Annotated in this window: 62 protein-coding genes and 1 pseudogene (2 of these 63 cut by a window edge); 15 read left to right on the top strand and 48 right to left on the bottom strand. The window is 42.9% G+C overall.

All coding sequences use genetic code 11. From position 1 onward, the window contains the following. Nucleotides 1-65: the final stretch of a methionine--tRNA ligase gene (gene metG, locus GSF13_RS13690; RefSeq protein WP_211868789.1), read on the top strand. Its footprint begins 1972 nt before the window's first position; the window shows 65 of its 2037 coding nt (coding positions 1973-2037); the start codon falls outside the window, past its left edge; the stop codon is at nt 63-65. Nucleotides 66-313: 248 nt separating this feature from the next. On the opposite strand, the gene GSF13_RS13685 is transcribed toward metG, so the two are convergent. The 5 genes from GSF13_RS13685 to GSF13_RS13665 all read right to left on the bottom strand — a co-directional run bounded on the left by GSF13_RS13685 (nt 314) and on the right by GSF13_RS13665 (nt 5712). Beyond that, complete coding sequence (locus tag GSF13_RS13685; RefSeq protein WP_010371660.1) at nt 314-1456, bottom strand: ABC transporter permease; 1143 nt, start codon at nt 1454-1456, stop codon at nt 314-316. After that, a complete protein-coding gene (locus tag GSF13_RS13680; RefSeq protein WP_211868780.1) occupies nt 1440-2372 on the bottom strand; it encodes an ABC transporter ATP-binding protein in 933 nt (310 codons plus the stop codon). Before GSF13_RS13680 ends, GSF13_RS13685 begins: the two co-directional genes overlap by 17 nt. A gap of 2 nt (nt 2373-2374) precedes the next feature. Then, on the bottom strand, nt 2375-3316 hold the full coding sequence (locus tag GSF13_RS13675) for an HlyD family efflux transporter periplasmic adaptor subunit (protein ID WP_211868778.1): 942 nt from the start codon (nt 3314-3316) through the stop codon (nt 2375-2377). After that, on the bottom strand, nt 3313-3960 hold the full coding sequence (locus GSF13_RS13670) for a TetR/AcrR family transcriptional regulator (RefSeq protein WP_174168988.1): 648 nt from the start codon (nt 3958-3960) through the stop codon (nt 3313-3315). Before GSF13_RS13670 ends, GSF13_RS13675 begins: the two co-directional genes overlap by 4 nt. 447 nt (nt 3961-4407) lie before the next feature. Then, on the bottom strand, nt 4408-5712 hold the full coding sequence (locus GSF13_RS13665) for an NAD(P)/FAD-dependent oxidoreductase (RefSeq protein WP_211868776.1): 1305 nt from the start codon (nt 5710-5712) through the stop codon (nt 4408-4410). 400 nt (nt 5713-6112) lie between these two features. Between GSF13_RS13665 and GSF13_RS13660 the strand changes: the two genes are divergently transcribed. Then, complete coding sequence (locus GSF13_RS13660; RefSeq protein ID WP_174168991.1) at nt 6113-6376, top strand: RebB family R body protein; 264 nt, start codon at nt 6113-6115, stop codon at nt 6374-6376. Nucleotides 6377-6565: 189 nt separating this feature from the next. Here GSF13_RS13660 and GSF13_RS13655 read toward each other — a convergent pair whose 3' ends face one another. Both GSF13_RS13655 and GSF13_RS13650 read right to left on the bottom strand, forming a co-directional pair. After that, complete coding sequence (locus GSF13_RS13655; RefSeq protein WP_174168992.1) at nt 6566-7831, bottom strand: amidohydrolase family protein; 1266 nt, start codon at nt 7829-7831, stop codon at nt 6566-6568. Between the two features lie 90 nt (nt 7832-7921). Next, complete coding sequence (locus GSF13_RS13650; RefSeq protein ID WP_211869017.1) at nt 7922-9667, bottom strand: MFS transporter; 1746 nt, start codon at nt 9665-9667, stop codon at nt 7922-7924. A gap of 74 nt (nt 9668-9741) precedes the next feature. Here GSF13_RS13650 and GSF13_RS13645 point away from each other — a divergent pair, with 74 nt between their 5' ends. Next, nucleotides 9742-12156 carry a hypothetical protein gene (locus GSF13_RS13645; RefSeq protein ID WP_211868774.1) on the top strand — a complete coding sequence of 805 codons (2415 nt, stop codon included), beginning with the start codon at nt 9742-9744 and terminating at the stop codon, nt 12154-12156. A gap of 166 nt (nt 12157-12322) precedes the next feature. Here the strand turns inward: GSF13_RS13645 and GSF13_RS13640 are convergent, their stop codons facing one another. The 8 genes and pseudogenes from GSF13_RS13640 to GSF13_RS13605 all read right to left on the bottom strand — a co-directional run bounded on the left by GSF13_RS13640 (nt 12323) and on the right by GSF13_RS13605 (nt 17363). Beyond that, the gene (locus GSF13_RS13640) at nt 12323-13297 is read right to left on the bottom strand and encodes a transposase (protein WP_174168995.1); all 975 of its coding nucleotides are present in this window, start codon (nt 13295-13297) and stop codon (nt 12323-12325) included. Nucleotides 13298-13663: 366 nt separating this feature from the next. Continuing rightward, nucleotides 13664-14197, bottom strand: coding sequence for a GrpB family protein (locus GSF13_RS13635; RefSeq protein WP_211868771.1), 534 nt, complete (start codon nt 14195-14197; stop codon nt 13664-13666). A 30-nt stretch (nt 14198-14227) separates the two neighbouring features. Continuing rightward, entirely contained in the window at nt 14228-14776 is a 549-nt protein-coding gene (locus GSF13_RS13630; RefSeq protein ID WP_039495654.1) for an HPP family protein, read from the bottom strand. A gap of 31 nt (nt 14777-14807) precedes the next feature. Next, on the bottom strand, nt 14808-15203 hold the full coding sequence (locus tag GSF13_RS13625) for an ACT domain-containing protein (RefSeq protein WP_102056668.1): 396 nt from the start codon (nt 15201-15203) through the stop codon (nt 14808-14810). Continuing rightward, nucleotides 15200-15637: a GFA family protein gene (locus GSF13_RS13620; protein ID WP_211868769.1), complete on the bottom strand. Its 438-nt coding sequence runs from the start codon at nt 15635-15637 to the stop codon at nt 15200-15202. Before GSF13_RS13620 ends, GSF13_RS13625 begins: the two co-directional genes overlap by 4 nt. Before the next feature lie 2 nt (nt 15638-15639). Next, nucleotides 15640-16098 carry a YaiI/YqxD family protein gene (locus tag GSF13_RS13615; RefSeq protein WP_010371749.1) on the bottom strand — a complete coding sequence of 153 codons (459 nt, stop codon included), beginning with the start codon at nt 16096-16098 and terminating at the stop codon, nt 15640-15642. A gap of 41 nt (nt 16099-16139) precedes the next feature. Beyond that, the gene (locus tag GSF13_RS13610; RefSeq protein ID WP_211868767.1) at nt 16140-16580 is read right to left on the bottom strand and encodes a GNAT family N-acetyltransferase; all 441 of its coding nucleotides are present in this window, start codon (nt 16578-16580) and stop codon (nt 16140-16142) included. Then, nucleotides 16567-17363 (bottom strand): annotated as a pseudogene (locus GSF13_RS13605) (PhzF family phenazine biosynthesis protein). The gene GSF13_RS13610 and the pseudogene GSF13_RS13605 overlap by 14 nt, the downstream one beginning before the upstream one ends. A gap of 146 nt (nt 17364-17509) precedes the next feature. On the opposite strand from GSF13_RS13605, the gene GSF13_RS13600 reads away from it, so the two are divergent. Further along, nucleotides 17510-17695: a hypothetical protein gene (locus GSF13_RS13600; protein WP_010604566.1), complete on the top strand. Its 186-nt coding sequence runs from the start codon at nt 17510-17512 to the stop codon at nt 17693-17695. Nucleotides 17696-17746: 51 nt separating this feature from the next. Here GSF13_RS13600 and GSF13_RS13595 read toward each other — a convergent pair whose 3' ends face one another. From GSF13_RS13595 to GSF13_RS13585, 3 genes are all read right to left on the bottom strand, one after another. After that, nucleotides 17747-17965 carry a DUF6500 family protein gene (locus tag GSF13_RS13595; RefSeq protein ID WP_211868765.1) on the bottom strand — a complete coding sequence of 73 codons (219 nt, stop codon included), beginning with the start codon at nt 17963-17965 and terminating at the stop codon, nt 17747-17749. A 119-nt stretch (nt 17966-18084) separates the two neighbouring features. Beyond that, nucleotides 18085-18555, bottom strand: coding sequence for a DUF3291 domain-containing protein (locus GSF13_RS13590; RefSeq protein ID WP_211868763.1), 471 nt, complete (start codon nt 18553-18555; stop codon nt 18085-18087). Between the two features lie 115 nt (nt 18556-18670). Next, nucleotides 18671-19678, bottom strand: a complete 1008-nt coding sequence (locus GSF13_RS13585) for a phytanoyl-CoA dioxygenase family protein (protein WP_211868761.1) — start codon at nt 19676-19678, stop codon at nt 18671-18673. A gap of 133 nt (nt 19679-19811) precedes the next feature. Here GSF13_RS13585 and GSF13_RS13580 point away from each other — a divergent pair, with 133 nt between their 5' ends. Then, nucleotides 19812-20273, top strand: coding sequence for a carboxymuconolactone decarboxylase family protein (locus GSF13_RS13580; RefSeq protein WP_010604562.1), 462 nt, complete (start codon nt 19812-19814; stop codon nt 20271-20273). Then, nucleotides 20251-21018: a helix-turn-helix domain-containing protein gene (locus GSF13_RS13575; protein WP_211868752.1), complete on the top strand. Its 768-nt coding sequence runs from the start codon at nt 20251-20253 to the stop codon at nt 21016-21018. The genes GSF13_RS13580 and GSF13_RS13575 overlap by 23 nt, the downstream gene beginning before the upstream one ends. A 43-nt stretch (nt 21019-21061) precedes the next feature. Here GSF13_RS13575 and GSF13_RS13570 read toward each other — a convergent pair whose 3' ends face one another. The 10 genes from GSF13_RS13570 to GSF13_RS13530 form a co-directional block, all read right to left on the bottom strand. Then, complete coding sequence (locus GSF13_RS13570; protein ID WP_249122784.1) at nt 21062-21649, bottom strand: acyl-CoA thioester hydrolase/BAAT C-terminal domain-containing protein; 588 nt, start codon at nt 21647-21649, stop codon at nt 21062-21064. Nucleotides 21650-21735: 86 nt separating this feature from the next. After that, a complete protein-coding gene (locus tag GSF13_RS24745) occupies nt 21736-21915 on the bottom strand; it encodes a hypothetical protein (protein ID WP_249122783.1) in 180 nt (59 codons plus the stop codon). Between the two features lie 18 nt (nt 21916-21933). Further along, a complete protein-coding gene (locus tag GSF13_RS13565) occupies nt 21934-22644 on the bottom strand; it encodes a LytTR family DNA-binding domain-containing protein (protein ID WP_010604559.1) in 711 nt (236 codons plus the stop codon). Beyond that, on the bottom strand, nt 22638-23660 hold the full coding sequence (locus GSF13_RS13560) for a histidine kinase (RefSeq protein WP_211868749.1): 1023 nt from the start codon (nt 23658-23660) through the stop codon (nt 22638-22640). The genes GSF13_RS13565 and GSF13_RS13560 overlap by 7 nt, the downstream gene beginning before the upstream one ends. Nucleotides 23661-23811: 151 nt before the next feature. Further along, nucleotides 23812-24744 (bottom strand): class I SAM-dependent methyltransferase, encoded by a 933-nt coding sequence (locus tag GSF13_RS13555; protein ID WP_010371782.1) that lies wholly within the window; start codon nt 24742-24744, stop codon nt 23812-23814. 116 nt (nt 24745-24860) lie between these two features. Further along, nucleotides 24861-25445: a GNAT family N-acetyltransferase gene (locus GSF13_RS13550; protein WP_010604556.1), complete on the bottom strand. Its 585-nt coding sequence runs from the start codon at nt 25443-25445 to the stop codon at nt 24861-24863. Nucleotides 25446-25533: 88 nt separating this feature from the next. Continuing rightward, nucleotides 25534-26757 (bottom strand): DUF418 domain-containing protein, encoded by a 1224-nt coding sequence (locus GSF13_RS13545; protein ID WP_211868747.1) that lies wholly within the window; start codon nt 26755-26757, stop codon nt 25534-25536. Next, the gene (locus GSF13_RS13540; protein ID WP_211868745.1) at nt 26750-28093 is read right to left on the bottom strand and encodes a peptidoglycan DD-metalloendopeptidase family protein; all 1344 of its coding nucleotides are present in this window, start codon (nt 28091-28093) and stop codon (nt 26750-26752) included. Before GSF13_RS13540 ends, GSF13_RS13545 begins: the two co-directional genes overlap by 8 nt. 1 nt (nt 28094) lies before the next feature. Next, on the bottom strand, nt 28095-29423 hold the full coding sequence (locus GSF13_RS13535) for a M23/M56 family metallopeptidase (RefSeq protein WP_211868743.1): 1329 nt from the start codon (nt 29421-29423) through the stop codon (nt 28095-28097). A 3-nt stretch (nt 29424-29426) separates the two neighbouring features. Then, nucleotides 29427-29807 (bottom strand): BlaI/MecI/CopY family transcriptional regulator, encoded by a 381-nt coding sequence (locus GSF13_RS13530; protein WP_010604552.1) that lies wholly within the window; start codon nt 29805-29807, stop codon nt 29427-29429. Between the two features lie 158 nt (nt 29808-29965). On the opposite strand from GSF13_RS13530, the gene GSF13_RS13525 reads away from it, so the two are divergent. Next, the gene (locus GSF13_RS13525; protein WP_211868741.1) at nt 29966-31525 is read left to right on the top strand and encodes an ATP-binding protein; all 1560 of its coding nucleotides are present in this window, start codon (nt 29966-29968) and stop codon (nt 31523-31525) included. Nucleotides 31526-31549: 24 nt separating this feature from the next. Here GSF13_RS13525 and GSF13_RS13520 read toward each other — a convergent pair whose 3' ends face one another. Then, entirely contained in the window at nt 31550-32305 is a 756-nt protein-coding gene (locus tag GSF13_RS13520) for an SDR family oxidoreductase (RefSeq protein ID WP_211868739.1), read from the bottom strand. 109 nt (nt 32306-32414) lie between these two features. Here GSF13_RS13520 and GSF13_RS13515 point away from each other — a divergent pair, with 109 nt between their 5' ends. Further along, complete coding sequence (locus GSF13_RS13515) at nt 32415-33311, top strand: LysR family transcriptional regulator (protein ID WP_211868737.1); 897 nt, start codon at nt 32415-32417, stop codon at nt 33309-33311. 6 nt (nt 33312-33317) lie between these two features. Here the strand turns inward: GSF13_RS13515 and GSF13_RS13510 are convergent, their stop codons facing one another. Further along, nucleotides 33318-34169, bottom strand: a complete 852-nt coding sequence (locus tag GSF13_RS13510; RefSeq protein WP_211868735.1) for a GNAT family N-acetyltransferase — start codon at nt 34167-34169, stop codon at nt 33318-33320. A 241-nt stretch (nt 34170-34410) separates the two neighbouring features. Between GSF13_RS13510 and GSF13_RS13505 the strand changes: the two genes are divergently transcribed. Continuing rightward, nucleotides 34411-35106: a hypothetical protein gene (locus GSF13_RS13505; RefSeq protein ID WP_211868732.1), complete on the top strand. Its 696-nt coding sequence runs from the start codon at nt 34411-34413 to the stop codon at nt 35104-35106. Nucleotides 35107-35187: 81 nt separating this feature from the next. On the opposite strand, the gene GSF13_RS13500 is transcribed toward GSF13_RS13505, so the two are convergent. The 8 genes from GSF13_RS13500 to GSF13_RS24935 all read right to left on the bottom strand — a co-directional run bounded on the left by GSF13_RS13500 (nt 35188) and on the right by GSF13_RS24935 (nt 41490). Continuing rightward, nucleotides 35188-36450: a HAMP domain-containing sensor histidine kinase gene (locus tag GSF13_RS13500; protein ID WP_211868722.1), complete on the bottom strand. Its 1263-nt coding sequence runs from the start codon at nt 36448-36450 to the stop codon at nt 35188-35190. 21 nt (nt 36451-36471) lie between these two features. After that, a complete protein-coding gene (locus GSF13_RS13495) occupies nt 36472-37173 on the bottom strand; it encodes a response regulator transcription factor (RefSeq protein WP_211868720.1) in 702 nt (233 codons plus the stop codon). Next, nucleotides 37173-38057: an alpha/beta fold hydrolase gene (locus tag GSF13_RS13490; RefSeq protein ID WP_249122782.1), complete on the bottom strand. Its 885-nt coding sequence runs from the start codon at nt 38055-38057 to the stop codon at nt 37173-37175. The genes GSF13_RS13495 and GSF13_RS13490 overlap by 1 nt, the downstream gene beginning before the upstream one ends. Nucleotides 38058-38076: 19 nt before the next feature. Then, complete coding sequence (locus GSF13_RS13485; RefSeq protein ID WP_249122781.1) at nt 38077-39210, bottom strand: DJ-1/PfpI family protein; 1134 nt, start codon at nt 39208-39210, stop codon at nt 38077-38079. A gap of 114 nt (nt 39211-39324) precedes the next feature. Next, complete coding sequence (locus GSF13_RS13480; protein WP_010604542.1) at nt 39325-39969, bottom strand: DUF6058 family natural product biosynthesis protein; 645 nt, start codon at nt 39967-39969, stop codon at nt 39325-39327. Nucleotides 39970-39972: 3 nt separating this feature from the next. Beyond that, on the bottom strand, nt 39973-40362 hold the full coding sequence (locus tag GSF13_RS13475; protein ID WP_010604541.1) for a hypothetical protein: 390 nt from the start codon (nt 40360-40362) through the stop codon (nt 39973-39975). 62 nt (nt 40363-40424) lie between these two features. Next, entirely contained in the window at nt 40425-41267 is an 843-nt protein-coding gene (locus GSF13_RS13470) for an alpha/beta hydrolase (RefSeq protein WP_211868715.1), read from the bottom strand. Between the two features lie 91 nt (nt 41268-41358). Then, nucleotides 41359-41490, bottom strand: coding sequence for a hypothetical protein (locus GSF13_RS24935; RefSeq protein WP_274517153.1), 132 nt, complete (start codon nt 41488-41490; stop codon nt 41359-41361). Nucleotides 41491-41760: 270 nt separating this feature from the next. On the opposite strand from GSF13_RS24935, the gene speA reads away from it, so the two are divergent. Both speA and speB read left to right on the top strand, forming a co-directional pair. Beyond that, nucleotides 41761-43674: a biosynthetic arginine decarboxylase gene (gene speA, locus GSF13_RS13465; protein WP_211868713.1), complete on the top strand. Its 1914-nt coding sequence runs from the start codon at nt 41761-41763 to the stop codon at nt 43672-43674. A gap of 3 nt (nt 43675-43677) precedes the next feature. Beyond that, a complete protein-coding gene (gene speB / locus GSF13_RS13460; protein ID WP_211868704.1) occupies nt 43678-44598 on the top strand; it encodes an agmatinase in 921 nt (306 codons plus the stop codon). Nucleotides 44599-44782: 184 nt separating this feature from the next. Here speB and GSF13_RS13455 read toward each other — a convergent pair whose 3' ends face one another. From GSF13_RS13455 to GSF13_RS13445, 3 genes are all read right to left on the bottom strand, one after another. Then, nucleotides 44783-45844, bottom strand: coding sequence for a hypothetical protein (locus GSF13_RS13455; protein ID WP_211868695.1), 1062 nt, complete (start codon nt 45842-45844; stop codon nt 44783-44785). 129 nt (nt 45845-45973) lie between these two features. Further along, nucleotides 45974-46399, bottom strand: coding sequence for a hypothetical protein (locus GSF13_RS13450; protein ID WP_211868692.1), 426 nt, complete (start codon nt 46397-46399; stop codon nt 45974-45976). Between the two features lie 123 nt (nt 46400-46522). Then, a complete protein-coding gene (locus GSF13_RS13445) occupies nt 46523-46936 on the bottom strand; it encodes a hypothetical protein (protein WP_211868690.1) in 414 nt (137 codons plus the stop codon). Between the two features lie 1294 nt (nt 46937-48230). On the opposite strand from GSF13_RS13445, the gene GSF13_RS13440 reads away from it, so the two are divergent. Together GSF13_RS13440 and GSF13_RS13435 are read left to right on the top strand one after the other, a co-directional pair. Continuing rightward, the gene (locus GSF13_RS13440) at nt 48231-48482 is read left to right on the top strand and encodes a hypothetical protein (protein WP_010604536.1); all 252 of its coding nucleotides are present in this window, start codon (nt 48231-48233) and stop codon (nt 48480-48482) included. Further along, on the top strand, nt 48479-48904 hold the full coding sequence (locus GSF13_RS13435; RefSeq protein WP_211868688.1) for an N-acetyltransferase: 426 nt from the start codon (nt 48479-48481) through the stop codon (nt 48902-48904). Before GSF13_RS13440 ends, GSF13_RS13435 begins: the two co-directional genes overlap by 4 nt. A gap of 173 nt (nt 48905-49077) precedes the next feature. On the opposite strand, the gene GSF13_RS13430 is transcribed toward GSF13_RS13435, so the two are convergent. After that, the gene (locus tag GSF13_RS13430) at nt 49078-49560 is read right to left on the bottom strand and encodes a MarR family transcriptional regulator (RefSeq protein ID WP_010604534.1); all 483 of its coding nucleotides are present in this window, start codon (nt 49558-49560) and stop codon (nt 49078-49080) included. A 116-nt stretch (nt 49561-49676) separates the two neighbouring features. Here GSF13_RS13430 and GSF13_RS13425 point away from each other — a divergent pair, with 116 nt between their 5' ends. Continuing rightward, nucleotides 49677-50576: an EamA family transporter gene (locus GSF13_RS13425; protein WP_206472758.1), complete on the top strand. Its 900-nt coding sequence runs from the start codon at nt 49677-49679 to the stop codon at nt 50574-50576. A gap of 49 nt (nt 50577-50625) precedes the next feature. Here the strand turns inward: GSF13_RS13425 and GSF13_RS13420 are convergent, their stop codons facing one another. Next, the gene (locus GSF13_RS13420) at nt 50626-51141 is read right to left on the bottom strand and encodes a GNAT family N-acetyltransferase (RefSeq protein ID WP_010604532.1); all 516 of its coding nucleotides are present in this window, start codon (nt 51139-51141) and stop codon (nt 50626-50628) included. Between the two features lie 27 nt (nt 51142-51168). Then, the gene (locus tag GSF13_RS13415; protein WP_010604531.1) at nt 51169-51474 is read right to left on the bottom strand and encodes an NIPSNAP family protein; all 306 of its coding nucleotides are present in this window, start codon (nt 51472-51474) and stop codon (nt 51169-51171) included. A gap of 229 nt (nt 51475-51703) precedes the next feature. On the opposite strand from GSF13_RS13415, the gene GSF13_RS13410 reads away from it, so the two are divergent. After that, complete coding sequence (locus GSF13_RS13410) at nt 51704-52078, top strand: VOC family protein (protein WP_227387189.1); 375 nt, start codon at nt 51704-51706, stop codon at nt 52076-52078. Nucleotides 52079-52127: 49 nt separating this feature from the next. On the opposite strand, the gene GSF13_RS13405 is transcribed toward GSF13_RS13410, so the two are convergent. From GSF13_RS13405 to GSF13_RS13390, 4 genes are all read right to left on the bottom strand, one after another. Further along, a complete protein-coding gene (locus GSF13_RS13405) occupies nt 52128-53012 on the bottom strand; it encodes a TonB-dependent receptor (RefSeq protein ID WP_211869013.1) in 885 nt (294 codons plus the stop codon). Next, entirely contained in the window at nt 52952-54538 is a 1587-nt protein-coding gene (locus tag GSF13_RS13400) for a TonB-dependent receptor plug domain-containing protein (RefSeq protein ID WP_211868680.1), read from the bottom strand. Before GSF13_RS13400 ends, GSF13_RS13405 begins: the two co-directional genes overlap by 61 nt. Nucleotides 54539-54720: 182 nt before the next feature. After that, on the bottom strand, nt 54721-55218 hold the full coding sequence (locus GSF13_RS13395; RefSeq protein WP_095727866.1) for an RNA polymerase sigma factor: 498 nt from the start codon (nt 55216-55218) through the stop codon (nt 54721-54723). Nucleotides 55219-55457: 239 nt separating this feature from the next. After that, a protein-coding gene (locus tag GSF13_RS13390) for an ATP-binding protein (protein WP_227387192.1) crosses the window boundary here: on the bottom strand, nt 55458-56329 show its 3' portion. It continues 742 nt past the right edge of the window; 872 of the gene's 1614 nt are visible here — the last part of the coding sequence; its start codon lies beyond the right edge, outside the window — the gene reads right to left on this strand; the stop codon is at nt 55458-55460.

The following is a 56329-nucleotide window of genomic DNA, read 5'->3' as shown; positions in this document are numbered from 1 at the left end:
GTGGTAAAGAAATTTACATCTTAAATCCAGACGAAGGTTCACAGCCTGGCATGCGAGTGATGTAATCACCCTATTACTTGTATACAAATAAAGGCTTCCATTTAGAAGCCTTTATTTTTGCCTATATCAAACCTTCGCGCCAACAAGTTGCCAGCTTTAATCTACACCAAATGCACCGAAATATTGAGTATCGCAAGCCATAACACCAGAATTAAATTGCCCAGCGCACCGAAGGTATCATTTACTTGCTCACTAAAAAGCGTAAACATAATAAAGACTAATGCCCATCCTTTGGTATTCAATATTTACACAACTAATCTAATCGCTTTTTAAAGCGCATCGTCGCAATCATAAAGCCAATCACACTAAAGGCGACTAAACAGAGTAAATCAAAATACAAATCGCTGAAATGCGCGCCTCGAAGTACCACAGCTCGGATCGACCGTACGTAATGTGTGGCAGGTAAGATCTCTGCAAGGTATTGCGCCGCTCTTGGCATCGCGGCAAATGGGAACATAAATCCTGATAGCAATATCGCAGGCAGTAACACAAAAACCGTCATTTGCATTGCTTGTAATTGGTTCTTGGCTTTGGTGGAGATCAACAGTCCTAAGGTAAGGCTCGCGGTGATAAACAACAACGTCACGATAAGTAAACTTGGCATATCAAAATTGAGCGGTACATCAAATAGCCAATGTCCTAAAAATAGTATTATCGCCATTTGAATAAAGCCAACAAGAATGTAAGGTAGAATTTTACCTAACATCAGTTCGGTTGGCCGAACCGGTGTGGTGATAAGAAATTCCATATTACCCTGCTCACGCTCTCTAACCAGCGCTGAGGAGGTAAATAGGATCATCGTCATCGTTAATATAATAGCAATCAAACCGGGAATAATATTAACCGACGAACGTTTCTCTGGGTTAAAGTAATTTTGCAGCGCAAAAGCTGGGTCTGGCAGTGCAGGCATAGGTAACCTTTTGATGCTAATTGGCAACTTGCTGAGTCCTGCCACGGCACCACTCAATAGCGGATCGGAACCATCAATCAACCACTGTGCAACGCTATGTTGCGCCGTACTATTACCCACTTTATAGCCACTTAGTTGATAATCACGATTGAGCTGCCGACGCACAAAATCAGCAGGAATAACCAACACGGTATTCACCTTTCCTCTGGTAATGGCCTGCTCAGCCGCCGCAATTGAATCGTAATAGCCGATAAAGTCAACAACTTGAGTGTTGGCTGCGGTTTGGATCAACTGTCTGGATTGATAAGTCTGACTAAAATCTACAATACCTGCGGAAACATGTCTTACGTCAGTGTTAATTGCATAACCAAATAGCAACAGCTGCGCCAATGGCAGCATTACAATCATCGCAAAGGTGATACGGTCGCGTGCCAGCTGCATAAACTCTTTACTGACGATGGCATTTAACCTACGCAAGCTCAGCATAGCCCCTCCCTGTGCTCGTTACAAACACATCCTCAAGGTTAGCGCGAGTGAAATCCACTTCGTAACCACCTCCAGATTCAGCTCGCAATAATGCCAAAGGTTGTGATTCTTTTTTGTTTATCAACACCCTAAGGCGAGCACCTATTTGGGAGACGGAAATCACACTGGGTAATGAAGCTAAACGTGTTTTTAATGCCGCGACGTCGTCACCCACAACTTCGCACACCGAAACCTTTAACTGTTCCATCAGCGCGACGGGACTATCATCCGCACGCTTTACACCTTGCTCTAAGATAGCAAGGCGGTGACAACGCTCAGCCTCGTCCATATAATGGGTAGACACTAAAATGGTCGTGCCCTGCGCACTTAAACTAAATAACTGCTCCCAAAATGCACGACGATTTTCCGGGTCAACCGCTGACGTCGGCTCATCTAAAAAGAGCAACTCTGGTTTATGAATAACCGCAGCTGCAAGCGCGAGGCGTTGTTTTTGTCCACCACTCAATGCACCGGACTGCACCGATTTTTTATCTTCTAATTGGTATTCCTGTAGCAGCTCAGCCACTCTACGCTTAACATCATTGCGTGATAAACCATAAATTTTCGCCACAAACTCGAGATTCTCCAGCACACTTAGCGACTCGTATAGGGAAAATTTTTGCGTCATGTAGCCTAGTCGATTACGCAAGCTTTCACCATGTGCCTGGACATCTTTTCCCATAATACTGACATGACCTTTAGTTGGTGTTAATAGCCCAGTCAACATCCGGATTGTGGTTGATTTTCCGCAGCCATTTGGCCCCAGAAAACCGTAAATTTCGCCCTGTTTTACGGTAAGGTCTAGGTTTGAAACCGCCCAATAGTCGTTAAACTGCTTACCCAACCCTTTACTTTGGATCACGATTTCCTTGGTCATTCTTACAGCTCCACCCAAACCGGCGTGCCTGACGGGACAGTCACTTTATCAGTGAGCACCACTTCCACCACATACATTAAACGTGCTCTTTCTTCTTGTGAAAGTGCAAAATAAGGCGTGAAGCTCGCGCTTTGGCTAATGTAGCTGACGGTGCCTTGTAGACTTTTATCACTGCCATCGAAATGCACATTTAGCACACTTCCCAAAGAGACTTTAGCAAGCTGGGTTTGCGGCAGATAAAGTCGAGCGAATGTTTTGTCGTCAGCAGCCAGCAAAATAATCGGTGCACCTTTAATGGGACGCTCACCAACAAGCCAAGGTAAATCTTCGACAATGCCGGAAGTGGGTGCTTTAAGGGTAAGATCAGCGAGCTGCTTGTTGGCGATAATTAGCTGTGTTTGTGCTTCTGCAATTGCGATTTTTGCTTGTTCGATTGTCTCCTCTCTCGTGCCATTTTCAAGCTCGTTCAAACGCGCTTGGGCCTCTTGCAAAATACCAAGTGTCGACTCGACATTGGCAAAGGCGGCATCGACCCTATCTTGAGAGGTCAACTTGTCTTTGATTAACTGCCTCTGTCGAACAAGTTGCCGCTGAGCTTCTTCCCAAGCGGCCTGTGCTGCATGCACCCTTGCTTTGGCTTGTTTGACTTGTTCAACTCGGGTGCCAGAGAGTAACAATCTATATTGCGCTTGCAAGCGCGCGATTTGCTGTTCAATAGCATTAACCTGTTGTTGCTGCACTACGTCATCGATTTTCGCCAGTGGCTGTCCTTTTACTACTTTATCGCCGCGCTCGACCAGCAACTCAACTAATAACTCTCCGGTTGGGCTGCTGATCTGCACCTGCGGTCGTTCGATAATGCCGAAGATTTTACGCTCGGGTTTAGAGCAACCAACCAAAAGTGTCAGTAACACAAAATTAATGATGTAAAACGGTGTTTTCATGATGTTTTCCGTTCAATATGCTGGGATAGAAACACGTTAAAAATAGCTTGCTGATGTTTGCCAAGGGAACGCCACTGCTCAGTATCCACGTTTTCGATACCAAGTAGCGGCTGCATCACCGGTGGCACCAAAAAAGGAAATGCCGACAAGCCAAGACAGGTTAAAAGTAACCATTCAGCTCGAATGGGCTCTGCAGGCGAAAGCGTTTGAAAGGTCGAATTTAAAGTACTGACACCGTTCTCTACATGCTCAAAGAAAATCTTTTTTATGATTTCATGCTCTTTAGAGTGCGTATCATGTAGTGCCATAAAAATGATCTTAGGTAGCGTTGGGTATTGGCTCATCACCTGAAAGTAGCGCTCTATAAACTGAGTTAAAATGAGCGGTGAGAGTTCGCGTAACTGTGATTTTTTAATCCCTTCAAGCAAGCTCAGTAGAGGTGCTGCAACTTCGCGAAATACCGCTTCAAACAGTCCCGCTTTATCGCCGAAGTAGTACTTAATCAAAGCAATGTTTACCTCAGCAAGGTCCGCAATTGCTCTAGTCGTGACTCGATTATATCCGCGGTTAATAAACAAACATTTACCAGCGGTGATGAGCTTTTCTCTCGGGGTAACAGCGGCTTCCGTTAGCTTATTTGTCATGTTTCAACTCCATTAATCACTTGATTAATATACTAGGACAAATGTGCAAGCTTCACGACAGCTTTCGTTAATCAAAAAAGAGGAAATGATTAATCACTAATCTACATCAAACTTTCATTGGTTATCTGGCCTTTTTGTGGACAGGCACACAAATTGAGTAAGTTATGACGTGATTACATGGCAGTTATCGTGGACAGTCACTTAACAGTTGATATTCAAACAGCAAAGCAAAAAGCCGAATTTCATCGGCTTTTGAAATGCTAAAAATTGCTTCACTTAGCCAGAGAGTTTTGGGGATAACTCTGCTCTCGTGCCCTGCTATCACGCTGGTACCTACATCCTTTAGGCAAATACGCACCAATAGCTGGTTATTGGACGTGAATTCAACGCAGCTAGTGCTAAAACTAGCTGCTAGAAAGGCATTAATTATCTTAAGTTCAGATTAACTTAGTGCAGTTTCATTTTTGGCCGCACCACTCTAAGCACCTTTTCGCTTATCCATAGCGCAAAGGTTTTTGCGATACCATGGATTGCGCGCTGATGCATTCTATACAGTGAGATATACATAAATCGCGCTATTTTGCCTTCAATAAAAAAGCTATTGCTGGTTAGGTTACCCATTAAACTACCTACGGTGCTATATCGAGATAAATTCACTAAAGAGCCGTGGTCACTATAGGTAAACTCGTGTAAAGGTTGATTTTTTAGTGTTGCGATTAGATTTTTCTCTACACATTGCGCCATTTGATGGGCCGACTGAGCACGCGGCGGCACTTGAGTACCATCCGCTTGGGTAAACGCGCAGCAATCACCGATGACATAAATATGCTCACCTACACTGCTTTGTAAGTATTGATTTACCTTAATTTGATTATTGCGCGTAAGCTCGAACAGCCCAATTTCTCTAATAAAGTTAGGTGCTTTTACCCCCGCAGCCCACACCTTGATGTCTGCCTTTAGCTGTTCATCTTCTTTAGTAATAAAGCTGTCTTCAGTTGCCTGCTTTACCTGGGTGCCTTCTCGCACCGTGACACCTAGCTTCACAAGCTCCCGTTTAGCTGAATTAGCAATACGCTCTGGTAATGCAGGTAATATTCGAGGACCAGCTTCTATTAAATCAATACGAAGGCGTTTGGCTGTCATTTTACTCAGCCCGTACATTTTCAACATGTCTGATACATGATACAGCTCAGCAGAAAGCTCAACGCCAGTAGCGCCACCACCAACAATGCCAATGGTTAACGAGTGCTTCGGGTCATCGTCTTGGTGTAAGCGTGTAAAGTTATCGAGGAGTGCATGCTGAAATCGCTCAGCTTGCTGATTTGAATCGAGAAAGAAGCAATGCTCCTTGACCCCCGGCGTATTAAAATCATTGCTAATACTACCAATAGCGAGCACTAAATAGTCATAGCTGACTTGTCGCTCTGGGAGAATACGATGGCCGAGTTCGTCTTTTAGCTCGCTCAGCGTGATGGTGTTATTGATTGAGTCTACGTGGCTAAAACTGCCGAGCTGAAACTGATAATAATGCTTTGCTGCATGAGCAGAATAAACCACTCCATCTAAGTCAGCGTCTATAGACCCTGTCGCGACTTCATGAAGCAACGGTTTCCAAATATGACTGCGATTTTTATCAATTAATAAGATTTCTGCTTGGCGTTTTTTTCCGAGTTTATGCCCTAATTGTGTTGCCAGCTCTAAGCCACCAGCACCACCACCGACGATCACGATTTTAGGAAGTTCCGTATTCATCACGTTGCCCTTAAAAGTATAATACTTAAGTACTCTAGGGTCTTGGAAAAGCACTTAGGTATTTCAAATCCATCATGAAATACCTTGTCTGGCAACGCCTACTATTGTGCGCCTTTTTAGTTCATTTGTCAGCGAATAACGTCAAAATTATTCAACAGTTTTCCCAAGTCTAAGGACGCTCAGAGCCAAAAAATGCGGTTCGTATATCGGCTAAGGTAACCCCCCTGCCGGTCAATTTTACATTCAGTTCTAGATAATTGTTGTACTAACCATATTGGTTGAATGCACTTTTTAATATAGAGACTAGACTGAATGTAAGCATACTCTGAGCCGAGAATAGTATCTCTGCACTCCACGGGGTTATGTGTCTTTTTGTATCAGCTATTTAAAGGAGATAAACATGGCATTTCCAACTGCGGTGAATAGTCAAGTTACCGATTCAGTGTCTCAAACAAACACCAAAGTGCTTGGAGACTCACCAGCATTAGCAACGAGTAAGCTCATGCTTGCCGTGAGCCAAGCATTGTCAAACGCTGCACATAACGCTATCAATGCGCAACAAAATAACAATGTCACTGCTCAAGCGGCTTTGACGCAGGGAGTGAATACCCTAATGAATGTGGATATCGCAGCATCAATGGCTGTTATAAAAATTTACAGATAGTAAGAAACACCCTATTCCCCGAGTCAATGTAAATAACATACAAAGTAAGGTAAAACTATGGGCAGTGCAGGAAAGCCTCCTTATAACCTCTAAGGCAGCCTAGCAAGCGAGAGTGAGGCTAAAAAAGAATTCCAACAGTTTCATAGCGTCTGCGCAGAACTTAGAACAAGCTCTGCGCTAGTCGCTAGATTATTGCTTTTCTATTTGGCCGTCTTTCATCACAAAGGTGACGTTTTCCATTACACTAATGTCTTTTAGTGGGTTGCCTTTAACCGCAATAATATCAGCAAGTTTCCCCGCCTCAAGCGAGCCTAATTGTGTATTTTGCTTGAGTAACGTCGCCGAGTTAATAGTGGCAGCCTGTAAGGCTTGTAGTTCAGTCATGCCAAATTTCACCATGCGGCTAAACTGCTTACCATTGTCACCGTGAGGATAAACGCCAGCGTCAGAGCCAAACACCATATTCACGCCTGCTTTTACCGCTTTTGTGAAACTGGCACGCTGAGTAGCACCCACTTTACGCTCTTTATCTAAACTCTCTGGTAAAATTCCTGCTTTTTCGCCCTCGCCAAGGATATATTCCGTATTGTAGATATCCATAGAGAAGTACGTGCCTTTGTCTTTGGCAAGCTGAATGGCTTCATCATCAACAAAACTTACATGCTCTACTGAGTTCACACCTGCTTTAATTGCAGACTTGATACCATCCGTGCCGTGCGCGTGGGCAGCAACCGTTAAACCGCGTAAGTGTGCTTCGGTCACAATCGCCGTCATTTCCTCTTGGGAATATTGCTGAGCCCCCACTTTAGTGCCTTTAGATAGTACGCCACCCGTTGCACAGAACTTGATTAAGTTAGCGCCATATTTAATATTTTCACGTACCTTTTGCCTTACTGCCCAAGGTCCATCAGCCACCCCTTCTGAAAATACTTTATGCTCATGGGTTAGGAGGTTGTTGTCACAATGGCCGCCAGTGATCCCAAGTGAAGGGCCTGCTGCGTTTACACGTGGGCCTGATACATCACCATCAATAATGGCATCTCGCAGCGCGATGTCAGCATAGCCAGCAGCACCGAGATTACGAACAGACGTAAAGCCCGCATCCAGTGTACGCTTGGCGTTTCTAACGCCAGTAATTGCCGCACGAGGTGCGGTGCGTTGCAACCGTTTGTAGCCATGAACATGAGCATCTGAAGTTAAGTGGACATGCATATCAAATAGACCGGGTAATAATGTGTGACCGCTTAGGTCTATCACCTCTGCGCCTTTTGGATAGGCTTTACGATTTGATTTTCCGACTGAAATAATTTTATTGTCTTCAACGACCACAGTGACAGGTGAGATAAGCTTGCCTGACACCACATCAATCGCAGAGTCGGCATTTAAAACATACGTTTGCGCATGCACACTACTTGAAACAAAGAGAGCCGCGCTCATCCATATTTTTTTATTCATGTTACTTCCTCATTTTTTGCTTGAGTGTAGAAAGAATATGCCTTGCAAACAAATCGATCGCGACCAATAACTGTTCCCATTTCAACAGTGCTATGTTTTTCTGTCTATTATTACTTTGTTGAACCAGAATAATGCAATGGCAGTTATAAGCGCGATAGCGGCAAATAGCCCCCACATTAACTCAGGTGCCGCCATTTCTTGTACTAACACTTTATAGCTCCAACCAGATAAAAATCCAGCAAATAAGAAGCCCAGCGCCATAGAAACAAAGTAGTATCCCATATACAACGCAGCTTGAGATTGAGGCGCGATACTCGCGACATACTCTTGGCTTTTAGGAGAGGCAAGCATTTCACCAAGCGCGATAAGCAATATGACAGTGACAATGAGCTGACCGCTTAACCAGTCGCTATCGCTAAGTAATGCGATAAACGCAACCGTCATCACCAGTAAGCCCGTAACTAACACATAAAATGGTCTAAATCGCTGACAGAGAAAGCTCACCAAAATTTGTGCGACTACGATCGCTGCAAAGTCTAAATTAATGAGATACTCAGGATTGATTTGACGATATTGTACGAGTTGTTCAGCAAGGGCTTGCGCTTGGTGCTGTGAAAGTGCCTGTCCATTATCGTGAAGCGCATTTAGCGTTTGTAGTATCAACTGTATTTGCTCATGCGGGACATTCACTTTGAGGTGAACCCATTCAAGCCTAATGGTTTCAATGGATACCGCGCCGCTTTCCTTAAGCTCGTTGAACAGCGTAGAAATGGCAGCTGTTAACTTATCAATATCAACATGTGCTAAAAACGCGATGCCAGAATCGCCAAACCACGCCAATATATCTCGGGTATCTGCATAATCACGGATATACACAGGTAGAGTATAAAAAAGCTGATTATACACAGTCCAAAAACCAGCAAGGATCAGCAAATATAACGCAAACGGCAGGTTACTCACCTTCATCGGTTGTTGCCACCATGCTTTAGTCGGCGCTCGATTTATAAGCACTCTGTCCCACACCCAGTTAGCTACTAACCATATTGCAATCCAAGTAAACGCTTGACTGTAATTAGAAAACCCAACGCCAGCTGACATCAATAGCGCCAGTGCGACAAACAGCGTAAGTGCTAAACGTGTATTACCCAGCACCGACTGTGCGGTTTTTAATACTAGAGTAAGAGATTGCTTGGTTTTAGGTAATGTTTGGGGGTCTTTGTAAAATAACATCAAGGGAATAAAGTTTATGGCAATCCAAACTGCCGACATCATAAATACTGCATCCCAACTAATGGCGCGCATATATCCCGCAACCAATGGACCTAAAAATCCACCAATATTCACCATGGTATAAAAGATCCCAAATCCAAGACCACGATTACCATCGTTTGTACTGTGGCTTACGGTGCCAACGACCACAGGTTTAAAGCAGGCAGCCCCCAGCGCAACAAAGCTCAGCGCAGCAAAAAACGGCCAAAAACTCTGTGCCTGTCCCAGTAAATAATAACTTGGTGTCATCACCAAAAATGCAAAAAAGAACATCTTTTTATACCCGACGCGATCTCCCAATGCACCAGTTACAACAGGCAAAAGATATAAAAAGAAGGGAATAATCCCCTGTACGGCGCCACGCTCTATATCAGTAAAGCCAATACCGCCTTGCGACTTTGGTGTTGTCATATAAATTGATGACACGGCGAAAAAACCATACCAAGCGAGTCGTTCAAATATTTCCATGATATTCGCAATGTAAAAAGTTCGACCAAACCCAGAAGACGACTTTGACCGATTTGCTCCATTGAGATCGGGTTCACACCACTGCTGCTGATTTTGCATAATGACAATACCTGTTACCTTTGTTATTTTATATTGCATACAATATACACAAATAATAACGAGAGAAAAGTATCATGTCTTTATTTTATCTATTCCATACCTTTTATTGGCGAATACCCTCTATGCAAAAGCCGCGGCTAGGATTTGCTCCTCTAATTGCAATACTTGCTTTACTCTGCGGATGTAAAACTACGCGAAGCGATATTGCTGCTATTCCAAGCCCCGCTGATATGCGCTCTGAAATAAGCGTTAATGGTCGAGTCAGCACGTTGAGACACATTGATATCCAACATGTTGGTAAACAAATTCCGCTGACTTATAGCGATGGAAAAATAGCTAACTCGCGAGGATATGACTGGTGGGTGAGTAAACATTTTGCGCTAAAAAGTGACTTTCCTGAGGACAAAGTAAAACTCTATTTAGAATTATTAGAAATGTCTTACCCTCACTATGTTGAATTGTTTGGTATGGCGCCTGCAGCGATTGATAAAAAGAGAATTGCTGTCGTTTATGGCAGTTCACGCCAACGTACAAAAGAAGCCATGCTGGACGACGGTTTTTTGCGAGGCGTACATAAAACGGCTGGTGGCGAAACCATGTTTTATAACCGCGCAGGGTACAACTTTCCGAGTCATCGCCAGCATCACCAGCGCTACATCGTGATCCATGAAACCATGCATGCGTTTCATATGGCCCTGAACGGTCACTCAACTTGGGCACCCAACTGGATCACTGAGGGGATGGCAGATGCCATTGCAAGCCACGTATATGATCCAAATAAAAAACAGTTAACTGTAATGGTTTTCGACCGTGCTCCAATGAACTATCTGCACTTAGGTTTACAGCAGTATCACCAAAATGGACAGCCATCTTTTGAAGCAATCAATGATGATCCATCACTCAAACGCGGGCTCAACTTTTTTATCGTACATTTTTTATTGAGCGATCCTGAGCGATATCAATATTTTAAACGCTTTATCAGCAAATTAATGGAAGCAAACCCCCACTCTGAAAATACCTTGCCAACTGCCAATGCACTCTTAAAACAGACCTTCCCCAATTGGCCCCAGCTTGAACAGCAGTTTGCAGCATTTGTACGCTCTGCCACGCCAAGTTTTTATATTGTCGATGGGCCTTGGGAGCAAAACGGTGCCACATATTGGCTCAGAAATACCGAAAGCAAAGCACTTAATCGTCTTGACATTCATCCAAACTTTTCTTCTACACATGTCGTGATGGATTTTCCCGCATCAGATAAAACACCTCTAATCAACTCACTTGATGAGAATAGTGTTGCAGCACAAATCGACTTCGAGCCGGAGCAGATTAGACGTGGGGAAATTGGCGTTGCGTTAATCGCTGATTTAACAAACCAAAGCTTAGATGCGCGTCTTGGACGCTCTAAAGTTGAAGAAGTTGATTTTAGTAAAGACAACTTACTGCAATTTACCCTTCAAGAAGGAGTAAAGTTAACGGTCTCAAGCAATCAAGCATTGTTTTCCTCGAAGTCTATCGCACTGCTGCCGCAATTACGCATGGATATCAAGCAATATCATCAACTTGCGCTCACGCTTTCAAAGCAGGACGATGCGCTAGTTATTAAAATGAAAACACAACATCATGAGCAACTGGCTAGGTTACAATTGAGCCAAATCGACATTTCAGCGCTTAGCTTGCAAAAAATCAGTCTTCTTGGCCGAAATAATAATCATAGAATAGCGCCCTACTTTGCCGCGCATGATTACTTGATCACGAATGAACAAACCACTAATCCCTGGCACTTTAAAGGTGCATCGCTACTGCGCAGAGCCTTTAACACCTGTGTGGAATATAGTGCTCAGTTAAGTGACTGTATGACCCCACTTCGCGAAATATTTAGCAAACAGAAATCAAGGACAGTCACTGAAACTGAGAATAAAACCCTCAATCACTTGATGCAAAGTTGGCAATCAACACTTGGCGACGATGCGCTCTTTACGCTAAGTGGTATCAACACCCAAAGCTATTTTTCTGATGGAATGCACTATCTTTACGTCAACAACCCCGGTAAGCATGCTGTTGCGCTAACTTACGGTAACTACAAAAAAATTCTAGCTTCAGGTGAACACCGTGTTCTATTGCCAAAACATACTTTTCAGAACTTAGTGATTAGTTGGAACGGATTAACACAACAAAAGCCTCTTCTAACGTCAGAGAAACCTTTTGATGGGGTAAAAATGGAAGTCACTGTTCGTGACAATATTACCATCACGCTAACCGGTCCCTATTCAGGTGCATCGAGTGGTATATTACGCGTCGATTTTACTCCATTTCAATCATTTCAAAATGAAGGTTCACTTTGGCAGCAGCCTGTTACTTTCTTACCTTATCAAACACAAGTAATTGAAGTATATAAGTTACAAGGATTGAAAAATGGATTACTTGAGATCACGGGTGAGTTTGACGTTGATGGTGAACCGATTAGGCTGGTTAAAATAATCAATTTGTAGAAACAATTAATTGGAAGTCTGAAAAGCCAAATAAAGTAAGACCGATGGTTTTGTGCAAATAAGATTGAGTGTTTCATACAACGTGCACGACTAACTGCTCCCTCAACCTGAGCGAGCAGTTAAACACTTACAACCGGATTAAATTGGCCATTTACGTTAGTTCATATTACGTAAAAAGTCGCTGGCTTTGCGAAATATTACTTCGTCGCCTTAAATTGCGTTGCTCACAATAAGCCTCTATCGAATCTGCTCTACCAATCGCACCGTGAAAAGTTTGCTCAAGCTGGGTAGTAAGTTGAAACCAATTACATGCTTCTAGACCTAATTGTTCCAAAATAGATTTTTGACGCGGTTCGATAAACCCGGGTTTACCAGCACGAATACACCTCCCTGTTGAATCAACTAAGTCTAGGTATGACCGTAATTCAAAAGGAATTCCTTTGTGTACATGTCTTTTGGTATTTCCTAAAAACCGCGCTAGATAATTCGGCTGTTTGCATCTTTTTGCAAACTCACACCTAAGTTTTATACTGGTGTGTTCTGAATCTTCTAGGTTACTAGCCAATTTTGCACGAATGGGGTTTAAGTCTACGTAAGCCATGCATGCTAACAAGGCTGAAGCATCAAGCAAGGCCTGAGATTTAAATCTCCCTTCCCAAAAGTGTCCGGTACATTCATCCTCTTGATTAGCACGTCGAGCGATGTGCTCATTGAGCCCTCTCATAAACCAGCTAATACTCGCTAAGCGGCTTCTATATTCATTGATTTCTTTGCTTAATTCACTTTTTTGCCCTTCGTTTAAGCATTCACCTTGTAAAAATTGCTGAGCGTGTGAAGATACTTTATAAAGCTTGCTCCAGCGTAGTAAAATAGCTTTATCATTGAGCCTTTGTGCTTTTTTATCATCGATATACAACACCACATGGGTGTGATTAGGCATTACTGCGTAAGCACAAACATCCAAGCAAAATATTTTGGCTAGAGAGAGTAAACGCGTTTCAACCCAACCCCTCCGATGCTCATAAGACTTTCCTGTCAACATATCTTCACCACACAAAAAAGCACGGCGGACGCAACGTGACACACAATGATAGTAACGCGTATTTGACAAGTTGATTTGATACTTCCTAGCTAAGCCCATTGTTCTCTCCTTGAACGTATCAATGCTAATCGAAGAAATTAAAGCTTAGACCATGTCGCAAATTTGTAAACATTTGCATCTGTTCATGCCTGTCCTTAGTTGCATGCTACCAGTTATCACCTACTCCTTGATACTTAAATACAGCAAACGCTAACCTCCTTATGCTGGTTCGGAGAATGAGCGAGGTTCCTGTCTTAACGCAAATCTTTACTTTTCCCCCTTGCCTAGTTAGCAAGTTTTAGGAGCAACATCAAACCGTGCTCCACTATGAATAATTTATGCGATCACCATGAGCGATTGGGATTGGATACCAGCAGTTAATTTTATCACTAACTTCAAGCAAAATATTAGTTATTCGAACTTTAGTTAATTAAATTGAATGTCCTTCAAAGTACGCTTTACAAATGGTGCTTTAGCTTTTCCATACGCATCTTGGGAAGCTATACCTTGCGCTATTACTAATTGTTTCTGAGTTTCATACTCCGCACGCGCGTTAGGGTTGCTAAGCATATAAGCTTTAAATTTTTCTTGCTTTATATGTTCTTCACTTCCTTTTTCAATAGCATGCGCATGCACTTGAAACAACTCACCTTGATACATCACCGCGATGTCTTTTCTAGGACGAGTATCAGGAAATGGATTATCGCTGTGCTGATCTTTAAAGCCTAAATTTTTAAGATGTTCAACTGCTTGCGTTAATTGCCCGGGTTTGTATAACACAGAGATATCGATGATCCCTTTGCCAGCAACCTTAAAAGAGCTAGAACCAAAGTGTAGAAATTCAAGTTCAGGGTGTGCTAATGCCACCATCACTTCTTCTGCCACTTCAACAAATATTTCACGCCATGGATTAAAGCTAGCTGGGACTAATTGGTAAGGGGTGAATTCAATTTTTGACATGCCTGTCCTTTTAAGTTTTTATATAAATAATTAGAACCAATAAACTGGGTAATGCCGCTTGGGGTTGCGCGACATATTATTCACAGACAGCGCGACCAATAACATCAGCAGAGCCCCCATCAACACGGGATAAAATGCATACATATATCCCAAGTTATGAACAGATTCACCACCAATAATGGCGATTAGCGCGGTCGCTCCACCGGGTGGATGCAAGGTTCGAGTAAAGTGCATCACAACAATTGAGAGCGATACCGCAAGCGGTGCTGCAAACAGACTCTCTTCTCCAAGCAAAATAAAAATGCTGACACCGAGTAAAGCTGAAAAGAAATGCCCGCCCAGTAAATTCCTCGGTTGAGAGAACTCTGCCATAGGAGCGCCATAGAGTAAAACAGCAGTTGCACCAAAAGAGCCAATGAGCAATGCGCTGCCAACACCATATGGTAAAGCGAGGTTAGAAATCACCGTAATCAACAAGATCCCCACCATTGCGCCAACCCATGACCAAAGGATTTTCTTAAGCGGTTTTCTCGGAGGACACACACCTTTGGAGGCCATTCTTTTAAAGTAAACTTTCATGCTACCTAATAACCTTCGAGATTTATCAATGTCATTTTGCCAACGTTTGTATCGCGAGTACCGCCCGCTTAGCATCATTTACGGGCACAAAAATATGATCATGATAGAAGCCCGCAATTACATTCGCGCTAATATCAGCACCTTTTAACGCATTGGAAAATGCAGCCGTTAATCCCACGGCTTCTAGGCTCGAATGCACTTGCAAGGTAATTTTATTCATCACACAGCTGTAATCCAATCCATGCTCGTCTGCCATTTGCTTGGTGACTACCAGCGTTAACCCCTCGCGCTCCATAAAGGTCGCAATTGGATTGAAAATTACGCACTCAGCAAGGCTTTTTTGCACTGTACAAAATACAAAAGGCGTTTCATCAAGCGTCGGGGAAATGTCTTTTAATAATTGAGATAAATCACTAATACCCGTCACAAATTACCTCCCGATGTTGTTGATAAATCGCGGCTAGGCTCAAATGCATCGTAGCGAGGAAGCGGCGCGTCTAAGTCGTCCCAATTGGCTTTTGAAGAGACAAAGTTATGTGATATCGGCCGCTCTTTGATATCCGAGTCCAAAATGCCAAGTCTTAACCTCACCCGCTTTGGCTCACTTTCGTTCGAACTAAAAATTGGACTTGCACAATGTTTGCAAAAATGGCGCTTTCTTCCAGGTTTAAACTCGAAGATGTTTAGTGCCTCTTCGCCACTGAGAATCACAAAATCACTCCACAGCACAAAGCCATTAGTGGCATAAGCTGTGCCTGTAGACTTGCGACATAAAGAGCAATGACAGTGGATGATATCGCTGATTGGTCCACGGATCTCAACTTCAACCGCTTTACACAAACAACTCGCCTTGTAAGCCATACCTACCCCTTTGTGTTTCTGGTGATCCAAGTATCCAATTGATTGGCGAAATTTTGCTTATCAGCTTGAGACAAAGGTGGTGGCCCTTGAGTTTGTACGCCGCTGGCACGCATCGTGTCCATAAAGTCACGAATATTTAAGCGAGATTTTATGTTTTCTTTCGTCAGCAATTCACCGCGCGTGTTAAGTGCGGTGCACTTTTTCTCAATGACTTCATCTGCAAGTGGAATGTCGCCAGTAATAACCAAATCACCTTCATTAACGCGCTTCACGATTTCGTTATCCGCAATATCAAATCCCTTTGGAACCTGAAGCTTTTGAATAAAAGGAGACGGAGGCGTTTTTAGATATTGATTTGCAACCAATGTAACCGTGGTAGAAGTACGCACTGCAGCGCGAAACAGCATTTCTTTTATCACCACGGGACAGGCATCGGCATCTACCCATATTTGTTTTGCCATAACAACTCTTTTAAATTTAAATTGGCTAGAGAATACTAAATTTAGGGATTAGGTTCACGCCTAAAATGAAACTCATATTCATCGTCAGCAAACTGCACAAATCCCAACTTTTCGTATAAACGCTTCGCTGGATTCGCTTTAAGCACCGTCAATACCCAAGGCAATGTTGAGTGGGATTCTATCAAGCTTTTGATGACTTGCGCACCGAGCCCCTTTCCTTGTTGCTGGGGCTCTATTTGCAGCTGAAAGAGATAATAGTCATGTTCACGTTGCTTAAACTTGGCCAAGCCAACACACTTTTCGTTCACGTATATCAAATGTGAGCTTGAGTATTCGTATAATACTCGGGTTTTATGTTCAGCCTCAGTCAAAAACAGTCCTGCATTTTCCAAGTGCGGCACCATGGTCGCTTTACGCAGTACCACTAGGTAATCAAAGTCACTTTCTTTTGCCTGTATGAAGTGAATCTTATTCGTCCTCAATTTCGAATATTCCTCTTGCGTAAAGTACACCAAACCCAGATACGATAACATTCGTATCGGTCACTTCACAAAATAGCTCACCGCCACGCTTTGAAGCCTGATGTGCATGAAGTTTTTGTTTGTTTAGTGCTTTTGCCCAGTATGGCGCTAACCCGGCATGAATTGAACCGGTAACCGGATCTTCATCGCCCCCATTTGCAGGCCAAAAGTAACGCGACACAAAATCAACGTCATCACCTTTTGCTGTTACCACAACATCAAAAGGCGCAAGGGTTCTCAATTTATCGCTGTCGTACTCACAGCTGCGTACTTGCCGCTCAGTCTCAACAATCACAAAGTACGCTTGGCGATTTTTCAGTACCCGTGTTGGTGTTACGTTAAGCCCTTCCAGCAGTGCGTCGGGGCTTCAGTTAACTCAGGGGCTAAGTTCGGAAATTCCATTACAATGCGACCATCAGCCACTTGCTTAACAGTGAGTGTTCCGACTTCTTGAGTTTGAAATTTTATTTCACCTGACTTTCCCTTGTGATTAAAAAGTACATATGCAGCACCAAGCGTGGCATGACCACAAAAGTCAATTTCAGTAATTGGAGAAAACCACCGGATCTCATAATTATTGTTATCAACTGGCTTCAAAAAGGCGGTTTCGGAAAGGTTATTTTCGATGGCTATCTGCTGCATTAGGCCGTCGCTAAGCCAGTTTTCAACCTCAACGATTGCAGCGTTGTTACCACCAAAACGTTTACGCGTAAATGCGTCAACCACAAAATATTCAACTTGCATCTTTTACTCCTTTCAGAAACACCTAAAAACACAGTATAATTTACTGTAATTAGAAGCGAATACAACTTAAATAAACGTGTATAGAGGTTGATCTGTATGACCATGATGCACGTAGTTAAAATGAGTAGAACCAAGTCGAGGCTTATATGTTTACAGATGCTACTTTATCAATCTTATGTTTATATTCATTAGCAATGTTTGTCACTAGCCTGCTAATGATAGCGACAGCTCCTAAAACTGATGATGAGAAACGCAAACAAACTATCACCGAGTACACTATGTTTGCACTTGCATCTGTTGCAGTATTTTTTGTCTCGTTTTACACGCTGTAACTGCCAGTTGGGTCATCTCGATTGATGGCCCATGACAATATCCTTTAAGACCTATTTTCCACTTTCAACCATTGCTTTTATCTTTAACGCCTTTTCGAAGTGGTCTAGTTCGTGAGTTTGTATCCACCAAGTTGCCGCTTCCATAAGTAATGCAGGGTCCGTGTTTTTATTGGCAAAAAAAGCGTAAAATGATACGCCAACGTTATCTTCTTTTTGTGCGATTTTTTTATCACATACTTCTATTATCTTGCTTCTTAGTGCCGCGCGCATTTTTCGTTAAATCCATACATCATGATCTGCGATAAGTGTACCACCAACATCATCGCTATTCACCACTCCACGCGACTCTCCCCCCTTAGGGTTGATTATCATTTCATCGGTGCACAAGATTAATCTTCTTCACAAGCTTCCCTCTCCCTTACGTCTAGTTCGGTGAAACTATTTCTAAACGTAAAGGCATAAGCCGAATCTCCAAAACGACGCAGGTAATCGAGTCTTTCTTTGGCCTCATCTAGTGTCGGGACATGGCCCTCTTCAACCCACCATAACACGTAAGTTTCCTGTTCAGCGCGGTGAAACCATTCCTTTTTGCGAGCCAAAAACTCCTTATGCGCGGTTTTAAACATAAAATCTTTGAGCGCTTGCTCCGACTGCCATACAGACATATTCACGATAATATTTGGATCATCAAACGCCTTAATCTCTGTTGCATTACCGGTTTCATCTTTTAAGCGCCAAATAAAGCCAGGGCTTTGCTCTGCGAGTGAATTAATTCGGTCTAAACTTTCTACAAAGTATTGGATTTCTGGCGCATCCATTTGGTATTTAGCGGTGGCTATATTGAGTTGTGCTAATTGCATCGACGGCTTTTCCTTGTGGTGAGTTGCTACATTCTCCCAAACTTAACAATCATACTACTGTTTACTCGCCGCCAAGTTAAGACAAAATTTAACCAAATAGAGATTTTTTCACCTTCTACATTTCGGGGAATGGATGCATATTGATGTATTGCACTATACGAGGTGCGTTTGCTGTATTCGCGCTCCCACCATGAGGTAAAAACTGGTGCCAAATCACCATATCTCCGGCATTGGCTGCAATTGCTTTGGAGCCCAGTTGATGTAAGTATTCTGTGTTTGGAATACATGGATCCCATGGAGCCGTTGCAAGCCATGACTCTAGCTTTGTATGAAATCCTGGCACAACCGTTGTTGCACCCTGTTTTTCTTCAGTGTCTGATAGATACAAAATTCCTTGCGTGCCAAACTTGAGTTGCTTAGAGAAATCTAAATCCCAATGTAGATCAGGACCTTGAAAGCTACATTGCGCAGTTTCAGGCGGGTTGAAACCACACTGATCGGCTGAAACTATCAGTTGTTCGCTTTGCCATAACTGGCTAAAGGCCTTATGAATTCTCATTGAATTCCGATTGTCTTCCAGTGCTTTATGTTGTACCAAATGCACCATACTGCGACTCAATTTTTCGTGGTTAACCTTATACCAAGTCTTTGGTTCCGCTAATTCAATCTCCAAATAGTCTTGGATGGCGTTTCTCGCATTGGCACAGCCTTCGGCACTCACTGCATTTTTAACGATGACATAGCCGTTGTCCTGCCAGCATTTCAGGTCGTCCTCAGTGAGTACATCCGGCATATTCTGAACAGCAGCTATTTTTTCTTGATAACTGTCGGGGCAAGGTAAGTGGCAGGTGACATGTTTTAGCAATGCTATTTTTTCACTACTCGGCTGAGCAATTGTTACAATTGCATCAATAAAGCTATCGTAATCATGAGCATATTGAAACTGTAACTGATGTGCTTGAGATAAACTTAAGCCCAGTATGTCAAAAGTCGCTTTATATAATTCGAAACTAACTGGCTCTACCTGCTGCTGTTTATTTGTAAAAGTGCCGTTGGCCTGAAGCCAGATTTTTTTGAGTGTGGATAAATGATAAAGCGCTAGAGCAAGGTTTACATCGCACATTATTTTACAACCATCCTTTAAATTAGAGTTGTGTGTTCCTTCCTTAAAATTTTATTACAAAGACGTTTTTTTTCAATTTTTACCGCTTACACCTCATTACACTATACGTATCACTAAACATGAGGATTCAGAAATGAAAAGAGCAGACTACTTCAATCAGGCACCTGAGCTTATTCAGCACTTATTGGGACAAGAGGAATTATTAAAACAGCAGGCACATACAACTTTTGGAGTCACAATCTGGGAGCTCGTTAAACTTAGAGCATCACAAATCAATCAATGCGCTTTTTGTATTGCAATGCACACTAAACAGGCACTAGAGTATGGTGAAACCACTAATCGAATTATTGGATTAAGTGCATGGCAAGACATGCCGTTATACACCAATAAAGAAAAACTGGCATTAGCGCTTTGTGAAAAGCTGACAAACGCACAAATGATTGACGACGCTTTTTATCAAACACTCAATGTAGAATTTGATGATAAAGAATTGACTACGTTAACTATCGCTATTAATGCCATCAACAGCTGGAATCGGATCGTGAAAATGTTTAAGCCGAATGTAGAGTTCAATGAGCACAGATCTAACGCTTGAATTAATAAACCCAACAGGTGAAATCGCTAACTATGTGCAAGCTATCTGGTTTGCACAATCACACAAGTGCGGAGAAACTTGGCTTCCAAGCGACGGGGCAACTGGATTTATCTTCCCTCTTCGTGGGCTCGTTAGTTTCAACGACAATCAGCTCACAGCCCCCTTTTATCTACAACCAATTGCCATTCAGTCTAGCAAAGTCAGCTATTCTGAACAGGCATGTTTTTTCGGGATCCGCTTTAAACCCGCGGGACTGGCATTTCTGAAAACGCTGCAACATCCTATAGCAAATCCCAAAAATATATTGCCCTTGTTGAACACGCTACAAAAAAGTAGTGCCAACCTGACAGCATTACTTCAACTCCTAGAACCAATATTGAATATGCCAATTCCTCGACACAATTCTATCCTACATACCCAAACACTCCTTGAGCATATTGTTTCAATGACTCCTTTAGAGCAAGCATATGCTCAAACTCCGATCGGAAAACGGCAATTAGAGAGACAAGTTAAAATACATTGTGGGATTACCCCTAAACATTTAGCTCGCATTTATAGAGTTCGATTGGCTAAACAAAAACTGAGAGAAACACCTGACATTAACATCGCTCAACTCGCGCTAGATTGCGGCTACGCTGATCAATCTCATCTTATTCGCGAATTTAAAACTATCTTTCAGATCACACCGGCAAAATACACAAAGCGACTAAAAGCTGCAGACACAACGTTACCTACAGCTCGGTAAATTTTTCAACGACCAAGAATATAAAAGCAAGGTGAATTCATTGCTACTTATTCGCGCAACGTGCTACCAAGGTTTCGCTTAAAAATTGATTTACCTCAGTTTGCACTTTTTTGTTAAAGCTATAGTGACCCGAGTTAAGTGCGATATGTTTAAATGGATGAGAAAAACTAGCTTCGCGTAAATCAGCTTCAATATATCCGGCCATTTTGTACGATGGCCAAATTTCATCGTGTTTGGCAGAGACCAGTAGCACTGGCCCATTGGTGTTTTCAACCGGGATGCGAGCGGCTGCAATTGCTTCAGGCGTTGCCTCTGCCAATGCAGCCTCAAAGGCAGGTGTAAACTCTCCCGTTACGTTCCCCTTTTGCATTTTCCATGACAACAGGGGTGCATCAATGTAGTCCAGAGCATTGCCGCTAAGCATCCAACTCGAGCGAGAAGACAAGGTCTTAACAGCATTCCAGCTTACGTGACTAGGCATGACGGACACTACATGGTTTATCTCATCAAAGTGCGCACCGAGTAATAACGCAAGCTCCGCTCCTTTAGAAAAACCATACACCGCCACGCAATTTGGGTTTATCTTTGGGTCTGCACTCAATGCTTTTATCCGTTTGGCTATATCATCCAAAGATAATTCAGCTGCACTGCTCGATGTATTTTCAGTGCCATAATAACCAAGTGCAGCTACTGAGACACCAATATCATTAAACCCATCTAAAAATGGTTTCCACTGAGGATTAGCGAGTGTATTCCCCCTTCGCTGCCACCTAACACCACAACCAATGGATGAGTCTGACCATCATCGATAAACTGACGTTTAACATCTGGTATAGTCGTGTTTGAGCAGGCCGCAAGAAGCCCTACCAAAGAAAATGGCATTATAGTTTTCATCATTTTATTACCTTTTTTGAGTTAGCTGAGCCCTATGTTGCTCAGTTGTTGTTTGAGTAGTTTTGCACCGCCCCGGCTGGTCACAACTTGTAAATTGCTATCTCGCAACTTGACAAGGTAACCCCCTGTAACCCAGCGTTCAAACGCCGTTATCGCGCTTTGGTTTACAATGGCATTACGGTGAACTCTTAAGAAATGTGTTGGCAATTGCTGTTGGATCTCCTCAAGGGAGCCATCAATGGGATATTGCTGTCCATTACTAAACGCAATGGCTTGACCGTATTCTAGCTTGATAAGTTCGATACTGCTGACATCAATTAGTGAGGTTTTCCCCGCCACCTTACTCGTTAAAGTAGCGGCGAATCCTGTCGCGATAACACGATTGACTCTTGATAGCGCCAACGCTAAGCGTTCAGTACTATACGGTTTGAGCAAATAATCAACCGCGCCGAGCGTAAAGGCCTCAACCGCAAACTCACTGTAGGCCGTGGTAAAAATTATCGCACCTGCAAACCCCGTTCCTTGAAGTTTCTCGACCAAAGTAACACCATTGCATTCTGGCAAGTTAATATCGACAAAGACAATATCTATCGCAAGTTCTCGATATGTATCAAGAAATACTAATGGCGTGTTACAAGTCAGTACCAAGTTGTGCTTGGTGATCTGGCTAAGTTGTTCAGTTAATTTATCAATGGCTGGTTGCTCATCTTCCACAATGGCAATGTTCAACATTCCTTTGCTCCTCGTGTGAGTGAAAAGCTGACAACAGCACCACCTGTGTGCATGTCGTTACCAAGCCTAAGTTCAGCATTTTCTTCTAACTTTAACCGTGAGCGCGTGATCGAAAGACCGAGTCCCGCATCTGACGAACTCAATATGTCCTGCTCCTTAAAGCCCACCCCGTTGTCACTGATTTTAAACACTAACTGGTTCGCTAACTTTTTGATTAATACATCAATGTGAAGCGGCCTACTGTTGCCATGTTTTACTGCATTTTCCAGAAGTGGCTGTAAAATCATTGGCGGTATTACTTCGCTCAATAATGCATCGTCGATATCAAAGTCGATGATAAGCGCATCCCCAAACCGGCTTTGCTCTATCTCGCACCATTGATTTAGTGCAATTAGCTCATCGGCAACGGATACTTTGCTCGGTATTTTTCCGCTTGTCACAGAATGCGTTAATGAATATCTTAATACCGCAGCGAGATTATGAACCAAAGACCGTGCTGCTTCTGGTTGATTTGGTACAAAGGCTGCAATTGTGTTGAGGCTATTGAACATAAAGTGCGGGTTTAACTGACTGTGTAATAACTTAATTTCGGCAAGTTGGCGAAGCTGTTTTTCTTGTTTTAGCAACTTTTGGGAAAGGTAGAACTTAATCACCACAAAAATACCGCTAGACCAAGGCAGTGCGATGGTTAGCGCCTCAAACAGTGAAAATGCATGGGTATTTAACATTCCACTTCTGAGTACACCCCAACATAAACAGCCCATTACCATCAGTCCGTAAAAGCCGATATATTGCAGCGGCCAATTGCCTATCTTGAAACGGATGATGAGTACGTAACTTATCACCATAGGTAACCAGTAGAGGAACACAACCGCCAAAAGAGAAGAAAGCGCGATATTTGTCGACAAAAACATGCCCCGCTGCACCCAATCGGTAAGACTGATAGCAAAACTTATTGCGGCAACGATGGCTAAAATTGCGAATTGTTCATTTCGCTGCAATGTGAGATTGACCATAATCAATACAAATAGTGACTGAATACGTTCATGGTACGCATTTAGCGTCGAAAAGCACTCTGAATATTGCTGAATGGTCGCTTTTCAATGCTAAATGGTTATCTGTATTAGTCCACACTTTTACATCCAAGTTAAAGCGCTAAAAAATAGATTAACTTGCTTTAAACCGTAAACACTTGAGGCTGCTTTGCTCATCAATGTCTTTAAATTCAGGTGGGTTTTGCAAACGTTCAACAAACGTAAGCGCTGGTGCCTCTCTGGTCATTTCATCAATCAGAAATTGACTTGAAACATCGGGAGAATTCACACACGCCAACACTTGGGCATTTGGCGTAAGTAACTCAGGAAGCTTTCTTAAAATACGTTGATAGTCTTTGGTCAGTGCAAAGCTGCCTTTTTGAAAGCTTGGCGGATCAATTACGATTAGGTCGTACGGCCCATATTTACGTACTTTTCCCCAAGATTTAAACAAATCATGGCCTAAAAAAGACACCTTGCTGAGGTCGTGTTCATTGAGTTGGTGGTTGACTCGGCCTTGCTTGAGCGCCGCTTTTGCCATATCCAGATTCACAACATGGGCAGCTCCGCCCGCAATTGCCGCAACAGAAAACCCACAAGTATAAGAAAACAGATTAAGTACCCGAGCCCCCGCAGACTGAGCTTTAACGAACTCACGACCCAAACGCATATCTAAAAACAGTCCCATGTTCTGCTTTACGCCAAGCTTTAGGCCATATTTAAGTCCATTTTCTTCAACGATGGGCATAGCGGTTAATTCACCATACAAAACCTCAAGATCTGAGTCAGGCAAATAACGATGTTGCAGCAAAATAGCAGAGAGTTTTCCGTTAAATGCTTCTGTCTCCACAAGTGATAATAGTGCCTGCTTTAACGACGCAATAAGGTCAACGTCGTGCTCCTTGAATAAAGAGACTAAGAGCTGACCTTGTAACCAATCTACTGTGATTTGTTCAAGCCCTTCATAGCAACGACCACGTCCATGAAATAGACGCCTAAGCTCGTTTGGTACTGCTTGGGTTTGCAGATGATTAAGGAGGGTCGATACAGGGTTTATTGCTGTCATGTCGATGTCTGGTTATGCGTAAAGTTCGGCATTTTACTTGTTATTTCGCAACAAAAGCAAATGGTTAAGGCCTGCTTATCTTTCACGTTTATTTTTAGCAACAAAGGAAACCAGTCTTATGGACGCCACAACATCGTTGTTGCCCCGCTAAAACCGATTAACCAATTGAGATAAGAAAAATCTTCGTGATGGGAGGCAACAAAGCCCATTCTCATATAAAGCTTTTTTGCTTGGGGGTTAGAATCAATTACATCAAGTCGTAAAGCGTGAAACCCGCTTTGTTTGGTGTAGCGCTGCAGTGCCACTAGAAGCGCAGTGCCAACACCTTGTCCTCTGACCGATTTTGCAACAGCGATGCCGTCCATCACTACTTCATTGGGCGCAGGCTTTCGCTCAAATAGGGTAAACACCGCTGCGGCTTTAACCCCGCCTAGCAAGCCTAATTCATCAATGAGTCCAGTAAAGCCCATATTCGATGTAAAACCGCCTTTGCCATATTGAAAGCCCGCAACCCCCACTAACTTGCCGTCTGCAAAGGCAGCAAAAGAGTATTCTGAGATGAAGCTCTTCGCGATGATAGTGATCAGCTTATTGCGATCCGGCACTGCAGCTTTGAATTTGCTACCAAACGCGTCAACATAAAGCTCAGCAGCCGCTTGTGCATACTCAATGTCCCATCCTTGTGTTATTTCTATTTCCATACTTTACCTCAAGCTAACGTATCGACTTCAATATTAGGTCAAAATTAGCTTAGGTATGAAGTTCGAATTTGTAAAAAATTCGAGTCGATTATGCATGTAACGTAATCGTTAGTTTGCGCCATACACGTTCAACGGGTCCCACCTTAAAGAATCGCCCGTAAATCACATTTAATAGCAGCTGCCCTGCCATAATAACAAGCCATAAGAACAAGAGCTCACTGCGACTTAGCGTATTATGTAATCCAAAGCCATAAAATATCACCACCAATAACAGTGACTGTCCAATGTAATTGCTCAGTGCAAATCGACCCACTTGATTTATCGCCTCCAGGGGTTTGAACCGATGCAACCAACAGTTATATAGCAAAGATAACAAAACCAAGTAAACAATCGCTTGCAGCTCCCGGTTAAGTACAATGATCATTTGTTTAGCGTAAGATAACACTGGGATATGTGAACTTTGTAGCCAATGAAAATAGCGAGCTTGAGTGGCAAAACATGACACCGCAATCAAGCAAAGTAGTGCCACAACCGCAAATGGGCTAAGTTTAGTCTTTGAGAACAATCCCCATTGAAACAGCTGTGAGCCTATCAGCATCATCATTAGCGTGGACCAAAAAATACTTGAATAAAACAGCTTACCTTTGTGGACTTGCGGACTGTCAAAGTTTTCCTGCCAATACTCAGTTAAGCTTGGCGTTTCTTCCAAAGTACGATGAGTGGGTGTCCGTGGTTCGGTTTTATTCTGCCACCGATTAATCGCTTTTTGCTGGTCTCGTGTGCGAGACGCTTCGTCCACAGTGAGTGCTGCTTGGTAAGCATCGTATTGGGCGATAGTGCGCTCTGCTCTGCCAAAACCTGCAACTAACATAAACGCCAAACAAATTACTATGCTGCCTTTGATGGCCCGGGTGCCAAGTAATATGACGGTGGTGGCAATCATTCCTATCACGGCATAGTGATAGAGAATGTCGCCACTCCAAATACAATAGGCATGAACAAGGCCGAGTATAAATAAAGCCACTAGCCTTGCCGCACTTAATTTAATAGCAAATTCAAATGGCTGTTTTTGAAGAATAATGGTGAGACCTGCGCCAAATAACATCGCCAACAGTCCGTAAAACTTGCCCTGAGCAAATACATAAACCCAGTACCTTACCTCACTGTCTATATCCGTCATAAAGCCATATTGGTAACTGCCCCATGGATTGGGATAGGCAAAGCTTTCGATGTTGATAAGCAAAATACATAGGATTGCTATCCCGCGAATAAAGTCGAGGCTGTTAATGCGATTTCTTTCAGGACTAGTCATCGGCATTACCTATGCGGCCCGACTGTCCATCATGGTGAGCAAGCTTTGTGTTTTCGCTATCGAGCAGTGTGGTAATTTGTGCAACCTGCGCGCTAAATTCATCAAATTGCGTGTCACTTAGCTTAGTGTTTTTTGGTTGTTTTAGGGTGAGTGGATTGATGGCTTTTCCGTCTTTATGCACCTCATAATGTAAGTGACGCGCCTGCGACAGGCCGGTATTACCAAGATAACCAATCACATCGCCTTGCTTTACTCGCGTCCCAGCCTTGAGGCCGTTCGCAAAGCCATTTAAGTGAGCATAAAGTGTTTGATAGCCTTTACCGTGATCTAACACTACGCGATTACCAAAGCCGCCGCCCCACCCAGCTTTGAGTACTTTTCCAGAACCCGCAGCCATAATAGGCGTACCAACAGGCGCACCAAAATCGATCCCTTTGTGCATTCGGGTATAGCCCAACACTGGGTGATGACGTTTACCGAAGTTTGACGATAATCGAGCACCGTTAAGGGGCGTTTTCATTAGAAAGCTTTGCGCGAGGGTACCATCTGAGTGGTAAAAAGCGGTCGTTCCGCCATTATCAGTAAACCGGTATAAGCGGTATTTTTCTTTTCCTGAAAGTAGCGCAACATGTTGTAATTCTAAAGGTTTGGAGATTTGCTTGAGTAACTCTTCGGCTGCCACAAGCTGCTGTTCTTGAAATACGAAATCGATTTGATCGCCGGCATATACTTCTCTTTGAAAATCGACAAGGTGAGATAAGGCCACGATACTTTGATTGATAATGTCATTGGGTACCCCGATTTTGCTGGCGTCCACAAAAAAACTAGAATCTATGCTTGTCGATAAACGCTTTGTTTGCGTGACGGTTTCAAGCTCACTTAGCGATGCATGCCAGTGTTCATCTACTCTTTTAATCTCAATAACCTGTGCAAATGCATATTCAAAGCGGATCTGCTGTACTTGTCCGTCTACAAGCTCTGCTTCTATTAACTGTCCAGCCTTGAGTTTAGTCAGTGATGTCCACGTACTCACGGCTTGTTCCACCAGCCAACTATCGCGGTCACTGAACGCAAACTCACTTAAAAGATTCGCTAAACTCTCACCCGATTTAAGTTCAAGTAAACGAACATCTTGAACTGGCTTTAGCTCTTGGGTGATTTGGGCCGCGACTGAGTCTTCAGCGGATCCATTATGTATAACAGCTTGGCCTTGTTCTGCTTGCGCCGACACTAGGGTGTTCTCTTGCGCTTTATTAACCGAATGTATCTGCTCGGGTTGTTTCGAGCAGCCAAAAGTTGCCATCATTGCAATGGCGATAGAAAGCTTTTTAATCATGTTAATTTTCCAATAAGGTCAGCGGATCAATGCGCGTGTTGTTATGCAGAGCTTCTAGATGTAGATGTGGACCAGTGACTCGACCGGTTTCACCTATGGTACCGATCACTTCTCCTTGCGATACTTGCTCACCCACTTCAACATCAATGCTATCAAGGTGTGCGTAGAGACTTTGATAACCATTGTCATGATGGATCAACACCACTTTACCGTAATTCTCAGGCAAGGTTTTATCATCAGCAATCGTGACCGTACCGCTGGCAACCGCCATCGCAGGTTCACCAACGCCGCCAGCTAAATCCAGTCCTTGATGTGCTTTATTGTGACGAAAGTTCGATATATGCCCAAACCTTGATGTTATTTCAGGTGTGACGACTGGGTATGTCCATGTTTTACTGACCATCGCCGTTCCCATTGTCCATTGAATATTGCCATAGGCTAAACCTGAACTAAGCAACACAAAAAACCCTATCAACACAAGGTTACTTGGCTTCTTTTTAGATTTAAGAATAACGCTAAAACGCTTTTTATAATCATCTAAAGTCAAAGAGTTAGATGCAAAATTTGCTGTCATATTCATCGTTTTCGGCGGAGCAGCAGCCCGTTTTAAAGAGTTCATTAATGCTTTGCTATAAGCCAAAGGCTCAAGGCCGTGCTTCGCTATCGTCACCTCATCACAGCGATATTCCATCGCTCGAATAAAGCCCTGTTCCATTTTTGCAATAAACGGATTAAACCAAGCAAGCGTCGCGAGTATTCGCCAAATTACGACGGCAATGTGATCGCCTTTATCTATGTGGGTTAACTCATGCAGAATAAGTGCTTGCTGTTCTGCCTCTGGTAGCGTGTCAAATTCCACCGGCAAATACACTTTAGGTTGCCACAGTCCGAACACAAAAGGAGAGCAAGTAATTGGCAATTGATAGCAACTCGGTGCGCCGAGCTTTATTTTTGAGGCGGTGCTACAGAGGCGTTTTACTCGCCAATACTGTCGCCCGAGTACCAAAAGATGAGCGATTAGCCCGACGCAATAGACCATAAATACAGCCATAAGCGTCAGGTTTAGCCAGTCAGACGCAACTTGAGTGCGCTTCGTCATTGCCAGCAGCGGCTCTGCAAATTGTTGTAAATTGGCATTAAACAATACGGCTGGAATCGCGTTGTGTTGCCCCATGTGTTCAAGTGGAATCCAAGGCACAAAAGTCACAGCCAGCACGCCCCACCAAAGTCCTTTATTCTGTACATACCGAGCGGAAAATTTCACTCCAAGCGCGTACGTTAAGCCACTAAGCGCCACCCACAGCAAGACCGAAAGTAATATTAGTTCCATACCTTACTCTTTATCACCTTGCGTCTTAGCTAACTCATCTAACATGGCTTCCAATTCATCTAATTCATCCGCTGCAATTAACTTACTATCTGAAAACATAGCGACTGGAAGTGGTTCATCCAACTCCATGATTTGCTTTGCAAACTCTTGAGCATAAAGTGCGAGAGTCGGTACCTTAGCAAGCACAGCTGAGTATATTTTTTTGTTGCCTTGCATTTGCTCGGTGAGATAACCCTTTTCACACATTCTCTCAAGGGTTTTTCGAGTTGATGAGTAGCTCCAGCTGAGCTTTGATCCTATTTCTGTATGAATTTCTTTGCCCGTTCTTGGCTGTTCACGCCAAAGGATCTTTAAAACGATTAGTTCGGTTGAGTTTGGTTTCATTGTTTTTCTCACAACTGCGACATATGTCACACATTAACAAACAAAAAAGTGCGACACAAGTCGCATATTGTGCTTTTTTAATTTTCACCACGAAAAATGGCGACATTATCAACAGCACTTATACTTCAAGTTGATATGCAAAAAATGAGTTATCTGTAGTGCTAGAGCTAATTAATATTCGCCATAAACTATGGCTGCTAATTGTATTTCCCGTCATCGCGCTTGCCTTACTGCTTGGATATGCTTTTAACCGTTACGCTCACCTTGAGTCAGAAGTAGAATCTCTATACGCCGATCGTGTTGTGCCGCTTATTCAAATAAAAAAAGTATCAGATCACGGTGCGATTCAAATTGTCGACATACTTCATAAGTATCGTGCAGGACTGGTCTCCAAAGACGAGGTGCTAATGCAAATAGCAGATGCTACTCGGGTCATGAACAACGTGTGGCAAAGCTATCTAAACACTTATTTGGTGACGGCGGAGCAAGTCAAGGTCGAACTCATTGAGTTCCAAATGCAGGCCGTATTTACGCATATTGCCACAATCCAATGCGCGATAGATCAAGGGACATTTTTAGCTATTCCGCAAAATCAGTTTATTACCGCACTCTATGAAAAGTTCGATCCGTTAACTGCATCATTACAAGCACTCACCAAGGTACAAAATGATGTCGCACTCGGTATTGTGGAGCAAACCGAGCAACAATTTAGCCAACTAAAGTTGTTGCTCATTACTTTTTCTGTGATTGTATTAGTGAGCTTAATTGCCGTTGGCTTCGCCTTATACCGCTCTATTCAACATCCAATCGATCATATTCGCTCGCAAATTAACCACATTATTGAGAGCTCGAGTCTCGAAAAACGTATCGACATTGATAATCACAATGAATTGACTGATGTTAGCCTTGCCATCAACCAGCTCCTTAGCCACATCCATGTGATCCACCAGCAACTGGTAGAGGCGGAAAAATTATCGAGCCTAGGTAGTTTAGTTTCAGGATTGGCTCACGAGGTAAATACCCCACTTGGCGTCTCAATTACCGCGGTGTCGTCCTGCCAAGAACAAGTGGATGTGATGGAAACAGGCATGAAAGCGCAGCGTTTATCGCACGCTGAGTTTTTAGAAATTATGGCAGCATTGGATTCTGGGTTGTCTATCGCAGAGCGAAATCTCGGCAAAACGGCAAAGCTAGTACAAGAGTTCAAGAATATCTCTGCAGAGCAAGAAACTGACGTCGAGCAACTTGTCGACCTAGAAGCCGTTATTCGCGATTATTGCGAACAAACGGCACGTTTCCAGTTAAAGATGCGCGTTGAATTTAGCGCAACAGGAAAACTGGAACAACTGGTCAAAATCAACGTTAATGCGCTACAGCAAACCTTATTACAACTGCTTGAGAATGCCCGAATTCACGGCTATAGCGATGATATTAATACCCAGCCCTTTGCTGCTGTTCGTTTAGAGATCACTGACAATAAAATATTTATTCGAGTCAAAGACGAAGGCATCGGTATGAGTAATGAGGTCCTAAACCGGATCTTCGAGCCCTTTTACACCACAGCTCGCCAACATGGTCATGCCGGGCTTGGACTTTCCGTCACCTATAATCTCGTCAAAAAACATTTAGAAGGTGACTTAAAAGTCAATTCCAAAGCCGGAAATGGCACCACTTTTACCATCTTGTTGGCGAACAAAACGTTGGCACAAACCGCCTAACCAACTTGTGCCCTAATAGCATACTTAACGAGTGACAAAACCTCCGTTAACAAACAAAGTTTGCCCAGTCGTCCAGCGTGATTGCTCCGACGCAAGATAAAGCACCGCAGGGGTAATATCGTCTACTTGCCCTAGTCGGTTCATTACACTTGCAGACTGCAAATAATTAATGGTTTGCTCGTTTTCTTCGCCACGGAAAAAGTCAGTGTCAATTGGACCTGGTGCAATAGTATTGACGGTCACTCCTCGATGTCCGATTTCCTTTGCCAGCGCACGAGTGAAATGCTCAAGTGGTGCTTTTGAGCCAGCATAGAGTGCATAATTTCCAGTAAATGCTGCCAGCAGCGAAGTGCCCATATTAATGATCCGACCATTATCACGAATATGTTTAGCGGCTTCTTGCATCACAAAAAATGCCCCTTTACAGTTGATCCCAAACAGCCTGTCAAAATCTTCCTCGCTATATTCAACAAACGGTTTTTTGCTGATAGTGCCGGCATTATTGATAACGATATCTACGCCGCCAAACTCACTAATAATATGCTCAAATATATTCATTACTTGCGCTTTATTGCTGACATCTCCGTGTACTAGCGTCGTCCTAACACCCAGCGCTTCAACTTCCTTCTGGGTTTCAAATGCTTGTAGTTTAGAATGGGCACTATGATAGTGAATAACAAGATCAGCGCCTTGCTTTGCCAGCGCAATAGCAAAATCCTTCCCCATATTTTTGGCTGACCCAGTGATAAACGCAACCTTACCTGTTAATTGCTTAGACATACCTATTTCTCCTACTTGAAATATTCAATCGACTTTTAGTGTAGCTAGGTGAAAGGGATACAGGTATAGTGATTTTAGTCATTTACTAATTGCATTTTTTACATCCACTATGAAATCGATTACTGAAGAAGATTTATTTGTTCTTACCGTTGAATCTGGCAGCCTCAAATCTGCGGCTGAGGTGATAGGTACCGATCCGTCTTCGGTAAGCCGAAAGCTCGCAAACTTAGAAAGTCGATTAGGAGTAAAACTTTTACAGCGCTCCACTAAACAAACAGCCGCAACTGAGGTTGGGCTTGAGTACTATAAAGGCGTAAAGCAATTACTTGATGAAAAAAGGGAATTAGAAGAGTCGATTTCAGGCACCTCAGCACTGCCTTCTGGAACATTGAGGGTTGCAGCCCCACACGACTTCGCCGAGCGCTTCATTGCACCTGTGGTACAAACCATGATAACCACCTATCCAGAGCTCAATATCGAGTTACTGCTCGGCAGTCATTTTGAAGATCTCAAGGCTAAACAAATCGATATTGCAATTAGGATTGGCAAACTGGATGACTCCTCCTTGATCTGCCGACAACTAGGTCATGTACCACGGGTCTTGGTGGCCTCTAAATCGTATATTGAACGCATGGGGCAACCACAACGCTTTAGCGATTTAAGCAAACTGGACTTTATCTTTTACAATAAACCTAAACTTGATAATCAGCTCATTCTCGGTAAAGGCCTGCACCGTGAAGCCGTCGCGGTAAGTGGTAAACTCATCGCCAACAGTGTTGCAGTGCTAAAAAATTGGGTAAATGCTGGCCTTGGTGTGCATTACGGGCCGCTATGGGCATTTAAAGATGAATTAGCTATGGGCAGTTGTGTACAGCTATTACCTGAACTACACGATGAAAGTTATCCTATTCACGCACTGTACTTGTCGAAGCAATATACTCCCGCAAAGGTACGGGAGTTTGTTGAGCTATTGACTTCAACCTATCAGCAATACCGCTTCGATTGAATCAAACTAGCCAATTTCAAACGAAGTTACACCGAACACTCGCGTTAATGGCAAATCGGGGCGTTCAGCGGTGTACATTCTTGCGGTTTCAAAAGAAAGCGACATCTTGTACTTTTGTGCAAGCGTAACAGCAGCGGCATTTACTTCTGGCACATCCAAGTAAATGGCCTCAGTTGCTGATACCTTGGACCTAAGCGCTAAGAAGAGTGTTTCTGCAAGTTCTACGTTATCAGCGTAAAGAGGGCCTATTTTATAGCCGACGTGACAAGGACGGATCACACCTATGGCTACAAGTGTGTCATCCTGTTTAATGCCTAAAGCGTGGCAGTTTGGCTGGTTAATCCAAGCGTCAACAAAGGCTACTCTTTTTGCTGGGAAAAACGCACTGTCGTAAGCAATGACCTCTTCTATCGGTAATCTTTCAAGTGCCACTAAGTTTGTGCAATCAGGCGTTTCGCCGCCACCCACTCCTTCGTAGCGAATATTACGATAGGCGAGCTTAAAACCCGATTTTTTGTAATTCTCTTGCTGCGCGACCACTCCATCCAGTGCGACGTTACAACCAGCTAAATATTGAAGTCCAGCCTGCCAAATCTGCATCCCATAACCCTGACCTCGATATTCTGGTTTAACAATATAAAAGCCTAAAAAACCAAATGAATCATCGTACTTAACCACCGAAATCGAAGCGATAGGTTCATCGCCTAGATAGCCAATTAAAAAGCCATTTGGATCGGCTTGATAGTAGCACCGTGCGTCGCTAAGCCCAGGGTTCCACCCTTCTTGCAGAGCCCACTTTGCTGCAATTTCTAATTCAGTTAAATCCATTACTTTTATTTTAAATGTTCTATTTTCCATGGCGTATCTACTTTTCTCACCTGATGTAGTTTGTATTATAGCGGACAATCCAGCACTGCAATGGCCCTATCATAAGCATGATAAGCTACAAATTTGGAGAAAATATAAAGGACAGGCACGCTAACGCCCGAACTGTTATTACACTGATTGATTTTCCACACACATCGCTATATGGTGTGCACTAAATACAAGCCTAATGTATTAATTACAAAAAAAATAAACCATAAAAAGGAGTTGTTTTATGGCCCTCTACATTAAAGATTCGGCAGTTTCATCCCCAGCGATAAAAGTGTTACAAGCGACTGATTTTTACAAGCCATTTCCGAGTAGCCAAGATGTCGCGTTTAATGACAATCAGCTATTACCAATAGGACTACTTGCCTATTCAAAGTTAGACGTAAACAGCGATGATAATGTACTTATCGCATTACCGATTTCTATGGAGATTTTTGATGGCGACCTTCCTTATATCTCGTACTCACTGACAGACAATGGGTGGCAAGTTGACGCTCATAATGTTGATAACCTAAGTGAAGATAAGGAAGATTTTGAAGACTATAGCGAATACTATCAGCAAGCAGCCAGCTTCTACGCCAAGCATCAACGACTTAACTACTCTCTTGACGAAAACGAAGAAAGCGACCCGCTCTTTGAATTAGGTGGCCAACCCATGCTCGGTTGCAATTGGGACGCCTACTTGTGGGATGAAGAAGGTGATGATGAAACGCGCTATTTTGACGCTATGGATGAGCAAAGCGGCGAGAATTACAGCCACTACTCCACTCGTGAAATTGGCTTTTTTGATGAAGAGCACGGTGTAGATTTTACTTACCTTGGTACCTTCTGCTTCTCTACTTATTTTGAAGGCGGTGGTGAAGGGATTGTTTTTTATAGCGCTAAACACAAGAGAGTATTGGTTATCGCCGAGTTTTCTTAAGTTCAATTAAATTCTCTCAAGGCACGATAACAGAAGTCACCGTGCCTTTTCAAACTATGTTGGGTCAGGTCAACAACAACCCTATGCAAACTTTAAGTGAACCGATACACCCGTTTCGCCACTTTCAATAATCACCTCCACAGAAAACTTCTCACAAAGACGCTTTACTAGCGACAAGCCAATGCCTGTGCCTAAACTATTAGGACCACGCATGCCAGACTCAAAGGCTTGCTCGTTTGCCGTAAAGATCTCTGGTAACCCTTGCCCATTATCCGCAATTGTTAGTTTATTATCTCTGTAACGAATATGAATTTGCTCACCTTGGCTATGATGTACAGCGTTCTGTAACAGGTTTTGTACTACCAATCTTAGCTCCTGCGCGGCCATAGGAACAAATACATTGCCGGGTAAGTCAATACTTAGGGCTTTATGCTCAAACAGCACTTGGTTATTAATAATGCAAGCTTCAATCACAGATTGTAAATTAGTCTGCTCCGGTCTATCGGCTTTTTCCCGGGCAAGGGCAAGTAGCGCCTCTAGTGTTAGCTGCATCTGCTGGTCAGACTCCGCTATCCTTGCCACCAGCTCTTGCTGTTTACTGTTTAACTCGGTGTGGTTGAGTAAACTAACCGCCCCTTGGGAAATGGTGACTGGTGTTCTCAATTCATGGGAAATATCTCTGGTAAATTGGCGTTCACGCTCAACGAATGCTCGAATACGAGCAAGGGCTGATTCAAGCGTTTGTGCAAATTTACCAATTTCATTTTGCGAAAACTGAGATGCAAAATTGGTCGGGAGGTTTTCAACGGGACTTGCCTCTACAATTACCATTAGCTCATCCAAAGGTTTAAGTAATTTTTTTGCCAGCTTTACCGTACCGAGCGCCAACAATAACGCAATGATTAATCCAATCGCCAATAAGGTCAGTGAAAAACCAAGCATCAAGCCTCGAAGTTCGCGTACCACAAGATGGCCGCTTACTTCAGCAAGCAATATACCTTGTTCACGGTCATGCTTGTTTAGAAAGGTGATATGATAATGTTTACCCGCCTCGGCACTAAACTCTTTGCGGTTTGGTTCCTCAGCGAGTAGCGTTCTTACTACCGAGGGTAAAGTGTCGGTTGTCGGATGAAACGTGACGAAGTCAAAATGCGGTTCTGGTGTCTCGTTATTGACGATTTGAAGCGCTATCTGCTTTCTTTCATCTTCTAAAATTTGATAAAAAAAGCTGTCTTCTATAATGTAGCTGAAAAGCAAAGTGATCAGTGAAAATAATATACTGAGCAGTACTACAATAGAGACAAAGTAGGTGATGATGCGGTTTCTTAGTTGTTTTGTTTTCATTTTTCTCAGTTGCAATTTCAGCTATAAATCCAGCACTAAGCCAACGCTGTGAATGGTTTTAATAATGGCAGTTGGAAATGGCTTATCTACCGCTTTACGTAATTGGTAGATATGTGACCGTAAAGAATCCGAGTCAGTGCCCTCCTCGCCCCAAATACGCTCAACAAGCTCACTCTTTGATACCGCTCGAGGATAACTTTCCATCAAAATTTTAAGAATATTGAACAATATTGGTGGTAACACGAGTGCAGTCTCACCCCGCGTTACCGTTTGATTTTGGTAATTGAGCGTAACCTGTTTATCTGCGTTCCCCACGCTAAGTGTTCTTGCAGCAGGTGTGGGATTTAATCGGCAAGTTAATGCGCTGACTCGGGCCGCTAGCTCCTCTAGCGAAAAAGGTTTGGTGAGGTAATCATCCGCACCCTGCGCAAATCCTGCTAATTTATCGTCCAAGGTATCTCGAGCAGTTAACATGATGATGGGAATATGCCTGTCGGCTTGAAGCCTTAATCGCCGACAGACCTCTAGCCCTTCAATATCTGGCAGCATAATATCCAAAATAATACAGTCAAAATATTGCGTTAATGCAAGCTCACAACCCTGCTCTCCCGTATAAGCAAAGTCCATATTATGTCCCTGCATATCAAAGTAATCGGCTATATTACTTGCAATCGCGGTGTTATCTTCAATCACTAAAATATTGAGTTGTGAGCTTGTTTTCATTAATACCAGCCTTGTAGTTTTTTGTAGTAGCCTTCAGGCAAGAGATGTCCACCTTCAATGACTACATGATGTTTTTGCACACTCGCAATGGCTTCAAATAGTGCTTCATTTTCACGCTCGCTTGTGTATTCATCGTCATCCGCCGAGACCAACCACACCTTGGGAGAATCAACTGCCGTCGCAAAGTTTTTAATCGCCACTCGTGCCACCGCGTTAGTCAGGTAAGGCGGCACAATTGATAATACATTATCTACTCGTTTATCCAGCGCCGCTAGAATTAAACTGATTTGACCTCCCATGCTATATCCCGCAACACTGATTTGGTCTTGATCAAATTGCGGCTGAGTTGCTACCCAATCAAGCAGTACCCTGTGATCTTTTACCGAATCAATAATTAACTTTTCGTACGGCTCGCGCTTGCCCCACCAATCTAAATCATGCATAACTTCAATAATATTATGCTCAAGATTTTTACGCTTACCATGATTCCTCGAATCAATAGCAACTACTGCATACCCATTTGCTAGTGCCATTTTGGTAAGCTCATCCGTTTGCTCAAACGTATCACGCCCCTTAAAGCTCTCTTGTATCCAGCGTACATAACTACGAGCCATCGCATGGACACCCACCATAACGGGCATTGGTTTAGTCGCGTCGTAATTACTTGGGTAGAGAATATGACCATTGACTTTATCGCCATCAAACGTTTTGTACTCAAGCGCAAAGTGATTGGCTTTTAATGGCGAAAGATTTACCTCCACCGCCTTTTGCTCATAGCTATATATTTGCGTTAATTCCTCCGGCGTAACGCTGTATGGCTTTAATCCAAACACTGCATACCAAATAGCGGCAACGCCCGCGATAATTCCAGTCACTACTAACATTGCTTTTCTCCAGTTTTGCTTAACCATAAACTTTCTCTTTTAGTGCAATCAAACTCTCCGCCGTACCGTGCTTTTTAAGCGCTGCTTCTATTGTGGATTTTGCGCCAGATATATCATTTAGTTTGAGCTGTGCATTTACTAGCGCTTCGTACAGCATGGGGTGTTCGATATCTGCGAGGGTTAATTGCATCAACTCAACGGCCACGGCAAGTTGATGAGCAGTTTGCGCATGCTGCGCTTGATATAAACCAGAGATCCCGAGCAACATAGGATCAAATGATGACTTATCCGCTAAATAACGCGCCTTCGCTTTACTGCTATCTGAAAAGAACTCTTCTACCAACAAGATACTTTCATCGTCTTTGAATCGCGGTAACTCGCTTACCGTCAGACCTAGCGCCGCAACCATCGCTTTGGCAGTATCTACCGTAGAAAAAGGGTTTTGCCCTGTGATCAATTGACCGTCAATACTGACCTGATTCAACATCAAACCGTCTTGCACAAACGATGCACCACGCTCAATGAGTTTATCTTCAAGTAGGAATGGAAACTGTTTGGTCCACTTTTTACCAAACGCTGCTTCTTCTTCGTTAGTAAAACCATTTACTCGCTTACCAGCGATTAAGTACTCTCCATTTTCAAGCTTTACATCCACCAATGCCGCAGGACCATGGCAAACCGCACCAATCACGCCGTTGTTAACGTAGATATCACGAATAATTGCCTGTAACGGCTTGGAGTCATGCAAGTCGAACATTGGGCCTTTGCCCCCAACCACAAATACAGCATCGTATTGCGCGGGCTCTAGCTCACTCAGTCTTTTAGTGTTTTTAAGCTGCGCCATCGCAGTCGTATCGTTACTGTATGCTTGATTGTAGGGTTTGTTCTTATCGAACTTATCGGCAAGTGGTTCACCGCCCTTTGGCGAGGCTAACGTGACTTTTATGCCATTTTGTTTGAACACGGCATACGCTTTACTGAGCTCGTCAAATTCAAATCCAGGTTTGCTTAAAGAGCCATCAGCCCCCATTTCGCCATAACTACTGAGCACCATGAGCACATGAGGTGTATTTTCATCTTGCGCAACCACATTGATTGAAGTTGCTGATAAGGCAGCAACGAGAGATAAGGTTAATAGTGATTTGTTCATCATCCTGTCCTCGGGCCTGTTGACCCTTGTGTTGTTTTGTTACAGACACTTTATGAGGACAGGTGTGAAATGGATGTGAAGTCAATTCACATGATTTAAAAAGCGAAAAACAGTTAATTATGATGTTAAAGGCTTTGGAAATTTTGCTCTTACGTCGTCGATTAAGCGCTTGCGTGAGCTACGTTCACGCTCATGAGGCGCAAATAAGGCACTTGCCTCATCCAATAAATCAACCACTTGGTGAAGGTTGGTTAGTTCATCTGGGCTCAAATGTTCATCTCGTGCTAAATACTCATTGATGATAACGATAGCGGCTTCTTTATTTGCAATATCTTCAGGTAAACCCGTTTTAGTACAAAGCCCGTAGATACCGCCAAGGAAATGTTGCCATTCACTTTCTAAGTGTGCATCGATGTTGTTATTCAGTTTTGCATCTCGCGGATTAAAGCCTTGCGCTTTTAATCTATGCAGTTGGTTTTTATAACGTTTACTAAAGAGTGCAAAGGCTTGTGCTTCATCCGTTACTTGCAACACAGCACCAAGCCACACTAAAGTGCCTTGCGGATAAAATTCTAGGCAGCTTTCATCACTGTGCTCGCCAAAGAAAGAATCACATTCAAGCTTTAATGCTAACTTATAGGCGGCTTTTGGCATCAAACGCTTTTCAATTAGCATAGCCAACTCAAGATGGGATAACTGCGACTCGCGTAGCAAAGTCTCTTTGGTAATAAAATGCGTCTGCAGATAGGTAAGTAGCTCCATTGATTATTCCTTTGAATTAGTTAGCTTTATTTTTGCCGTGAGCGCAGTCGCGATGATTATCAAGCCAAGCAAGTTGATGTTTACAGCTATGGTTTCTAGGTTCAACTGAACCGTTAATAGCAGCCCTGATGAAAATTGGATTAGCGTATCATCGACGACTACGCCAACGGACATAAGCGCGCCGAGCACCGCTGCCCAACTTAAGGCCCTGAGTTGTTTTTGATATAACTTATACGCGACCATCAAGCATAAAAAGCTTGCTGTAAAGTCGAGGATTAACGTCAATTGCGGATGGTTAAATACACCCAGTACTGACAATACCACCCCTGCAAAGCCGGCTGCTGCTACTAAGAAAGTCGTGATTTTTGAACTGATTATGTGATGAGAGAACATTGCTTTATTATTGTTAGTTGGGTTAGCAGCAGTATAACCGCTAACCCTTTGCGTAAAAAATATTATCGTACCTTTTTCACCATTTCTTCAATATATTTGATGGCAATAAATGGATCTGTTTCATCAAACAGGTGAGATGCATATTTCATGGTAATGGGCGTAACATTATCACCAATTTCTTGCAGCTTTATTTGGGAGCCTTTTGAAGTTTGAGTATAAACATCAACATCGGCATAACTCATACCAGTAGAGCGGATAGTCACATAAGGGATCCCACGTGACAGTATAGTAACTGGCATTTTCTGGTTGATTTTGTACATCTCTGTATGGGCAGAAGCTTCTTCAAAATCTTCTAGTGAATGAGTATCTCGCTCCCAGTTAATGATCCATTCCATTATCTTCCATGCTTCTTTGGACATCTTACTTTCCATATCGTGATACCAAGACTCATGAGCGATATCGATAAGTACCATCCCTTTCACTTTTTCAGGGTTTCGGTTGGCATAGGCTCTTGCAACAAAACCACCAAAAGAGTGAGGTACAAGTACTAAATTATCCATTTTAGTGGCTTGAGTGAATGCCTCAAGCTCTTGTGTAAGCTCCAACATAGTCCGTACTCGAGGCTTCGCAAAAGTGCTTTTTCCGGTGCCCGCTCTATCATAAAAACATAAGCGATAGCCTTTTGGATTTATGTTATGAATGGTGTTTTTGTAGGTTTCATGAGCATCAAGACCCATTCCAGCAAGTAAAAGTGCCGTTGTTTCGCCCTCTCCTTTGCAAGCATAGGCAAGTTTATTGCCGTTTATTTCCACATATTGATAATCGTGTTCATGAACTGATTGGTTGGCGCTGGCTACTGAACTGTAAGCGACGAGTCCGAGTACTGCTGATGTTATTGTTTTCATTGTCCTTTCTCATTTTTAAGTTTTCCCAATAACATACTAAATTAGTTTACTCGATAAACGCAATAAAGTTTCAGAAACTTCTGAAACTTTATTAATTCAACGTATAAATGAAATAAGCTACATAACCCATAAACAAGATACCACCTTCTCGACGACTAAGCTTAAGGTCTAAAATAAGCAAAGGCACACAGAGCAAAGCGACATAAATAATATTGATGGTCATCGATGCAAACCTTGCGTTTTGATGGAATGTTAGCTTAAAAAACCACGAGAGTAGAATTTACTACTCCTTGTTTACACTCACTTAATTCACGTTATAGCGCAACTAAACTAAGGGAAAGATTTGTCACTCTTGACGAGCAAAATAACTCATTAGACTGAGACTTTCTATTTGTGTCTAATGCGCGAAAATTAATGAGACCTATCACTCAGTGAGTAGCCGCCATTGATGGCGCACTGCAGGCTGAACTCTAACTTACGTTAAGGAACTTGAATGACCAAATTTACCTCTTCTGAGCAAGCACGTGAATGCTACAACGTGCGCCACTGGAGCCAAGGCTTCTTTGGTATTAATGATCAGGGAGAGGTTACTGCGATGCCGAACCAACAGCAGCCACAGCACGCCGTAACTCTGACAAACATTGCACAACAAATTAAATCTGAGGGTTATACCCTACCTGCGCTAGTGCGTTTTCCACAAATTCTAGAACAGCGCGTACATAATATTGTTGGTGCGTTTAATCAGGCGATTACTGATTACAGCTACCCAGAAGATTATTTATTGGTTTACCCAATTAAAGTAAATCAACAAAAAGAAGTCATTGAGGGGCTTATCGCAAGCCAAGCGGCCAGCGATAAAAAACAGCTTGGTTTAGAAGCTGGCAGTAAAGCTGAGTTACTTACCGTATTGGCGCTCAGTGAAAAAACCAGCGCAGTGATCGTGTGCAATGGCTACAAAGACAGAGAATACGTCCGTCTTGCGCTTATCGGTGAAAAATTAGGCCATCAGGTTTATATCGTTTTAGAAAAGCGTTCTGAGCTCGACATCGTGATGGCAGAAGCCAAAGCACTCAACGTTAAACCACGTTTAGGCTTACGCGTACGTTTGGCATCACAAGGTAAAGGAAAATGGCAAGCAAGCGGCGGTGAAAAGTCCAAATTTGGTCTGTCTGCATCGCAAGTCCTTACGGTTGTTAATCAATTAAAGCAAGCTGACATGCTAGACGCGCTGCAACTGGTGCACTTTCACTTAGGCTCGCAAATGGCCAATATTCGTGACGTGCGCGTTGGTGTGGGTGAAGCCGCTAGATTCTACTGCGAATTACGCCGTTTAGGTGCAAACCTGTTGAATTTAGACGTAGGTGGCGGACTTGCAGTGGATTACGATGGAACGCGTAGCCAGTCGTCCAACTCGATGAACTACAGCTTAGCTGAATATGCAAACAACATCGTTTACACCGTAGGCGATACCTGTAAGCAATACAATCAGCCAATGCCAAAGATCATCTCTGAGTCGGGTCGTGCGCTAACGGCGCATCACGCGGTATTAATCACCGATGTGATTGGCACTGAAAGCTATCAAGTGGAAGAGATAACTGCACCGGTAAGTGACGCCCCAAGACTACTACACAATATGTGGACGTCTTGGCAGGCGCTCAACGAGCAGAGTGATGACCGCGCGTTGATTGAAATTTTTCATGATACGCAGGGCGACTTGGCAGAAGTACACAGCCAATTTGCGATGGGCCTATTAAGCCTTGAGCAAAGAGCTTGGGCGGAGCAAGTAAACCTGCGCGTATGTTATGAGCTAAACAAGCGTATGGATAACAAAAACCGTTTCCATCGCCCAATTATTGACGAACTCAGTGCTAAGCTTGCGGATAAATTCTTTGTGAATTTCTCGCTATTTCAATCTTTGCCAGACGCTTGGGGTATTGAACAGGTATTCCCTGTACTGCCACTCAGCGGGTTAACAGAGGCACCAAAGCGCCGCGCGGTATTGCTGGATATTACCTGTGATTCTGACGGTACGGTGGAGCATTATGTGGATGGCCAAGGTATTGAAGCCACACTACCAGTACCAGAGTTTTGCAAAGATAAACCCTATTTATTGGGATTTTTCTTGGTGGGTGCATACCAAGAGATTTTAGGTGACATGCACAACCTATTTGGCGACACCCATACCGTTGTAGCCACATTAGATGACCAGGGCGAATTGTCGCTTGGTAATGTGAATGCGGGCGACACCGTTGCCGATATGATGCGTTATGTACACCTTGATGTTGAACAATTTAAGCGTAACTTTGCCAACCTAGTTGAAAGCAAACTACCGCTTGAAGAACGAGCTACCTGCCTGGCAGAGCTTGAAACCGGCCTTGACGGCTATACTTATTTGGAAGATTTTTAACCCATGAGCCACTTATTCGATCACACTGATCATTCTCTGTACTCCAACGGCATGACGTTTTTACGTCAGCCAATGGTACGCAATATCACAGATATTGATGCAGACGTTGTGGTACTTGGCTTGCCATTTGACTTGGCAACCTCTGGACGCCCAGGCGCACGCTTGGGTCCAGATGCAATCCGTCGCGCATCCGTGCACTTAGCTTGGGAAAGTAAAAAATACCCTTGGTCATTTGCATTGTGGGACAAAATTAAACTTCAGGACGCTGGCGATTTCACTTACCCGGTTGGCGATCCTGAGTATTTTACTGCGCAACTCGAGCTAGCTGCTCTGCAAATTTTGCAGCAAGGCAAATCGCTATTAAGCCTAGGCGGCGATCACTTTGTGACCCTGCCATTGCTGCGTGCTCACCAGCAAATTCACGGTAAAATGGCGCTTGTACATTTTGATGCGCACACAGACACGTACAGCCAAGGCTCACGCTATGATCACGGTACTATGTTCTATCATGCTCCGATTGAAGGCCTAATAAGCCCAGAGCATTCAATGCAAATTGGCATTAGAACCGAGTACACAGAGCAAGGCCACGAGTTTGGCGTGATTGACGCTATGGCAGCAAACGACTTAAGTGCCGAAGAAATAGCAGCACAAATCAAAGCACGCGTTGGCGACTTGCCGGTGTACTTAACCTTTGATATCGACTGTCTAGACCCAGCATTCGCACCAGGCACCGGCACCCCAGTATGCGGCGGCCTAACCAGCGACAAAGTGCTGAAGGTTTTACGCGCATTGCAAGGGCTAAACATGATAGGCATGGACGTAGTAGAAGTCTCCCCTTCCTACGACCAAAGCGAGCTCACCGCAATCGCCGCCGCCACCATTGCACACGAACTACTGCATCTGTGGGCTGTAAAGCATAAATAACCGGATGCAGGGTTGGACTAAGCCACCTTAACCAGGTGGCTTTTTTGTTTGGGGTTTATCTTTGGATAGTAAGTACGGGTCAAGTTTTAACATTGTGCTGTGGTAAACATTTTAATCTGGTGCACCGCAACCAACCCACTAAGCCTCAAAATTCCTAGTCTAAAACGTCAACTTAATGCTTTTGTTAGCCATTTCTTTGATATAACCAATTAATTTTAACTAGCTCATTATCAATAACAGAGCTATGAAGCTGCTGTGTACCACATTGAAACCACGAGAAATTTGCACGGAACCGATGAAGTTGAGATATTTTCTTTTTAACACACTCTGTAAGTGGTCTAGATGACCAGGGGTTTTCAAAAAATATAATACCGTCCTTCAATAACAAAATTGCACCATGCAATTGGTTACGCTGTCTAAAAAGACCTTCTTTCTGCTGTTGATAAGAATCAAAGTTAAGGTCTAGATACTTAAGTTCAGTTCTTTCAGAAGCAAATACGCTCTCACCCGCCTTCCCATAAAATGCATGCCAAACACCAAAACTACCAGTATAGGCTGTACCTGCGTGTAAAACTGTTTTTAATGGTTGTGTATCGCTGCTATATACATCAAAGCCATGAGTTAAATCTAGCCACAATAAATTTGTAGCATCTTCACGAGCCTGATCTTTCTCGCGCTTATAATTAATGACGCGGTCAATTACTTTATTGGCTGGATATTTCTTAGCTCCGGCAGTCTGACCTGTTAATGGGTATGAGAAGGCGAGGACAACAGATTTACCTTTTTGAATTTTTTTCTGTTCATTCAAAACAGTTATATTTTGTTGTGATGTCTGAGGGCAATAAACCTCAGCATAACCAGAGTCAAATAGCTTAAAGTCTGGCGTTTTATCTCCTTTAGCTTCAGGTAGAGGCTTAAGCTCATTAAACGACTCAGCTAGGAGTCCACCAGCAATCAATTCAGCAGCAACTTTCGAGTTAAGGTTAATCTGTTCATGCATATTAGTATAGGGCGATGTTGATAAAGCTTTCAGATTATCTATTAACCATGAAATGTGCATATCACGATCAATTAATGCTTCTACTGCGACTGAAAGATTAAGTAAATTCGAATAATTACCAGCACACACGCCATTTTCTGCATTTGTCAACATCATATGACCAAGATAGCTATCAGGTAAGACTGATATATCATTATTCTTCATGAATTCATCAAAATAGTGATATCCAAAATCTTTTAATTCCATAATCTATTACTCCTGACAGTATGCTTAGACGGTTAACGAGCAGATTAACTTACTGGTGTTTAAAAAAGTAAATAACAAATACTAATCACAAACTTTTAATTTTGCTTAATTAATTTTTTAGCCATTTTGTTAGTCTTTCTTTTTACAGCTTTGGACAGTGACCGACGTACATTTAACCTCACACTCAAACGAATCCCCATTTGTAGATGAGTCCATTTTTACAGTAAGTAAACCAGAATCCTCTTTACGAGAAATATTCAAAAAATACAAGCAATTATCATAAGTGAAGTCTCTAAGAGATGCTTTAATAATGCCCGATAGCTCAAGTTCTAATTGTACGTAATACAGGAACTCATAAGAAGCTCCACTTCTCTCTCTGACTGGTAGGTCGAGTACAACTAATAAACTAGGCTGAATGACACCGCCATCATTACAATTACCACTATGAAATGCCAACTTCTCAATATAGGCATCGTGAAAACTAGGCAACTCATCAAACTGTTCTTTTACTATTTTGGAGTTATCGATGAACTCCCATGCTGGATCAAATTTCACATTAGTCTCTAAAAATACCAACGCCAGTATATGAGCGATGGGCGTGGAAAAGCTTGGTCATAGCGACAAACAAATACAGCCTGCTATTTTGCGTACTGTCGTTTAGGTACATGTTAACCTTTGTTACTCAAAGCCATGCTCACTGATTTTTATATATGAAGTAGTTTGAATTGTTTTTTCGCCAGCACTTGGCAACTTGGCGGTGATTTGATATTGCTTTGAATTGGTGCTTAAAATCCAACTATCTTCGTTTCTAATTTTCTTTGTTGTTATCGAACCATCAATAAATTTAGCTAGCCCTTTGGCAAAGCCACTCTGAACGCCTTTATCAAAAGTTTCTTGAATAAGTTCATCTATAGATGTATCGAAATTTTCGCCTGTTGCAATTGCATGTTTAATTTTATCAATTAGATCGTGCATTTTTTGTGTTGGATTAGAACCAAATGAAACAATTTCTGTTTCTTCTTCAATAATACCTATCCATTTATTCATTGATGTTGAACAAGCTTTTTTCCAAACATCATCTTTAGACTTCATCCCTACTCCTTAGTTTTTTTGAAAACTCTCACAGTCTATATTCTCCAAAATGCCTGAATAAAAATAGTCACTTCGAACGATATTAGTTTATCTAAGAATCCCACGGAACAACTTCAAAGTAAACAGGTAGATAGGCGCGTAATAAAACTCTTGGGCAACATTTGGAATTTTCTTTCTGGTGTACCGCTTGCAAACAGTTCAGCTGCTAAAGAAAAGCCAAATCTCACATGCAACTTATTTCCCCCTCCATCACACCCGAAAAGTGTAAGCCGATATGCAATGTGCCGACAGGATGTCGGCCAAGTCTTGTCTGGCACAGGGACGTGCCTTACAAGACGGTTGCACTATATCGGCTTAGGGTTTGAGGATTAAGTGTGATGCTAGGGCGACGTTTTCTTGGTTCGCTCGATCGCGTCGTTTCAAAAGAATGAACGAGGAACGCGTGGATGCGCTTTGATATTAAACATGGAGATTTATTTTGCTAACGGCTGGTAGCTCGAAATTTATCGTAAAGTCAGCCCGTCATCCTGACAGGTTTCGACGCCCATCCATGGGCTACGACATACTTTTCTTTGATGCCCAAAGAACAAGTATGCAAAAGAAAGGGCACTCCCAACATCACACTGACTCCTCAAGTAAATCGCCAATATGAACGTCACCGCTGTGTAAGGGCCATCCTTGGCCCTGTCACCGCTTTTCACGCATCCATGCGCTGAAATGACTCATTGGCAATTTACTTTCGGGTGTGATGAGGGAGATACAAGGTGCTGATAGATTCTTGTGGTGCTTGCAAACAACTATGTTGCTAATGGCTTTGTGAACAGCTAACAGGCGACTTATTCCCCTTCATCACACCCGAAAATCATAATCCGATATGCAATGTGCCGACAGGACGTCGGCCAAGTCTTGTCTGGTACAGGGACGTGCCTTACAAGACGGTTGCACTATATCGGGTTAGGATTTGAGGATTAAGTGTGATGCTAGGGCGACGTTTTCTTGGTTCGCTCGATCGCGTCGTTTCAAAAGAATGAACGAGAAGCGCATGGATGCGCTTTGATACCAATCAAAAAAGACAATTTCAAGTTAACGTATTTAGGTCGGTCTTGTAATTTATTTTGGTTTTTTTAAAGATTAAGCATGCCATCTCGCCAACAAAGCACTTGTACCAAGTATGGCCCAGTGATAATTTGCACATCACAAAGAATAAAAAGGTAATCACTGTACGTTTTAAAAACCTTCAACACAGACTTGAGACCTGAATTCATATCGCCACTTTTTTATTTGATAAGCAGTCATGGAATATATACAACCTAAAACACTATTCGAGCGTAGGCTTGATACGCCGGATCAAAACCTTTATCTCGTCTCCATTCAGGATGATGGAACTGTGTTATCTGCGTATGGTAGATATGCACACAATTCAGGCGCCAAAACCGTATCTTGGAATGAATTTCTTCAAGGGGATATGAATTCCCTCGTGGAAAAAACAATGGGAATTGCTGTACTAAACGAAGTGCTTGAAAAATTGCGAGCGCTGCAATCATGATTAGAAAATACACTGAGGATGACATAGATACCATACTTGAAATTTGGCTGAGCGCATCCATTCAAGCACACGGGTTTATCTCAGCTGAGTTTTGGCAAGCTAATTTAGAAAATATGCGTAATATTTATCTCCCAGCTTCAGAGGTTTACGTCTACAAACTGAACTCCGACGTTATCGGGTTTTACGCTTTACACCAAAACAGCTTAGCCGCCCTGTTTGTGAAACCAAAGCAACAGGGAAACGGCATAGGCAAACAATTGCTTACTCATGCAAAAAATCAAAGACCGATATTGACGCTTTGTGTATACAAAGAAAATCAAGCAAGCTATCAGTTTTACCTATCTCAAGGCTTCAGAGTTATCGCTGAAAAGAAAGACGAACATACAGGGTATCCAGAGTACGTGATGAGTACAAAGGTTTAGTGGATCGAATAGCGCTTCGATTATTCGAACCTACTACACTATGATGGTTATGTGCTGCTTGCAAACAGTCCAATGATTTAAGTAAAACCTGAACGCGCAGGCAACACCACTTTCCCCACATCCGAAAGGCATCACTTCTCGGCGGGTGAACCGCCTAAAAACTGTTTACATCCTCACTCAAATTGCGTTAACCACTCTTTTAACACACTATTTAGCAAGTTTTGCTGCTCTCTATTCATCCCTTCAACCAATTGGGCTTGAATGGCGATATGCGGCTCAATCAGCTCTTCAATCAGGGCGAGGCCTTCGGCTGTCAATTCAACTGTTACACTGCGGCGGTCTTCTTTACAATGCTCACGCTTAATAAGGCCTTTTGCCGCTAGCTTATCTAAACGATTGGTCATCGCGCCAGAGGTGAGTAGCATGGTTTTAAATAGCTCTGATGGGGTTAAGCGAAATGGTTTGCCGCTGCGGCGCAAGGTAGCTAACACATCAAATTCGCCCAAATTTAATCCGTATTGCTTATGTAGCTTTTCAACTTCGGCTTCCATATGTTTAGCTATGCGCACTAAGCGACCCATTATCGCCATGGGCGTTGTTTCTAACTGTGGTTTTTCGCGAGCCCACTGCTCTTGTACTCTATCAATCGCATCCATCAATATTTGCCCCGACAACAAACTTTGTAAAGAAATATCTTAACATAAAGATACTTTACAAAAAGTGTTTTTAGTAATACCTTACCGCAAAGTATCTCAACATAAAGATAGTTAATGTGAACATACTCCTCGCGATGATCCCTGCATTTTTATGGGGCACCACGTACGCGGTAACACAATACACCCTTGCGGACTGGCCGCCTCTTTTACTTGGCGCTATTAGAGCGCTTCCAGCTGGGCTTATTTTGCTAGCAGTTAAGCCAAGTTTGCCAAAAAAAACTGACTGGAAAATACTATGCGCCCTTGGGGCGATTAATATCGCGGCCTTTTTTAGCATGATCTTCGTGATGTCGTTAACGCTACCATCTGCCATATCTAGCGTGGGCATGGTGTCTGTGCCGGTGTTCGCCATGCTTTATCATTGGTTAGTCAATAAGCAACGTCCGGGATTGGTGCAAGCGTTATGCGGTGCGGCGCTTATTGTGTTGGCCTGGTTGCTATTTGATCCGAGTTCACTGAGTTTAAACCCTCTTGGTTTAGCGGCAATACTTGCGGCAATAACCTGTATCGTGATCGGCAGCTCAATCACTAAGTCTCTTGGTGGTCGCATGCATTGGTGGACAGTGTTAACTTGGCAACTCATTATTGGCGGCGTTATTCTCACACTCGCATCAAGCGTTCACGGTGTGATCGCACCAGCTAAGTATATTGCAGCTTTTAACAATTTCTCGATGACTAATCTCAGCGGCATATTATGGGTCGTGCTCCTGAACACCGCACTGGGTTATAGTTTGTACGTGTGGTTACTACAACGTATGTCTGTGGTGGACTTTACCTTTGGTGGTATTGCAAATCCGATTGCGGGTATTTTGACGGGGTTGGTGCTACTGGGCGAGACGTTCACGCCGCTTCAGTATAGTTTGATGGTTGGCATGATTGTAATGCCGCTATTACCGCAAATTATCGTCACTACCCTACGAAGCCGAGCAGTGCCTCCTAAGTGTGAGGTAAACTAATCAGTTGAGCGCATAGCAATTATGCGCTCGTTCCTTTAAAAAGGCGAAACTAAAGTGTGAGTCGATAAATATATAATGGCTCGTCACCTGCTACGCCCAGATCATTGACACAGGACTCAACAAACTGGCCGCCTATTTTTTCAATGATCCGCTGGCTCGCAATATTTGACTGTAAACATTGAAACTCCACAGTTTTAATATCACTTACCTCTCGAAGCCTGGCAATAACCTGTTCAAGCACTAGACCGATTAAGCCGTAACCTCTTGCCTTTTCGCCAAGCCAATAGCCAATTTCAGCAGTTTGCGTTTGCGCATCCATATATTTGATCCCAAACACACCACAAAACTCGCAATTAAATTCAATAGCAGACCAAAGTCCGCCGACTTGGTTGTTTATACGTGTGTCGATGTATCGCTCTGCGTCAGCCTCGGTATGTAGTGTCGCAACCCACGGCAGCACATTTTGTAAACTTGCACGGCTGCTTTGTACGCAATCAAACAATGGTTTTGCATGCGTCAAAGCAAGGTTTTGTAGTTTGAGATTGGCAGAAATATCTAGTTGCACGGGATGTTCAGCTCCATTTACTCACCTCTATTCAAATACAGGTCTAAAGAAGCTGCGTTCATAGCTAATTATGCAACCGGTATCTTCTGCAAATTTAATTGCAGCCTGACACTGAGCATCTTGAAACGATTCGTTGCGATACGTTTCATAGGCCGCCAAACTGGGAAAGGTGAATAATGCCAAGGCAATATTACTTGCACCTTCCGATGGTAAAAAGTAGCCATTATGCTGCCCACCAAAGCGATTGACGAGTGGGATCCACATTTTCGCATATTCCTCAAAGTCAGCAATTTTTGCCGGATCAACAACATATTTTAAGTAGCAAGTAACCATACAACCTTTCCTTTTTGTTAAAAACACCAGTTTCACATTGCTCTACACACCGATGGACAGTGTGTGAGATTACTTTAAGCGTTAATAACATGAAGTTAAAGTGATATGGGACTATCGGTCTCGATTAAATGCTCAAACTCCTGTTTTGAACTCAGCGTAAAGCTACTGACAGTAACTGACACACTAAGAGCGTATCTTAGCTGCAATTTTTAAAAGATGATGGAATTCCATGATGATCACCATTGATTCTTTGGTGTTATATGTAAGCGATATCAAGCTAAGCGAAGCGTTTTATAGACAGCTATTCCAATGTGAGGCAGCGCAGCTTTCTCCAACTTTTGTTTCTATGAAATGTGCACACAACGTCTCCATTGCACTTAAACAAAACACAGCCCTTACACCACCAAGTTGCATTACCGGGGGCGGTTCTGAAATCTCTATTATGCAACCAAGCCAAGAAGCGCTTTTGGCTTTATACGATACATGGAAATTACTAGATATTGAGTTTGCTCAGGTCCCGCAAGCCGAGGGATATGGCGCTAGTTTTGTCGTATTAGACCCTGATAGACATCGTATTCGCGTGTTTACTAGTGATAAGGTATAGCGCTATTTCTAGCTCTATACCTTTTTTCCATCGAATATGGAGTTCAAATTTATAGTTTGTAGTGAAGACTCAAACTAATATTTCTTGGCTCACCATATGCTAGCTGCGAGTAGAAGCCGATCTGACTGTAATATTCTTTATCAAAGGCATTATCAATATTTAGTTGTACTGATAGCGCCTCGTTGTGTTGGTATCTAGCCATTAAATTGATAAGTGAATAGGCTGGCTGTTCAACTCGTACATTGCCTAATGGTGATTTTATGTCAGTGTAATTTTCACCCTCCCAAGAAATACCTGCACCCAATGTAAATTGGTTATATTCAAAGGTATTGAATAATCTAAATATTTTTCGAGGAAATCGCGTATTAACCGTATTTGATGTGCCACTACTATCCTCAGCGGTTGCTTCGAATGCAGTATAATTGGCATTAATCTTCCAGCCGTCCATGATCTGACCGACTACTTCGAGCTCGTAACCGTCGCTTTCAACACCATCTGCTTCCTTGTATGCAGCTAACTTATCAGGACGTGGAACAAAATCAGGGTCAACAACCGCTAAGTTTTCCTGCTGTGTTTGAAAGTAAGTTATATTGGTATGTAACGCATCATTGAAATAAGTGCTTTTCAAACCAATTTCATAATTGAGCCCAGTGAGGGGGTCTAAGTAATTGTCATCAGCGTCAACCGCATTCTGCGGCTTAAAGATTTCCGTATAACTTGTATAAATCGTATGACTGTCATTTAAGCTATACAGTAGCCCCGCATAGGGAATAAATACGTCATCATCGCCATAGTCTTGGTCTGTTCCATAGGATACACCCTGCCTATTCCAGCTCGCTAACCGTGCACCAACAATTGCCTTAAATTTATCGCTCAAATGTATTCGTGTCGCAGCAAAGTAACCTGTTTGCTCAGTGGTGTAATCCTGGCTGATGTATTTTTGACCCCAATCTGGCTGGTCAAATTCCCCGTTCCACTCAAAAAAGTTTGTGACTGGTTTGGCAGTTTTGCTCCCCCACCTTCATAGCCGTAATACACAAAGTCCTGATCGCTCTTTGCAACCCCAACTACAAATTCATGTTCGTGGTCAAATAAAGAGTACATGCCTTGTAATCTGACACCAAAGTCAATCTGCTCTCTTTCATTTTCTAGGCGCGATCCAGAAGCAGTCATCCCAGCCCCCGTCACAGGATGAGGAAGTCCGGATACCCAAAGTAAATACATGTCTGCAGTGCTGACATTTTTATTCGCATGGGCAACCAACTCCCATCCATTACTAAAACTGTGATGTAGGTTTGCAAAAAATGTTTTGTGTGTACTGGCCCAACTACTCCATTTTGCGGCCACTGAAGCTGAACGATCAAAGTCTGTACGGCTGAGATCAGAGTTGAATATTGGCAGCCCGCCCCATTGAGAGCCTTTGGGTTCATTGTCTTGAATGCTATACCCTAATCGCAGTAAGGTTGCATTCGACAAATCTGCATCAACGGTGGCATAAAAAACCTGTTTACTCTTTTTTTCATAGTCGACAAAAGAGTCGCCTTCTTGCAGCACCATAACCGTTCGACCTCTAACAGATCCGCTTTCGTTTAGCCCGGTGCCCAGATCAACACTCGCATAATAATTGTTCCAGCGCCCTAAGCGCGCAATTACCTTGCCACTAAGTTCACTCGAATTTGCGTGTTTACGAACCAAGTTAATCGATGCCGACGGATCTCCTGCACCGGTCAACAACCCTGTTGCTCCACGCACGATTTCAATACGTTCATAAAGCGCCGTGTCGGTGAGCGACTCACCAGCACTCTGCGCGCCATTCCACTGTACTGGCACCCCATCAATTTGGTAGTTGTCAACATTGAAGCCTCGAGACGAAAACGCATTCCTTGAGCTATCGTAAGCTTTGGCCGAAATGCCAGAAGCATTATTAATCACATCGGTTAGTGACGTTAACGCCTGATCTTCAATACTTTGCCGGGTAATAATATTCACGGTTTGCGGGGTTTCTTGCAATGTCAGACCCAAACCTGTTGCCGTGTCTATTGGCTCATTGACCACATAACTGCCCGTCACCGCAATACGTTCAATTTCATTATCACGCGCGAGAGCTGCGCCTACTTCATGGATTGAGAAACGATTTTCGTCAACTTTAGTTGCAACAAGCCCGCTTCCTTTCAAAAGAATTTCAAGTGCTTTTTCCGTCGTATAGTTTCCCTTCAATTGTATCGTTTTTTGCTCTGCTAACGCGACACCATATGCAGTAATGTGCTGCTGCGTTGCAGCTGACAGTTCGGTTATCGCTGTAGAAAGCGTTTGGGGTTCTATATTTAGTTGGTACGTAGTATCGCTAGCATAAACGTTCGCAGTTGCCAATATGAGTCCTGCGCTAGAAATAAATAAGCTCCGTCTACATATATTCATCGCATGCTGAAACTTATTTATTCTAAAAGTATGGCTTTTCATGGTCATCCTCTATTTTCATGTACCCATTTATATAATTCATCGTTAAGACGTCTACGAATTAACAAACCCGTAAAAATCTTATAAAAATCCGCTTTAGCGTAACGGCGAGCATTAAGATAAGTAGTAACTGAAAGGTGTTCGTCATACTTTTTATGTGCGAGCAGCGAAAGTGCCACCCGTACTTACCGAGACAGTACCTCTTTACAAAAGTTTATTGCTACGGTGAGACGCTTTTCTACATTTGACAGGCTAATTGCTAACTGTGTGGCAATATCTCGTTGTTTAACACCCTTGATGGTGTACATAAAAAATATCTGCCGGGTTAACAATGGCAGCTCGTCCAGTGCCAAGTTTATGCAACGAAGCTCACACGAGCTGATATGGCACTTTGAAATATCGGCTATTTGACTATCAATACATGTCGTCATGTACGCTTTTTCATACTGGGTTCTAGCCTGTTCAGTACGGAAGTAATTAATGACTTCATTGTGGGCGGAGCGATACAGATAGGCAGTTGGATTTTCTACATTTCGCTTTGTTTTCATCTTTAACAGTTTTTCAGCAATGATTTGTAGAATGTCTGACGCTGTATCTGAGCAACCAAGCTTGCTAGTCAGAAAACGTTTTAGTGCACATTCATTTGAGGAGAGTGACTGTAATATTTCTTGTGAATACATCATTTAAAAGTCAACACGCAAGTCCTTGCAAAAATTGCGAATGATAATAATTACCATTTATTAAAATTGCAATACTTCTGAGATATAAAGCCTAAGTGGGGGTAATCTATTACCCTTTATTTAGAAACCTTTGTCTTAGGCTCACACTAACTGATATTCACTATCTGAGTATGGAGCTGAACTGCGGATTAGGAATGCTTGAGTATTGAATAACAAGGGCAAGATCAAACTGCTTTTCGAGTTCAAGGAGAAACAGGCAGGGTGATAGTAAAACAGCTTCCAATCCCAACCTCACTTTCTACTACAAGCTCGCCACCATGCTCTTTAATAATGTCATAACTTATTGAAAGGCCTAAGCCTGTCCCGTTGCCAATGGGCTTAGTCGTAAAAAATGGGTCAAATATTTTATCTTTTATTTCTTCGGGGATCCCCACCCCGTCATCTTGAATTCGGATCAGTACACGCTGTTGTTCTAGACTTGTTGAGACGCGGATCTCTCCTTCGCTTTTCAATGCCTGAGCCGCATTGATCAGTAAATTCGTTAATACTTGAATTAGTTTACCTTGATTACCGAGCACTTGAGGGACTTCATTCAGTTGTGTGATCACATTAGCATGATATTTGAGCTTACTCTCCACCAGATTTAACGTTGTCTTAATACAGGCGTTAATATCACAAGGTTGCAATTGAATAGTATCTGCCCTTGAAAACTGTTTGAGGTCGTTCACAATCGCAGACACTCTTTGTAGCCCAGTCATCGACTCGTCAATAAGCTCAGTACAATCGCTATTAATAAAAGCAAAGTCTTTGTCTTGAATAAACTGATTAAACGCTACGAGTGTACTGGGTTCAAGTTCAAGCTGAATCGCACGCTTTGCAAGTTCGGCATAATCGCCATGATAGTGACGCATCACATCGAGATTACTCATGACAAAACCGAGCGGATTATTTATTTCATGGGCAACCCCGGCGGCTAATTGACCCACCGATGCCATTTTTTCTGAGTGAACAAGCTGTTGCTGTGCGGCTTCAAGCTCTCTATTGGTAGCCTCAAGCTGCTGATTTTTCTGATTCAGTTTTTCAGTTCTTTGCGCCACTAATTCTTCTAGATGTT

The organism is Pseudoalteromonas sp. M8 (genome assembly GCF_018141365.1).
Classification (GTDB): Bacteria; Pseudomonadota; Gammaproteobacteria; order Enterobacterales; family Alteromonadaceae; genus Pseudoalteromonas.
The sequence above is the reverse complement of the archived record's forward strand: the minus strand, read 5'-3'. Positions and strand labels throughout refer to the sequence as shown.

Excerpts from the sequence above, each read along its gene's own strand:
- GSF13_RS13615 (WP_010371749.1), bottom strand. The coding sequence starts at position 16,098 with ATGGCAAAACAAATATGGGTAGATGCCGATGCCTGTCCCGTGGTGATA.
- GSF13_RS13685 (WP_010371660.1), bottom strand. The coding sequence starts at position 1,456 with ATGCTGAGCTTGCGTAGGTTAAATGCCATCGTCAGTAAAGAGTTTATG.
- GSF13_RS13650 (WP_211869017.1), bottom strand. The coding sequence starts at position 9,667 with ATGCAAAATCAGCAGCAGTGGTGTGAACCCGATCTCAATGGAGCAAAT.
- GSF13_RS13565 (WP_010604559.1), bottom strand. The coding sequence starts at position 22,644 with ATGTTGAACATTGCCATTGTGGAAGATGAGCAACCAGCCATTGATAAA.
- GSF13_RS13395 (WP_095727866.1), bottom strand. The coding sequence starts at position 55,218 with ATGATGTATTCACAAGAAATATTACAGTCACTCTCCTCAAATGAATGT.
- GSF13_RS13550 (WP_010604556.1), bottom strand. The coding sequence starts at position 25,445 with ATGGAAATAGAAATAACACAAGGATGGGACATTGAGTATGCACAAGCG.
- GSF13_RS13435 (WP_211868688.1), top strand. The coding sequence starts at position 48,479 with ATGATTAGAAAATACACTGAGGATGACATAGATACCATACTTGAAATT.
- GSF13_RS13530 (WP_010604552.1), bottom strand. The coding sequence starts at position 29,807 with ATGAAACCAAACTCAACCGAACTAATCGTTTTAAAGATCCTTTGGCGT.
- GSF13_RS13545 (WP_211868747.1), bottom strand. The coding sequence starts at position 26,757 with ATGACTAGTCCTGAAAGAAATCGCATTAACAGCCTCGACTTTATTCGC.
- GSF13_RS13410 (WP_227387189.1), top strand. The coding sequence starts at position 51,704 with ATGATGATCACCATTGATTCTTTGGTGTTATATGTAAGCGATATCAAG.
- GSF13_RS13635 (WP_211868771.1), bottom strand. The coding sequence starts at position 14,197 with ATGTCAAAAATTGAATTCACCCCTTACCAATTAGTCCCAGCTAGCTTT.
- GSF13_RS13580 (WP_010604562.1), top strand. The coding sequence starts at position 19,812 with ATGAAAAGAGCAGACTACTTCAATCAGGCACCTGAGCTTATTCAGCAC.
- GSF13_RS13430 (WP_010604534.1), bottom strand. The coding sequence starts at position 49,560 with ATGGATGCGATTGATAGAGTACAAGAGCAGTGGGCTCGCGAAAAACCA.
- GSF13_RS13455 (WP_211868695.1), bottom strand. The coding sequence starts at position 45,844 with ATGGAATTAAAAGATTTTGGATATCACTATTTTGATGAATTCATGAAG.
- GSF13_RS13555 (WP_010371782.1), bottom strand. The coding sequence starts at position 24,744 with ATGACAGCAATAAACCCTGTATCGACCCTCCTTAATCATCTGCAAACC.
- GSF13_RS13540 (WP_211868745.1), bottom strand. The coding sequence starts at position 28,093 with ATGATTAAAAAGCTTTCTATCGCCATTGCAATGATGGCAACTTTTGGC.
- GSF13_RS13485 (WP_249122781.1), bottom strand. The coding sequence starts at position 39,210 with ATGATGAACAAATCACTATTAACCTTATCTCTCGTTGCTGCCTTATCA.
- GSF13_RS13515 (WP_211868737.1), top strand. The coding sequence starts at position 32,415 with ATGAAATCGATTACTGAAGAAGATTTATTTGTTCTTACCGTTGAATCT.
- GSF13_RS13645 (WP_211868774.1), top strand. The coding sequence starts at position 9,742 with ATGTCTTTATTTTATCTATTCCATACCTTTTATTGGCGAATACCCTCT.
- GSF13_RS13560 (WP_211868749.1), bottom strand. The coding sequence starts at position 23,660 with ATGGTCAATCTCACATTGCAGCGAAATGAACAATTCGCAATTTTAGCC.
- GSF13_RS13520 (WP_211868739.1), bottom strand. The coding sequence starts at position 32,305 with ATGTCTAAGCAATTAACAGGTAAGGTTGCGTTTATCACTGGGTCAGCC.
- GSF13_RS13590 (WP_211868763.1), bottom strand. The coding sequence starts at position 18,555 with ATGCAATTAGCACAACTCAATATAGCCACCGCTAAATACCAAATGGAT.
- GSF13_RS13600 (WP_010604566.1), top strand. The coding sequence starts at position 17,510 with ATGTTTACAGATGCTACTTTATCAATCTTATGTTTATATTCATTAGCA.
- GSF13_RS13505 (WP_211868732.1), top strand. The coding sequence starts at position 34,411 with ATGGCCCTCTACATTAAAGATTCGGCAGTTTCATCCCCAGCGATAAAA.
- GSF13_RS13510 (WP_211868735.1), bottom strand. The coding sequence starts at position 34,169 with ATGGAAAATAGAACATTTAAAATAAAAGTAATGGATTTAACTGAATTA.
- GSF13_RS13680 (WP_211868780.1), bottom strand. The coding sequence starts at position 2,372 with ATGACCAAGGAAATCGTGATCCAAAGTAAAGGGTTGGGTAAGCAGTTT.
- GSF13_RS13470 (WP_211868715.1), bottom strand. The coding sequence starts at position 41,267 with ATGAAAACAATAACATCAGCAGTACTCGGACTCGTCGCTTACAGTTCA.
- GSF13_RS24745 (WP_249122783.1), bottom strand. The coding sequence starts at position 21,915 with ATGATGAAAACTATAATGCCATTTTCTTTGGTAGGGCTTCTTGCGGCC.
- GSF13_RS13500 (WP_211868722.1), bottom strand. The coding sequence starts at position 36,450 with ATGAAAACAAAACAACTAAGAAACCGCATCATCACCTACTTTGTCTCT.
- GSF13_RS13655 (WP_174168992.1), bottom strand. The coding sequence starts at position 7,831 with ATGAATAAAAAAATATGGATGAGCGCGGCTCTCTTTGTTTCAAGTAGT.
- GSF13_RS13585 (WP_211868761.1), bottom strand. The coding sequence starts at position 19,678 with ATGTGCGATGTAAACCTTGCTCTAGCGCTTTATCATTTATCCACACTC.
- GSF13_RS13490 (WP_249122782.1), bottom strand. The coding sequence starts at position 38,057 with ATGTTAGTAGTGACTGGAATTATCGCGGGCGTTGCCGCTATTTGGTAT.
- GSF13_RS24935 (WP_274517153.1), bottom strand. The coding sequence starts at position 41,490 with ATGACCATCAATATTATTTATGTCGCTTTGCTCTGTGTGCCTTTGCTT.
- GSF13_RS13575 (WP_211868752.1), top strand. The coding sequence starts at position 20,251 with ATGAGCACAGATCTAACGCTTGAATTAATAAACCCAACAGGTGAAATC.
- speA (WP_211868713.1), top strand. The coding sequence starts at position 41,761 with ATGACCAAATTTACCTCTTCTGAGCAAGCACGTGAATGCTACAACGTG.
- GSF13_RS13400 (WP_211868680.1), bottom strand. The coding sequence starts at position 54,538 with ATGAAAAGCCATACTTTTAGAATAAATAAGTTTCAGCATGCGATGAAT.
- GSF13_RS13480 (WP_010604542.1), bottom strand. The coding sequence starts at position 39,969 with ATGGAGCTACTTACCTATCTGCAGACGCATTTTATTACCAAAGAGACT.
- GSF13_RS13595 (WP_211868765.1), bottom strand. The coding sequence starts at position 17,965 with ATGCGCGCGGCACTAAGAAGCAAGATAATAGAAGTATGTGATAAAAAA.
- GSF13_RS13445 (WP_211868690.1), bottom strand. The coding sequence starts at position 46,936 with ATGAAGTCTAAAGATGATGTTTGGAAAAAAGCTTGTTCAACATCAATG.
- GSF13_RS13660 (WP_174168991.1), top strand. The coding sequence starts at position 6,113 with ATGGCATTTCCAACTGCGGTGAATAGTCAAGTTACCGATTCAGTGTCT.
- GSF13_RS13630 (WP_039495654.1), bottom strand. The coding sequence starts at position 14,776 with ATGAAAGTTTACTTTAAAAGAATGGCCTCCAAAGGTGTGTGTCCTCCG.
- GSF13_RS13415 (WP_010604531.1), bottom strand. The coding sequence starts at position 51,474 with ATGGTTACTTGCTACTTAAAATATGTTGTTGATCCGGCAAAAATTGCT.
- speB (WP_211868704.1), top strand. The coding sequence starts at position 43,678 with ATGAGCCACTTATTCGATCACACTGATCATTCTCTGTACTCCAACGGC.
- GSF13_RS13440 (WP_010604536.1), top strand. The coding sequence starts at position 48,231 with ATGGAATATATACAACCTAAAACACTATTCGAGCGTAGGCTTGATACG.
- GSF13_RS13675 (WP_211868778.1), bottom strand. The coding sequence starts at position 3,316 with ATGAAAACACCGTTTTACATCATTAATTTTGTGTTACTGACACTTTTG.
- GSF13_RS13670 (WP_174168988.1), bottom strand. The coding sequence starts at position 3,960 with ATGACAAATAAGCTAACGGAAGCCGCTGTTACCCCGAGAGAAAAGCTC.
- GSF13_RS13620 (WP_211868769.1), bottom strand. The coding sequence starts at position 15,637 with ATGGCTTACAAGGCGAGTTGTTTGTGTAAAGCGGTTGAAGTTGAGATC.
- GSF13_RS13640 (WP_174168995.1), bottom strand. The coding sequence starts at position 13,297 with ATGGGCTTAGCTAGGAAGTATCAAATCAACTTGTCAAATACGCGTTAC.
- GSF13_RS13475 (WP_010604541.1), bottom strand. The coding sequence starts at position 40,362 with ATGTTCTCTCATCACATAATCAGTTCAAAAATCACGACTTTCTTAGTA.
- GSF13_RS13665 (WP_211868776.1), bottom strand. The coding sequence starts at position 5,712 with ATGAATACGGAACTTCCTAAAATCGTGATCGTCGGTGGTGGTGCTGGT.
- GSF13_RS13495 (WP_211868720.1), bottom strand. The coding sequence starts at position 37,173 with ATGAAAACAAGCTCACAACTCAATATTTTAGTGATTGAAGATAACACC.
- GSF13_RS13535 (WP_211868743.1), bottom strand. The coding sequence starts at position 29,423 with ATGGAACTAATATTACTTTCGGTCTTGCTGTGGGTGGCGCTTAGTGGC.